The following is a 57,671-nucleotide window of genomic DNA, read 5'->3' as shown; positions in this document are numbered from 1 at the left end:
AGCTTCATAAAGGCGATTATGTGACGGTAAACAATTTATTTAACGGCACCGTCGAAGAAATCGGCCTGCGCTCGCTGCAAATCCGTGAATGGAGCGGAAAGCTTCTCACCATCAGCAACGGCGAGGTCAGACAAATAGAAAATTATAATATTGATTTTATGCGGATTACCGAATCCTTTCTCATCAGCTTTAAAGAAGATCCAGATCGTGTATACAGTGTGCTGGAGGAAGCGTGCGACATGCTGAATGAAGAGCTTCGCGATTCACTGAAGCGGGATGAATTCGGAAACCCGACAGAGCCTTTTCAAATACACGGCATCACCGCTTTGAATAAAATCAACCGCGGAGTGGAATTTACCGTAAAGGGCATGGTCCGGGATGAAGATTATTTCAGTTCCAGCCTTGCCGCCAGACGGGTTCTCGTTCGCCAGCTGTACCAAAACAATGTGCAAATGCTTGAGGAAGCTGTAAGAATCGAAAGAACCCAATAAAAAAACTGATTCCATTATAGGAATCAGTTTTTTATTTATCTCGGCTGCGAGGAAAGCTGGAAGCTAAACGTGACATGGTCTTGAACCGGAATCCACGCGCCGATTCCCTGTGACGTTACATTTTTCACAACAAGTTTTCGTTTATTGCCTTTGAGCACTAAATAGACTTCTCCGTAAGTCACTTTCCCTTTTTCATTCACAGCCGGAGCATACGCGTTTAAATAACCGAGTTTTTTCGGAGCGACTTTATAAATTTGATCTCGTTTTGTTCCCGCTCCGATGACCGTTTCAAATGCAAGCGGAAGATTTGTTTTTTTCATCGCCTTCAGCATCATCATGCTTTTGACATCTTCCGTGTTTGGAACTTTTGCTGTCAGGCCGCCCGTTACTCTATATTGCTGCTCTTGGTCATAATGCATTTCAGCCGTTTGTTTTCCGCCGCGGTTATCCGCGCGGTTTGTATTGATTTTTTTATATTCCCAGTTGGCGACTGTTTCATTCGATTCATATCCAAGCGCCCATTTCCCGAGAAATATTGTGGCCCGGTAGCCGACCGCAAGCGGTGTGCCAGAGACCGTAGACTCGTTCAGCATTTTGATGAGGTGCGGATTTTCGATCTGTACCTCTGATGAACTCAGCAGTTCCTTAGCCAGCTTGCTCGGCTGAAGCATCGGCTGATCCTGTGAAGCATTCGGATACGTGTTTTCCTTCGAAATGCTTGCTACAGAATTCGGCACCTTAAACTGCTTCTTCGCGTGGATGGGCTGAACGCCGAAAAAACTAAAGAATAACAACACAATAAGTGTGGAATGAAATAGCTTTTTCATCATATCACTCTTTCTATCGCATTTTCCCTTAGTCTTTTCATCCCGCTTTGTTGTTATCCATCATTTTTTCAGGTTAAAGAAGGAAAAAGCCGATCGCCATAATGACATAAGCCGCTAGCAGCGTGGCACCTTCAAACCAGTTGGAATCACCATCATTTGAAATGGCAATCATCAAGAGAACGGAAGATACCATCGCGACAAGCTCCGGCAGTGTAAACACAAGCGGCATGCTTACCGGGAAAAAGATGGAACAGATCACAAGAACAGGCGCGACAAACATAGCAATCTGCAGCGTCGAACCGACTGCGATCTCCACCGCAATATCCATTTTATTTTTATAGGCCATAATGATGGCTGACGCGTGTTCCGCCGCATTACCGACAATCGCAACGATGATGACCCCGATAAACAGCTCGCTCCAGCCGAACTGTTCAGCAACCGAGTGGAATGTGTGCACCAGGTTTTCGGATATGTACGCCACGACAATTGTTGCTGCAAACAAAACAATCGTGGCAACCTTCCCTGACCATTCCGGCTGCTCCTCTTCCTCAGGCTGGACAGCATTGTTCGGCTGATATACACCGCGGTGCGTGACAAGCTTAAAGTACAGAGCCGCCACATATAACAGAATCAAAATGATGCTGATCCCGATGCTTAAATTAAGCTTGCTTGTATCCCCCATTCCAACCGAAAACACCTCAGGAATTACGAAAGCCACAATAATGGCGAAAATCAAAAGCCCTGAATTATGGCGTGCATCATGGATATTAAACTCCTGCCGCTTGTATTTTAAACCGCCGACAAAAAACGATAAGCCCGCAACCAGCAGGAGATTTCCCAGCACTGAACCTGTTAAAGAGGCAAGCACGATTCCTGTAAGGCCTTCCTTTAATGCAAATAGCGAAATAATCAGCTCAACCGCATTCCCGAAGGTGGCGTTCAACAGACCGCCGATCCGCGGCCCGGCAATAATGGACAGCGATTCTGTCGCTCTTCCCATATAGCTTGCCAGAGCAATAATTGTTACACAATAGACTGCAAAGAGAATGGCAGAAGGCCAATGCATCAGACTGCCGATAACAGAAAGCGGAACACCAGCCGCCACTAATATAAAAAAGATACGATTCATAGTGAATTGACTCCTTTTGTATGACTTGTTTTATTTTTATTCTTCACAAAAATCATCATGATTACACGAGGTCAAATGTTTGCGCGCGATATAGGCTTTTTTCAGGTTGCCGGCTTTTGGAAATCGGTGTACGATCAACATAGATCTCACAAAGGAGAACAGACACGATGTCACGAATGCATTTTTTTATTCTGGTTTTGCTCGTTTCCATATCCGGTTTTTCACAAGGCATGCTGCTGCCCGTCATCTCGATTATCTTTGAAACAAATGGTGAATCAGCGGCGATTAACGGCCTGCATGCGACCGGGCTGTATATCGGAGTGCTATTGGCTTCTCCGTTTATGGAAGCCCCGCTTAGAAAACTGGGTTTCAAACCGCTGATCGTCATTGGCGGAAGCATCGTCATTTTAAGCTTGTTCGGGTTCATTTGGCTTCAGTCGGTTTGGATGTGGTTCCTGCTTCGTCTTTTCATCGGGATCGGCGACCATATGCTTCACTTTTCTACGCAAACGTGGGTGACCTCCATGTCGTCAAAGCAAAACCGCGGGAGAAATCTTTCCATTTACGGACTCTCCTTTGGTCTTGGTTTTGCTGCGGGCCCGTTTATGGTCCCGTTTGTTAAGCTGAGTCCGGCACTGCCTTTTATCGTGTCAGGCTGCATCAGTTTGCTTGCGTGGCTCTTTGTTTTCTTGCTACAAAATGCATACCCGGAAACCAGCCCCCACGAAACCAAATCAGACAATAGTTTCAGACGCTTTTACCAGGCTATGCTGTTTGCATGGGTGGCGTTTATGCCTACGTTCGGGTACGGATTTCTGGAGACTGCATTAAACGGCAGCTTTCCTGTGTATGCGCTGCGTCTGGGTTTATCTGTGGACGCCGTCGCTTTGATTCTTCCTGCATTTGCAATCGGAAGTATTATTTTTCAATTCCCGCTCGGCATTCTCAGCGATAAATACGGAAGACGGAATGTGCTGCTTGTGATTTTGCTGACGGGGGCCTTTTGCTTTCTCATCGCAGGCGTGTTCCCTTTTCCTTACGTGATTGGCTGTTGCTTCTTTATTGCGGGCATGGCAGTCGGGTCAACCTTTACACTCGGCATCAGCTTTATGACAGACCTTCTTCCGTCCCACCTGCTTCCGGCGGGGAATTTGCTTTGCGGCATTTCATTCAGTCTCGGCAGCATTTTCGGGCCGATTGCAGGCGGCTGGTATATGCAAACCTTCGAAAGCGCTAACTTGTTTTATTTGATTACCCTCATTCTGGCCGCTGTCTGGCTCGCTATCGCTTTAGGCAAACCGAAAAGCTTGCCAGCGGCTGAGACCTATTCTTCCTCTTCATAAGAAAAAGCCTCCTGACACAAAGTCAGGAGGCTTTTGTTCTAATGATAGCCGTTTTGTCCGTTGGCACTTCCGCTTGTTTTATGACTCGATTTGCTCTTTGAATTCTGTTTGTTATGGCTTCCGCCTTTTTTCGTATGCTTTGTCATCACGTTTTGCCCCCCGGATCATTTTTGAACTGAAGTTCCTTTATAGGGTGCGCTAATTGTAGGGATTTTCATCAGGAAGCTTTTTACGTTTATGTAAAAGCGCGTTGATTTCTCCCCCTAAAATAATTAAAATCCCGCTTAAGTAAAACCAGATCATCAGGACGATGATCCCCCCAATGCTTCCGTATGTGGCGCTATAGTTCGCAAATGTACTGACGTAAAACGAAAACAGGGTGCTGACGACAATCCAGCCGATGGCCGCAAACAGCGCACCCGGCATGACAAAGCGAAGCGACAGCTTTTTGTTAGGCGCGATGACGTACAAAGCGGAAAAAACAATCAGCAGCACAAGCGGGCTGACTCCCCAGCGAATCGCTGTCCAGATGGATAAAAACAGGTCCGAAGCGCCGACAAAGTCCGCAGCAAGCATTCCGATCTGCCGGCCGAATACCGGCAGAAGCAAGGCAACTAAAATGGTAAACACCATGGCGATCGTCAGAAAAATTGAGGTTAGACGTACAATGATAAAAGAGCGGTTTTCCTCCACTTCATACGCGTGGTTTAACGATCTGACGATGGCATTCATTCCATTAGACGCAGACCATAACGCCGCGATGATCCCGAATGACAGCAATCCGCCGTTTCGGTCATTTAATGTTTGGTGGGTAATGGATTCAACGAGGGACATCGCACTTCCGGGAGCGTATTGTTTTACAACCCCCAGCACGTCATCTGTAGAAATCGGAAGATACGCGGTGAGCGTCAGCATAAAAATCAAAAACGGAAACAGCGATAATAGAAAAAAATACGCCAGCTCCGCAGATTTGCTTTGCCCCTCATGAAGGGTGTATCTGCCGAACAGCTCTTTCAGAAAGTTCATGTCGTCTCACCTCGAATGTTTGATCATTTATCTTTTGTAAAATGTTCCTTTGTTTCCTGTACCAGCTCCATCACTTTCGGCGTTGTTTTCTTCAGCTCTTTGACTTGCTGATTAACAAAGCCGACTTCATCTGACAGCGTCTGGGCCAGCTGTTTTGCTTCATCAATTTTTGTAATGACATTATTTTTCAATAGTTCAGGATTGTTTTTGTACAGAGACATTTTATGCTTGCACGTCATCCATCTCATGCCGCAGGCCTGTCTCGTCGGCTTATGGAGCAAGGATAGCGCCGCGCCTGCCGCAGCTCCGAGAATGACACCTTTCAGCAACCAGCGTTCATTGTTCATGATGAACTCTCCTTTCCCTCACAATTGTTTTTCTTCTTGAATGGCTGCAAGCAGATGCTCACAGCCTGATCTGATCAATTGATAGACCTCGTCAAAGTTCCCAGTGTAGTAAGGGTCGGGAACGTCCGCAAGATCTGAATCATCAACGAAGTCAAGCAGCCTCTTGATCTGTGCGGCTTTTTTAAAACCCGCCATGCTTCTCAGGCTTCCGATATTTTCTGTATCCATCGCAATGATGTAATCAAAATCGGTTAAATCCTGTTCGCGCACCTGGCGCGCCAGCATGCCTTCAAAGCTGATTCCTTCTCTGTGCAATATCTCCTGCGTTCCTTCATGCGGAGGATTGCCGACGTGCCAGCCGCCGATGCCGGCTGAGTCTGTTCTGATTTTCCCCTCTAATCCTTTTTTCGCTGCCAAGTCCCGAAATATCGCTTCCGCCATCGGAGACCGGCAAATGTTCCCCAAGCAAACAAATAACACGCTGATCATGTTGTGCAACCTCCCTATTCTTTGCCCATATTTCTCTAAAAAGAAACCTTTACCGCTATCTTATTAGGATGTTCAATCACTTTTCAACTGATGTCACCACTTTTTTGAAATAAATGGCCGAAATGAGAATAGGGTTTTTTTCTGATGGAATTCTGTTAGAATAAAACATACCAAATGACGCGAAAGAAAGGATGGAATCATTTGTCCAGCCAAAATACAGAAACATTAACTCAAATGATTGAAGAGATTTCACAAAAACTGAACATGCTGAATGTCGGGGTTATCAAAGCGGAAGACTTCAGCGACGAAAAAATAGAGGACCTCACCTACCTTCATAAAATGGTGATGAAAAAAGAAGCATTCAGCCCGAGCGAAATGCAGGCGATCGCTCAAGAACTTGCATCACTTCGAAAATAATGGGGCTTGCCGGCATCCGGCAAGTCTTTTTTCTTATTGATGAAGATGATTCTTTTTGCTTTCGTTTATTAGGGAGCCGGAAAGACGCGGCAGCAAGGCGCCGGGCTTCCTGAAGCCGGCGAATACAGCAAATGGCCGAATAAGATTTTGAAGGAGTACTAGAATGAAAACGAAATACGTCAAAACAGCAACCGGAATGTACATCAACTACTTCTTGCTCGGAATGGTCAATATCATTCTCGCATCCAACATGTCCTCCTTAACGAAGCAGTGGAATACCGACCCGACAGGCATCAGTTATGTGATTGCGGCTATCGGATTCGGCAAGCTGCTGACATACGGAATATCTGGCGTTTTATCAGATAAAATAGGCAGAAAACCGCTCATTGTGGCTTCCGCCGGAATTATGGCTGTCTTTTTAATCGGTATTCCATTATCACCGAGTTATGAACTTGCGTTTGTGTTTGCTTTATTAGCCGGAGTCGCAAATTCGGCCATGGACGCAGGAACATATCCGGCTTTAACGGAGCTCTTCCCAACTGCTCCCAGCTCGGCGAATGTCTTGGTAAAAGCTTTTATGTCTCTCGGGGCCGCTCTTTTGCCGCTCCTGATTACAGTTTTGGCAGACCATAGCCTATTCTACGGATATGCATTTTATTTGCCGGCAGCTGTCTATGTGCTGAACATCCTCTGCTTATCAGCGATTTCGCTGCCAAAAAAACAGAAACAACCCATCAAACCCGGGCAACAGGGATCTCCTGCTTTCTTATCTGAACCAGACATGAAGAAAGAAGGCGCCGCGCTGATTATCATTGGTTTTACATCAACGGCTTTATTCACAGTCTCTCAAATCTGGCTTCCAAGCTTCGCCCAAAAGGCTGCAGGGTTAGCTGAATCAGCTTCTGTACAATTGCTGAGCTACTATAGTATAGGCGCTTTGGTATCTGTTTTATTATTAGCCCTTCTGCTGAACAGATGGGTAAAACCGGTGATGATTACACTGCTGTATCCGATTATTACATTATGTACGCTTGCCGTTATGCTGACAGTTCACGTCCCAGTGGTACTGGACATCACAGCCTTTTTCTTAGGATTTTCAACCGCGGGTGTGTTTCAAATTACCGTTACATTAATGACAGAGCTTTTCTGGAACCGCAAAGGCACTGTCACCGGAATTGTTGCGACAGCTTCAAGTATTGCGTCGATTCTGCTGCCGATTGCCACCGGGCTCATCGCAAAAGCGGGAGGCATAGCCCATATCTTTATGTTCGACTTCGGCATTGCCGTCATCGGAACAGCCTCTGCTGCCTTTTTGTATTACAGATACAATAAACTGACCGCAGGTTCCAAGCTATCATGAAAAAACGGACGTCCCCGCAGGGCGTCCGTTTTTGTTATTTTTCAAGCAGTGCCAAAGATTCGCGGTTAAATGCAGGAATGTCATCCGGCGTGCGGCTGGTGACCAATTGATTTTGGCAAACCACGACTTCCTGGTCGACGACATTGGCCCCCGCGTATTCCATATCTACACGAATGGACGTATAGCCTGTCGCTTTTCTGCCTTCCAGCGCTTTAGCAGTAATCAGCAGCTGCGGGCCGTGACAAATCGCAAATACCGGCTTTTTGTCCGTCATAAACGCTTTTGTAAACTGGACGAAACGGTCATCGGCACGAAGCTGGTCAGGTGAAAAACCTCCCGGAATTAATAGCGCGTCAAAGTCGGAAGGGTTTACGTCATCAATGGACGCATCGACTGTGACTTGCGCATTTCCCTGCTTGCCTTTTACGGTTTTCCCTTTTTCATTTTCAATAACGGTCAGCTCATGCCCCGCTTCTTTAAATGCTTTTGCTGGTTCAGTATACTCGCTGTCTTCGAAATAATCTGTCAGCACAACTGCGATTTTTTTACCCATGATTGATAACCTCCCCCTTAATATGTCTACATAAAACACTCTACCCCAGCCACAATATAATAAACATTTTGCAGAGCTGACATACGATAAGCATAATGACCCAATTCACATCACCCAAAGATGATACATAATACTTATTTTTCTCCCTTTTACAATAATCATAAAGAAACATCTACAAATGCTTACAAAATATTCTTACAATAGAACCAGTAACACAAATTTCGTTGAAAGGTGGAGAACTGGTGAGAATACAGAAAAGACGAAAAGACGTCAGTAACATTCTCCGTATTCTGCTGCCCCCAATTATGATACTTAGCCTAATCCTCCCAACACCGCCCATTCATGCAGAAGAAAACACGGCTCCTCAAGTGAATCTCAGTATTTTGGCTACAACTGATATTCATGCCAACATGATGGATTACGATTACTACAGCGACAAAGAAACGACAGAATTCGGGCTTGCCAGAACGGCACAGCTGATCCAAAAGCACCGCGAGGAGAACCCAAACACCCTGCTCGTGGATAACGGTGACTTGATTCAAGGAAATCCGCTGGGCGAATACGCAGTGAAATACGAAAAAGACAACATTATCTCCGGTGCAAAAACCCACCCGATTATCAGCGTCATGAACGCGCTGAAGTATGACGCAGGAACACTTGGCAATCATGAATTCAATTATGGGCTCGACTTTCTTGACGGCACGATCAAAGGAGCCGATTTTCCGATTGTAAACGCCAATGTTAAAACAACTGGCGGCGAACACCGTTATACGCCGTATGTCATTAACGAGAAAACAGTCACAGATGAAAACGGAAACGAACAGAAGATCAAAGTAGGCTACATAGGTTTTGTCCCGCCGCAAATCATGACCTGGGACAAAAAGAATCTCGAAGGACAGGTTCAGGTGCAGGATATCGTCGAATCTGCCAATGAAACGATTCCGAAAATGAAGGCAGAAGGCGCGGATGTCATTATTGCCCTTGCCCACACCGGTATTGAAAAGCAGGCGCAATCGTCAGGTGCAGAAAACGCCGTTTTTGACCTGGCCACGAAAACAAAGGGCATTGATGCGATTGTCTCGGGCCATCAGCACGGACTCTTCCCTTCCGCAGAATATGCGGGTGCCGCTCAGTTTGATGTTGAAAAAGGAACCATTAACGGCATTCCGGTCGTCATGCCAAGCAGCTGGGGCAAATACTTAGGCGTCATTGACCTCAAGCTTGAAAAAACAGACGGCTCGTGGAAGGTCGCAGATTCCAAGGGCAGCATCGAATCAATTTCCGGCAGCGTCACATCCAGAAACGAAGCCGTCACAAAAGCCATTCAGCAAACACATCAAAATACGCTGGAATATGTCAGAAAGCCTGTCGGAAAAACAGAAGCCGACATTAACAGCTTCTTTGCACAAGTCAAGGACGACCCTTCTATTCAAATTGTGACAGATGCGCAAAAATGGTACGCGGAAAATGAAATGAAGGATACCGAGTATAAGGATCTTCCGATTTTGTCAGCAGGCGCGCCGTTTAAAGCCGGCGGCAGAAACGGAGCCAATTACTATACAAACATTCCGGCCGGGGATCTTGCGATTAAAAACGTCGGAGACTTGTATCTGTATGATAATACCCTCCAGATCGTGAAGCTGACCGGCAGCGAAGTGAAGGACTGGCTCGACATGTCAGCTGGCCAATTTAATCATATCGATACGTCAAAAGGCGGCGATCAGGCCTTGCTGAATGAGAATTTCCGCTCCTACAACTTTGACGTGATTGACGGCGTTACCTATCAGGTCGATGTCACAAAACCGGCTAAATACAACGAAAACGGAAAAGTGATTAACGCGGATTCAAGCCGGATCATCAACCTTTCCTATGAAGGCAAACCGATCAGCCCGAGCCAGGAATTTCTCGTAGTCACGAACAATTACCGCGCCTCCGGCGGCGGCGGTTTCCCTCATCTGACGAGTGATAAGATTGTCCATGGCTCCGCAGTTGAAAACAGACAGGTACTGATGGATTACATTATTGAACAGAAAACATTAAATCCAAAAGCCGACAACAACTGGTCGATTGCACCGGTTTCCGGCACGAATTTGACGTTTGAATCTTCGCTTTTAGCCAAGCCTTTTGCGGACAAAGCCGATGATGTCGCTTATGTGAGACATTCTTCAAATGAAGGCTATGGCGTGTACAAGCTTCAATTTGACGACGATTCAGATACCGATCCTCCTGAAGGCGGATTATGGGATCTTACCGTCATGCATACAAATGATACGCACGCGCACCTTGATGACGCAGCCAGACGAATGACGAAAATCAGCGAAGTAAGAAACGAAACAGACCGCAACATCCTGCTTGACGCGGGAGATGTGTTTTCCGGCGACCTGTATTTCACGAAATGGAACGGTTTAGCCGACCTGAAACTGATGAACATGATGGGTTATGATGCCATGACCTTCGGAAACCACGAATTTGATAAAGGTCCGTCTGTGCTTTCTGATTTTCTCAGCGGGAACAGCACAACTGTCGATCCGGCGAATCGCTATCACTTTGAAGCGCCTGATTTCCCAATCGTCAGCGCGAATGTGGATGTATCCAATGAACCTAAGCTGAAATCATTTGTCAAAAAGCCGCAGACCTTTACTGCGGGAGAAAAGAAAGAGCCGGGCATCCATCCGTACATTCTGTTAGACGTTGACGGTGAAAAAGTCGCCGTGTTCGGACTGACAACAGAAGACACAGCCACAACATCAAGCCCGGGCAAAAGCATTGTATTTAACGACGCATTTAAAACTGCGCAGAACACCGTGAAAACGATTCAGGAAGAAGAAAAAGTAAACAAAATTATCGCGCTCACCCACATTGGGCATAACCGCGATCTTGAGCTAGCCAAAAAAGTGAAAGGCATTGACTTGATCATCGGCGGACACACCCACACTCTCGTGGACAAAATGGAGGTCGTGGAAAACGACGAACCGACTATCGTGGCACAGGCAAAAGAATACGGCCAATTCTTAGGGCGTGTCGATGTCGCGTTTGATGATGACGGCGTCGTTCAAACTGACAAATCAAATCTAAGCGTACTGCCGATTGATGAGAATACTGAAGAAAACGCGGGAGCAAAAAAAGAGCTCAACAAGTTCAAAAAAGAATTAGAGGACGTCAAAAATGAAAAAGTCGGCTACACGGATGTAGCCCTTGACGGCCAGCGTGAGCATGTGCGCACGAAGGAAACCAATCTCGGGAACTTCATCGCGGACGGAATGCTTGCAAAAGCGAAAGAAGCAGCCGGCGCCAGAATAGCGATAACAAATGGCGGCGGCATCAGAGCAGGCATTGACAAAGGCGATATCACTCTCGGCGAAGTACTGAACGTGATGCCGTTCGGCAACACGCTTTACGTGGCTGATTTGACCGGAAAACAAATCAAAGAAGCTCTTGAACAAGGATTAAGCAATGTGGAGAACGGAGGCGGGGCCTTCCCTCAGGTGGCTGGAATTGAATATACCTTTACATTAAACAACGAACCTGGACACCGTGTTTTAGACGTGAAAATCGAATCGCCTAACGGAGACAAAGTTGATCTGAATACAGGTGATACCTACCGCGTCGCAACAAATCATTTTGTCGGCGGCGGTGGAGACGGATACTCTGTCTTTACGGAAGCTTCTCATGGTGAAGACCTCGGCTACGTAGATTATGAGATTTTCACCGAGCAGCTGAAAAAGCTTGGTGACAAGGTCTCTCCGAAAATCGAAGGACGGATCAAAGAAGTATTCCTGCCGACAAAGCAGAAGGATGGCAGCTGGACACTCGATGAAGACAAATTTGCGATTTATGCCAAAAACGCCAACAAGCCGTTTGTCTATTATGAAACGTCTGAAAGATCACAAGAGAAACCAATCAATCTAAAAATGAAAAAAGACCAGGTCAAGCTATTGAAGGATAGAGAATTAGATCCTTCCCTGACGGTGTTCAACTACTGGTACAGCATGAAGCTTCCAATGGCGAATATCAAAACCGCGAACACTGAAATCGGAATCAAATCTAAGGGAGAATTAAACGTCTCCCTATCAAATGTATATGACTTTACAGTGAAGCAAAAAGGAAAAGAAGTGAAATCATTCAAGGAACCGGTTGAGCTATCGCTTCGGATGTTTGATATTGAAGAAGCTCACACCCCTGCCATTTACCATGTCGACTGGAAAAAGAAAACTTTTACAAAGACAGAAAAGGGATCAGTTGACGATGATATGGTAACAGGTTACACAAACCACTTCAGCGAATACACGATCTTAAATTCCGGTGCTCACGATAAACCGCCGGCGTTCCCGTCCGATCAGCCGACAGGCGGAGGTGATGACGGCAAGAATGGCGGAGGGTCCGACAATCCAGGCGGAAAGCAGCCGAATGACGGCAAAGGCGGCGATCAAACACCTCCCGGCACTGTACCAACAAATGGATCGGGCGGATCGGGAACCGATGGACCGGCTGGCGGCTTGCTTCCTGACACAGCCACGTCCATGTATTCCATCCTGCTGGCCGGATTTCTGATCAGCGCACTCGGAACAGCATTATATTTGCATCAGCGAAGAAAACAGAACAGAGCGAATCAAGCATAAAAAAAAGCTGCTCGTTATCGAGCAGCTTTCGTTTTTATACCCACTTCACAACATCTTCAACTGCAGATCTTGTTTTCGGACGAGGGTCTCGCACACGGTAGCCGAACGCCACCATAACAGAAATATCAAAGCTTCCGTTTTCCAGAAGGCCTTCTTCTTCAAGAATGCGATGAATTTCATCATATTGGAAGCCTTCCACAGGGCAGGAATCAACGCCGATTTGCGCAGCGGCTGTCATCATGTTGCCAAGCGCAATATAGGTTTGTTTGGATGCCCAGTCAAACAGGGTTCTGTCGCTTTCAAGCAAATGCAAATCGTGTTTCTGGAACTCCTCTGTTTTGCTGAGATAGCCTTCATACACGTCTTGCGGCATTTGTTTTACTTCTTTTAAATGACGTTTGATGTAGTCCGCATTATATTTGATATCCTTCGCTGTACGCGCCAGAATCAGGACGAAATGGCTTGCTGTCGGAAGCTGCTTTTGCGCGCCCCATGTGTATTCGCGAAGCTTATCGCGGAATTCGGGATTTTGGACAACAACGAATTTCCAAGGCTCAAGGCCGAGTGAACTTGGAGACAGTCTTCCTGTTTCTAAAATAAATTCAAAATCGCTGTCTGATACTTTTTTATTCGGGTCAAATTCCTTTGTCGCATGTCTGAAATTGTATGCGTCCAGAATTTGTTTCTTTACATCTGCCATGTTAAGCACCTCTCCTTTTGGTTACTCTCACTTCTATTGTAGCCATTCTCATAAAAAGTAAAAGTACGCACATTTTTGTATGATAGTATCAATTTTGATACCAAGAGAAAAAAGCGCTCTGCCGCAGGCAGGCGCTCTTTATTTTCCCCGTCGCGCAAAATCGACAAACCTGAATTTGTCCAGACGGTGTCTGCTTTCCGTATATTGAAAGAGACTTGTATCCTCTAAAAAGACATAGTTTCTCACAACCACCATATGGTCATAGCCTCGTAAATCAAGCAATTCCCTGTCCTCATCCGTACACGGCTCGGCCACAATTTCTTTCTGCGCGTAACTGATCGAAAGACCAAGCTCTCCTTCAATATATTCATAAATGGAGTTTTCGCAAATTTCTTTCGTCAGGTGAGGCACATGCTTTCTGAAAAAGTAGTCCTTGTCCAAAATGACATGCTCCCCGTCAATCTTTCTTGACCTGATCACTTCCCATATGTCATCATCCGGCTGTGCCCGAAGCTGTTTTTGGATCAGATCTGACGGGGGCACCAGCCCGAATTTGTGAACGGCTGTTTTCGTTTCTTTCCCCAAAGTTTGCGCCAGTTCCTTGAAGCTGACAAGCCCAGAGACCGGAAACTGCATTTTTTCACGGTTGAGAATCACGGAGCCTTTCCCCCTGATTTTCTGGATATATCCATTTTGAGCCAGCATGTGAAGCGCCTTTCGAACCGTTTCTCTTGATGTGCCGTACTGTGCGGTCAATTCATGTTCAGACGGAAGAATCTCCTCCGCCTTCCATCGGCCGTCTTCAATTTGCTGTGCGATGTCTTTATAGATTGTGATAAATTTATTCACCTTCATTTATGACCACCCAGCTTAGTTTAGCACGGTTTTGTTAAATGATAAACAATGGACTCATACGGTCGGAGCGTCATATTCTTCAGTTCTTCTCTCTCTTCATCGTTTGTCAGAAGCACCTCTGCCTTCCACTCGCCGGGCTTCAGCGTGTCCGGCAGTGTAAAGGCTGCCTCCGTCCCGTAAAAATTATTGATGACGAGCAGCTTCTCATTTTCGCCATGTCTCATATACGCAAAAACGTTCGGATCATCCTTTGCGATCAATTCATACGTTCCCTCTGTGACAATGTCATAGGTTTTTCGGATCTGGATCAGCTTCCGGTAGTGATAAAAGACCGAGTGTTTGTCCTTCAGCGCCGCCTCGGCATTGATCTCCCGGTAATTGCCGGCGGCCGGTATCCATGGCGTGCCTGTTGTAAATCCGGCATTCGGCGTATCATCCCACTGGACGGGTGTTCTGGAATTGTCACGGGATTTTTCCTGTAAAATGGCTAAAATCTCTTTTTCCGCCATGCCTTTTTTCTTGAAGGCGTGATACATGTTCAGCGACTCGACATCCCGATAGGAGCTGATGCCGGTAAACATCGGATTGGTCATGCCGAGCTCTTCCCCCTGATAAATATAAGGCGTGCCCTGCATCATATGAATGGCCGTCGCAAGCATTTTTGCTGATTTCACCCGATATGGACCGTCATTTCCATATCTCGATACAATGCGCGGCTGATCGTGATTGCACCAGAACAAAGCGTTCCAGCCCCCTCCCGCCTGCATCTCCGTCTGCCACACGGATAAGATCTCCTTCAGCTTCAGAAAATCGAACGGAGCCAAGGCCCATTTTTCTCCGTTTGGATAATCGACCTTGAGATGATGGAAGTTAAACGTCATATCAAGCTCTTCATTGCCGGGATTTGTATATCGGATGCAATGGTCTACAGTTGTTGAAGACATCTCACCGACCGTCATGCTGTCATAATGTGAAAACACCTTTTCGTTCATTTCATGCAGAAATTCATGCACCCGCGGCCCGTCAGTGTAAAAGGTACGGCCATCATCGCCGTCTTCCGCATTCGGAAAGCGCTGGTCTTTTGAAATCAGATTAATGACGTCAAGCCTGAAGCCATCAATTCCTTTTTCAAACCAAAAATGCATCATCTCATAGACATGCTTTCTGACCTCTTCATTTTCCCAATTCAAATCAGCCTGTGTGACATCAAACAGGTGCAGATAATATTGGCCTGAGGCTTCGTCAAGCTTCCATGCCGAGCCGCCGAATTTCGATTCCCAGTTTGTCGGGGCTGTGCCGTCTTCGTTCGGGTTTTTCCATATATAAAAATCACGGTATGGGCTGTCTTTTGAAGAAATCGCCTCTCTAAACCATTTGTGCTCAGTTGACGTATGATTGACCACAAGATCCATGACGACTTTTAAGCCTCTTTTGTGCACTTCAGCTAATAAGCGTTCAAAATCTTCCATTGTGCCGTACTCTTGATAAATCGTGTAGTAATCCCGAATATCATACCCATTATCATGCTGCGGCGAGTCGTAAATCGGCGTTAGCCAAAGAACATCAACCTGAAGCGTTTTTAAGTAATCAAGCTTTTCAATAATTCCATTCAAATCGCCAATGCCGTTTCCCGTCGTATCTTTAAAGCTTTTCGGATAAATTTGATAAACCACGGCTTTTTTCCACCATGGTGTTTGTTCTGTTTTCATCTGTCTCCACCACCGTCTTTTTTAATGAAAATAGGAAAAAGGGACCGTCAAAAACACGTCCCGCTCCCCTTTGTTATTTACGTTTCAGTCGCGCATAAGCGTATGTTCCGGCAAACGGAACAATCAAGACAATCGCCATCCCGATTGCGAATGCGCCCCAGTACTGGCTCATAATCGAGAAAATGCCGGGCACGCCGCCAACACCGACGGAGCTTGCCAAAACGCCTTGAGATGAGATATACATCCCGGCCAGCCCTGAGCTGATCATCGCAATGATAAACGGAAATCTGTAGCGAAGGTTCACCCCGAATATGGCAGGCTCTGTAATGCCCAGATAAGCGGAAATGCCTGATGTTAAGGAAAGGCCTTTTTGTTTCTCATCCTTTACGATAAACATCATCGCCAGCGCCGCTGACCCTTGAGCGATATTTGACAGCGCCAGCATCGGCCATAAAAAAGTGCCTCCAAGCTTAGAGCCGATCAGCTGCAGATCAACTGCCAAAAACGTATGATGCATTCCGGTAATCACCAGCGCCGAGTATAAGCCGCCGTACAGCAGCCCGCCCAGCGCGGCAAATGAGCCGAACACCGAGATAAGCCCCGAAGTTAACACATTCCCGATCGCAAATGTGACCGGTCCGATAATGATAAAGGATGCAAAACCGGTCACGAGCAGCGTAATCGGCGCGACGACTAAAAGCTGTATCCCCTCGGGTGTCCGTTTCGTCAAAAACAATTCAATCTTGGCGAGCAAATACGAAGCGAGCAAAATCGGGAGCACCTGCCCCTGGTAGCCGACCTTCTGCACCTCAAGGCCGAAAAGATTCCATACAGGGATCTCTCCGCTTTGTTCCGCAGCGCCATACCCCCACGCATTCAGTAAATCAGGATGCACGAGCATAACGCCGAGCACAATGCCGAGGAGCGGATTGCCGCCAAACCGCTTCACCGCCGACCAGCCGATCAGCGCTGGCAGGAACGTAAAGGCCGTGCCTGCGATTAAATTGATCATATTGGCGAGATCCGCCCACTGCGGGTACACCTGCACAATCGATTTTGTACTGAAGAAAATCCCCTGCGCCGTTAAGATATTGTTGATCCCCATTAAGAGACCCGCCGTGACAATCGCCGGCAAAATCGGAATAAATATATCTGCAAGCGTTTTCACAGCACGCTGCAAAGGATTCATATTTTTTTCTGAGGCCTTCTTCACGTCATCCTTTGTTGACTCGCCAATCCCCGTTTCCTTGACCAGTTCCGCATATACTTTGTTGACTGTTCCCTGGCCGATCACAACCTGAAACTGCCCGTTTGTCGAAAACGATCCCTTTACAACATCGATTTGATCCAGCACCTCTCGGTCAACCTTGCTTTCATCTATTAACGCGAAGCGTAAACGTGTTACACAATGAGTTGCCGCTGCAATATTTTCAGCACCGCCGACTGCTTCAACAATTTGCCGTGCTGATCTGTTCAGTTCCCCCATGCCAACCCCTCCGTTTGATAACTTGTATATACAACTTATGTTTATATTGTATTCCTGTATATACATGTAGTCAACAACTTTTTATAGCGCTTTCATACTATTCGTAAAGTCATAGAATGGCTTAACAGAGAGGTTACTCTAAAAAGCTAGCAAATGTTTTGAGAGGTGAACCCTATGAATAAACACGAGAATGCCCTGCAAGTTCCTCCGTGAGCTCGAGGCCAACAAGGAAGGGCCGATTTCTCCTATCTCAAGGAAAACACTATTAACAGAAAGCTGCTCAGAGATATCGTGTTTAGAGGGTTTGACTTCGGAAATAGACTGTGCGGATTTGTTGTATATATCGAAGGAATCGTAAAATCTGAATCTATTCAGGATCACGCCCTCCTTCCTTTTTGCGGCATCTGAAGGATGAAATAGAGAAAGACGAGGAATCTCTGCCAATACGCTGTCTATTTCCAGTGTATTTGCAGAGACGAGTTTGAAACTATTATTTTGTCGACGTCAAAATGCCTGATTGTAAAAATGAAAGGCGGCTAAAGGAGAAGCATTGAAGAACCGATCGCCGAGTTCGCCATCAGAGGTTCAAGAGAGGCTTTACAGAAAGCCTCAGAGTCAATAACGCTCATTAATGTGGTGATGCGATCTTGCTGCCTTTGTTCATCTAATTGATCATCAAGAGTAAGACGATGTTGGTTCCAAAAACCCTAAGAGTTTTCAGCTTCGTTTGTCTGGTAAACAGCACTCTGTTTCGTTTTTCTTCTATCTTTCAGGTAATACTGTTCAGATGTGAAAAATTCGGTATACAGCGCTTTTACCTTCTTGCTCAATAATAACAGCGCAATCACATTCGGAACGAGAATGAAAACTAACGCTAAGTCCAGAAAACCCCAGATGGCTTTTGCTCCGCCGGCGGCACCTATGATAATAGCCGCTAAATAGACGAATTTAATGACATGTCCCGACAGCCGTCCGAATAGAAATTCAGCTTGTTTTACGCCGTAAAATATGACAACCATAATGGTCGAGACAACAAAAAAGACGAGAGAAATCGAAACGAAGTACCCTCCGCCAGATCCGAAATAATGCTGAAATGCAGCCGTAGTCAGTGCTGCTGGGTCACTTGAGGCGTTCTTCCCTGTCCAGACACCGGATGCAAGGACGACAAATGCCGTGGTGGTGCAGATGATCAAGGTGTCAATGACAATGCCGATCACAGACCAGAAGCCTTGTCTTACGGGGTGGTCAGTCATTGCCGCCGCATGTGCAATCGGCGCGGTTCCCATCCCGGCTTCATTAGAATACAGGCCGCGGGCAAACCCCCAGCGGATGGTTTTAGCCAAGGCAGCGCCTGCAAATCCTCCTGCTGCCGAAGAAGAAGTAAACGCATTCGAAAATATGAGAGAGAAAAACGCCGGAACAGATGAAAGATTCATAAGAACAATCAGGAGACCGGCTCCCGCGTATGCACCTGCCATGAGAGGCACGACAAACTCTGTTACTTTTCCGATCCGCTTTACCCCGCCAATTACAACTAAACCAATCAAAAACGCGATGCCGATTCCGGCGTATATTTTATTGAAAGAAAACGTTTCGGCAAGAGAGACTGAAACTGAATTCCCCTGAACCATTATGCTTGGAATCAGCTCTACGATCAGTGCAACAGAAAAAAACACGCCGAGCCATTTCATGCGCAGCCCTTTTGTTATGTAATACATCGGTCCCCCGACAAATTCACCCTGCTCATTTTTTTCTCTGTAATGAACCGCAAGCACACTTTCTGAAAACTTAATTGCCATAGCAAATAAGGCCACCAGCCACATCCAAAAAACAGCCCCGGGACCGCCAAACATGATAGCCGCAGGCACTCCGACAATGTTCGCCGCCCCAATCGTCGAACTGAGGGCTGATGTCAATGCTTGAAGCGGCGTAACTGTCCCCTCTCCCTTCGGCTTTTTTCCTACGCTGCCGATCGTCTGCTTCAAAATATATAAAGGATAGCGAAATTGAAAAAACTTCAGCAAAATGGTGAAGTACAATCCCGTCCCCGTCAGTAAGATAATTAGCGGCGGCCCCCACAGCCAATCAGATATACGCTCTACCCATTCTAATCGTTGTTCCATCCCATCACCCTTTCCCGTTTATGGGTCAATTCCCCACAGATAGAAAAACATAAACCTTTTAGGGCAGACAGAACTAAGTCAAATTGAGGAAGAAAGGAAGCTGTACGGGCTAAAAACATCGCCTGACAAGGAAAACTAAGTGGAAGAAGGTCTGTTTCGCCCCAGCCGCTCATATACTTGATTCTTATAAAACGATGACGCTGGTTTGGAAAACATGCCTTTTTTGTCGGCAAGCTTATCGAGCATCAGCTGCTTTTCTGATTTTTTTCTTACTAATTGCTCACGTTCCTTTTCGTCATAGCACTTGGAGATTAAATGGTTGAGGGTCATAAGCTCTTTTTTCAGTGCACCCTCATCCTCAGCCATCCCTGCATTTTTTAACATTCGGTAGCCCATCCGCAGGGATTCCGGCAAGTGGGCCGCATCATCCTTTGGCAGCGGTTTTCCCATTCCCGGCAGGTTGTCAAATTCTCCGTCTTTGATGGCGCGTTTAATCTTATCTTCAGACACAATATGAGAATAATCCATCGTCCCACCTCTTTTCATTAATGAACATATTTTATCATACAGCTGTCACAAACCATATTATTCCTTTATTTACAGTAAGAAACCTGATTTTACATCTGGCGATTTCCTAAGAAAACGTTGATTCGACGGCGTTTTTCGCCACTTTTTCCATCGGACGATTTTCACTTTTCTAATCCGCTGATTCGTGTTATATTGGATACGTTCGTTTTTTCTATCGTTTCGCTCGAACTGTGATCGGAAAAAAGGAGTGTAACAATGAAAACATTTATAAAAGAAAGAGGACTGGCCTTCTTCTTAATTGCGGTCGTCCTGTTATGGGTAAAGACGTATGTCGGTTATGTCCTGAACTTCAATTTAGGAATAGACAACACGATCCAGAAAATATTGCTTTTTGTGAATCCGCTCAGCTCAAGCTTATTCTTTCTTGGATTTGGACTTTTGTTCAAGAAAAAATTACAGCAGACAGCCATCATAGTGATTCATTTTTTAATGTCTTTTTTACTGTACGCAAACATTGTGTATTACCGATTCTTCAATGATTTTATTACGATTCCGGTCATTATGCAGGCTAAAACAAACGGCGGCCAACTCGGTGACAGCGCATTTTCGCTGATGAGACCGACTGACGCCTTTTACTTTATCGATACGATCATTCTGATTATCTTAGCGATTAAAGTGAACAAGCCTGCCGATACGTCTAACAAAAAATCATTCCGAATCGTTCTTGCGTCTTCGATTCTCGTTTTCTTAATCAACCTGGCAGTTGCGGAGTCAGACCGTCCTGAATTGCTGACGAGATCATTTGACCGAAACTATCTTGTCAAATATTTAGGAACATACAATTTCACGATTTATGACGCTGTGCAGAATGTCAAATCCAACAGCCAGCGCGCACTTGCCGATTCAAGCGACGTAACGGAAGTTGAGAACTACATGAAAGCCAATTACGATGTGCCGAACAATGTGTATTTCGGCAAAGCGGAAGGAAAAAACGTCATTTACGTTTCACTTGAATCTTTGCAGTCCTTTATCATCGACTATAAAATTGATGGTAAAGAAGTGACACCGTTCTTAAATAAACTGGCGCACGATAACGAAACGTTCTACTTTGATAACTTTTTCCACCAAACAGGACAAGGTAAAACATCGGATGCAGAATTTATGATGGAAAACTCTCTGTACCCGCTGGCTCAGGGTTCCGTTTTCGTGAACAAAGCGCAAAACACGCTTCAATCCGTTCCGGCGATTTTGAAGTCTAAAGATTACACATCTGCTACGTTCCACGGGAATACGCAGACGTTCTGGAACCGAAACGAAATGTACAAAGCGGAAGGCATAGATAAGTTCTTCGACTCTGCTTACTATGACATGAACGAAGAAAACACGAAAAACTACGGCATGAAAGATAAACCGTTCTTTAAAGAATCAATGCCGCTGTTAGAAAGCTTGCCGCAGCCGTTCTATACGAAGTTCATTACCCTGTCTAACCACTTCCCATTCGGAATGGATGAGGGGGATACTGACTTCCCGGCTGGAGACTTTGGCGACTCTGTCGTCAACAACTACTTCCAGTCAGCCCATTACCTTGATCAGTCCATTGAACAATTTTTCAATGACCTGAAAAAAGACGGGTTATATGATAAATCGGTTATCGTGATGTACGGAGACCACTACGGCATCTCTGAAAACCACAATAACGCGATGGCCAAAGTGCTTGGCAAAGATGAAATTACCGATTATGACAACGCCCAGCTTCAGCGGGTGCCGCTCTTTATCCACGCTGCCGGCGTGAAGGGCGAAAAAGTTCATAAATATGCCGGAGACGTCGATGTGGCTCCAACCCTTCTGCATTTGCTCGGAGTGGATACGAAAGACTACTTGATGTCCGGTTCTGATATTTTATCTAAAGAACACCGTGAAGTGATTCCGTTCCGTAACGGAGACTTTATATCACCGAAGTACACGAAAATATCCGGCAAGTACTATGACACAAAAACCGGTAAACAGCTTGATGAATCTGAGATCGACAAGTCAGAAGACTCATTCGTCAAGAAGGAACTCGAAATGTCCGATAAAATCATAAACGGAGACCTGCTGCGTTTCTACAACCCGAAAGGTTTTACAAAGGTGAACCCTTCCGATTATGATTACACAAAACACGGCGAGGATTCAGAGACGTCAACAGAAGACGAAGATAAATAAGAAAAAAGCAGAGAGGCCAGCCTCTCTGCTTTTTTTATTTCACTGCAGCACGTAATTCCTCTGCCGCAAACTCTACATTCGGGCCAATAATGACTTGTACTGATTGCCCGCCCGATTTGACAACTCCTTTTGCGCCTGCTTTCTTTAATAACGCTTCATTTACTAAAGACGTATCTTTTACTGTCAGTCTCAGCCTTGTCGCACAGTGATCAATCGTCTGCAGGTTTTCTTTTCCGCCAAGCCCCTTCAGCATGATGTTTTCATTGACAGACTGTGCTGTGTTCTCGTCCAGCACTTCATCCAAGTTATCATCCTCACGTCCCGGCGTTTTCAAATTCAACGTCTTAATTAAGACGTAAAACACGACAAAGTATACAGCCGCATAGCATATACCTACCAGAAGCAGCAGCAGCGGCTTTTCTGCAATTCCGTAGCTCAAAAGATAATCGATCGCACCGGCTGAAAAAGAAAATCCAGAGCGTATGCCGAGCAAATTAACGATGAATAGCGACAGTCCGGTTAAGACTGCATGCACAGCGTATAACAGCGGAGATAAAAACATAAATGCAAACTCAATTGGCTCCGTAATCCCTGTGATAAACGCAGTCAACGCAAAACCGATCATCATTCCGGCCGTTGCTTTTCGTTTTGATGGCTTCGCAGTCACAATCATTGCCAGACATGCCGCCGGAAGACCGAACATCATAATCGGGAAGAATCCCGTCATGTATGTGCCCGCTGTCGGGTCTTTAGCGAAAAAGCGCGCCAAATCACCTGTTACTCCGTTATATTCGCCGAATTGGAACCAGAAAATATTATTCAGCACGTGGTGAAGACCGAGCGGAATTAACAGCCTGTTGAATAAGCCGAATATGCCCGCGCCGATTCCGCCAAGCCCAAGCATCCACTCCCCAAACGCGTTAATTCCCGATTGAATCGGCGGCCATATCGAACCGAATATTCCTGCTAAAATGATTGTAAAAATAGCGGTGAGAATCGGCACAAGCCGTCTGCCGCTGAAGAACCCGAGATATTCCGGCAGTTTTGTATCCTTGAAGCGGTTATAGGTGTAACCCGCAATTAATCCGGCAATAATTCCCCCAAATACCGCCATGTTGTTTGCTTCATTAATCGATTTTGTTGCCGCGTCGAGCATCAGATACGAAATCGCCCCTGATAAACCCGCGGCCCCATTGCTGTCTTTTGAAATGCCGATGGCAATCCCAATCGCAAATATAAGCGGCAGGTGATCAAAAACAGCAGTTCCCGCTTGATAAACAAACGGGATATCGAATAAATCCTCCCTGCCAAGTGCAAGGATAATCCCGACTGCAGGCAAAACCGCAATCGGGAGCATAAATGACTTTCCAAGCTTTTGTAAAAATGAAAGCATACCCATCCCCCTCTTACCCTTTTTTAAAAATATACCATACAAGATATCTAGTGATCTATACCAATTTTCCCGGCATATTTCTTTTTTCCCAGGTTCGCGTGTTTCCTATTCTAGAGCCAATTGTGGTAAGCTTAAACTAGATTATTTAAAAAGAAAGCGGGAATGACAGATGATTGTAACAAACGATCAAGAATTAGAAGGCCTGAAAAAAATCGGCAGAATTGTAGCGCTGGCGCGTGAAGAAATGAAACGGAAGGCAGAGCCCGGCATGAGTACAAAAGACCTTGACCTTATCGGAAAAGCGGTGCTTGACGAGCATGGCGCTGTTTCGGCTCCGCAAAAAGAATACGACTTTCCTGGTGTGACATGCATCAGCGTAAATGATGAAGTGGCGCATGGTATTCCAAGCACATCCACTATTTTAAAAGCCGGAGATCTTGTGAACATTGATATCTCTGCTGAATTCGGCGGTTTCTACTCCGATACAGGCATCTCGTTTGTGCTCGGTGAAGGAGAAGAACGCCTTCACAAGCTATGCCAATGCGCAGAAGATGCCTTCCAAAAAGGGCTGCAGCAGGCCAAAGCCGGCAAGCGCCAAAATCAGATCGGCAGAGCCGTTTATCATGAAGCACGTTCTAAAGGATTTACCGTCATTAAAACCCTGACCGGCCACGGAATCGGCAGAAGCCTTCACGAAGCGCCGAACCACATCATGAACTATTATGATCCATTTGATAACGCGCTTTTCAAAAACGGCACAGTGATCGCACTTGAACCATTCATTTCAACAAAAGCGGAAACCATCGTCGAAGCTGGAGACGGCTGGACCTTTAAGACGCCGGATAAAAGCATGGTCGCCCAAGTTGAGCACACCATCGTCATCACCAAAGACGAGCCGATTATCCTGACAAAGCTGTAAAACACATTTCGTATGTTTAGCCTCCTCCTATTACAGGTAAAGCATCACTATTCTGCAGGAGGAGGCACTGTAATGAACAGAGATCAAGAAAAAATCCAAATTGAAAACGAAATGAATGCAATGCACGGAACAACAAAAGAAGAAATTTTAAAAGACTTTGAAGAATTTAAAGACTACCTGAAAAAACAAGTTGACCGGGGCAAAAAATTAGGATTAGATGACGGCAAGCTTGTCAAAAGCGCTGCGATCCTGGGAGACTACCTCGCAAAGCATGAAGAACCGCAAAACGGTGAAGAAATGCTGCTGCAGGAGCTTTGGCGCGTTGCGGATAATGATGAGAAAAAACATTTGGCACAGCTGTTGGTCAAATTGGTTGAGAAACAATAAATACCTAAGCCGGGCGCATGCCCGGCTTCTTTATATTGTCACAAGCCCGGCCCATCCAGATATGCTACACTAGGATTAATGTCTGTGAAAGGAGCCATTGTCCGCATGTGGTTTATTATTTTTGGAATCGTCTTTTTCATTGAAGGCATCATCATGACCGTTTTCGGCGTGAAGAAAAAAAACGGGATGCTTACATATATCGGTATTGTGTTCAGCATCATGACACTTGGCATTGTCGTGCTGAAACTCACCGGGCATTAAAGCATATTCAGCGTTTACTCCGCATATACATACAGGAAGAAAGTTCGCATCACTAGTGCGAAAGACTCAGTTTTTCCCGCATCTCTTTTCAGCATCTTTTGATAGATGTTACAATGCCAATCGTTTGGTCAATCAGATAGGGAAAGGAGTTTTCTGACATGCATTACGGCAGTAAAGGCTGGTATGTGGCAGAATTAAAAAAGCAGGGGATCACGCACCATGAAGGAAGAAAGCTTCAAAGCTATAAAACCTATTTTCTTGCCAACCTGCTTGAAACAAAGAAAAAACAATCCTGACATGGTAAAGCCGCGCACGTTTAGATGCGCGGCTTTTTTATTGAATCGGAAGCAGCCTGTCCCGTTTTTTGATAAAGGAAGATCTCCAGCTTTCCGACAATGCTTCTTCACTTAAAATCCGTTCAATGGCGGCGAGATTTTTTGTGTCATGGTATTTGATATGGTTTGCGAAATGGACGGATATGCCTTTTTCGCCTCTGGACAGCAGGTCGAGCTTGGCGCCCGGAGCAACCCTGCCCTCTTCCAGCACGCGAAAATAAAACCCCGTATATCCGGTTTGCTGAACTTTCAGCACCATATCCTTTGCACCGAACTTTTTGGCAAGCTTTATACACGGCTGACGCGGCTGGCTGACCTGAACAACGGCGTCAGCGAGCTGAAAGACATCGCCTATGCAAACGTCCTCCTCTGTCAGGCCTTGCACCGTGAGATTTTCACCAAACGCAGCGCTCGGGAGCGGTCTTGAGAGAAACTCCTCCCAAAACGGATAGTGCTCCGCCGGATAGACACAGACAGCCTTATCAGGGCCGCCATGATTGATGAGATCCGCTTGTCCGTCTCCCTCAAAATTCTCCCGATACAGCATCACTGCGGAATCTGCCGGCCGCTTCATAATGCCGGTCTCTATTTTCTTTCCGTCATATTCAAGCGTCTGCGGCTTTCCCAGATTAAGAGAAAGAACTGAATAATGAGCTGATGTCATATGAACACATCTCCTTTACAGGATATAAAATGATTGATTATCATAAAAAGAAAAGGTGGTTTTTTACATGCTTCAATATCGAATCGTTGCAGACGGCCGGGTTCAAGGTGTCGGTTTCCGCTACTTTGTTCAAGCGGAAGCCGATAAGCATAAACTCACCGGCTGGGTCAAAAACCGTGCTGACGGGCGTGTCGAGATTTTGGCCGAAGGGCCGGAAAACGCCTTGCAATCATTTCTTGAGGCCGTGAAGAAAGGCAGCCCCTTTTCAAAGGTTACCGGCATCTCTGTCACTGAATCCAGCAGTCTTGAAGGCCATCACCGGTTTTCAATTGTCTATTCGTAAGGCTTATCCTGATAAAAGTAATTCGGCTTGACGATTGAATTGTCATAAGATCGGTGAAAAATATGTGTGGAGGCGGGTGAAATCGGAGGTATCAGCCACGTCCAGTCACCCGTCAGCTTTCTGCCCGCTTCTTCCTCCTGTTCTTCAAACCGTTTAAACTGGCTTGCAGCCGTGTGATGATCCACGATGCTGACGCCGTGCTTTTTATACGAGTGCAAGACAGCTTTGTTCAATTCAACAAGCGCCTGATCCTTCCATAAATCTGTATTGTAATCAGCAGCGATGCCGATCACGGACGCCACTTTTTTTAGCATGTCGTACCGCTTCACATCTGCCAGGTTTCTTGCTCCGATCTCTGTCCCCATATACCAGCCGTTAAACGGTGCAGCATTATAATGAACGCCCCCGACTTCAAGCCTCATATCCGCAATAATCGGCACGCCGTACCATTGCAGCTTCAAGTCAGAAAACGCTTCGAATTCCGGGTGGGTCAGCGGAACTTCTATCACCAGTGAGCGGGGCAGTTCATACCAGACCGGCTGCTTGTCACCCTTCATGCGGAAAATAAGGGGAAGAAGATCAAAATCGGTCCGCTCTCCGCGCCAGCCGAGCTGCTCACAGGCTGCGGTGAGAGAACGGGAAGCAGGATCGCCAATTCTTTCTCCGTCGGATTCATATCCTGCGTACCGGATCAGCTGATGATTCCAGATCTCGACTTGCTTTTCGCCCTTCTCTTCCGGAGGGAAAATCGTAATGGTCGGCCTGATTTTCCCGTTATTTGTGGCGGTTTCAATGTGATGAAACAGAGCGTCCCGTACTTCTTCTTTTGTCCGGACGTCACGTCTGTCAATGACATTCAGCGAATTCCAGAACAGTCTGCCGATGCAGCGGTTGCTGTTTCTCCAAGCCATTTTCGCCCCGTGCGCCAGCTCTTCCTTTGTATGTACATAGCTTCCAGTCCGGTCAATCTCACTTTTAATGTCATCGAGACGGTCTTGCACTTCATCCTCCTTTCCGAGTTCCTGATAGCAATTGGCAATAAACGCTTTCGCTTCGTTCCAGAGTATTTCTTTATCTTCCAACAAACTCTCTCCTCCAAATCGCATTCATGCTTCTCATTGTATCGTTTTTGAGCGGGAAGACAAATGATTTTTCTGCATCTTCTTGGAAAAACAAATAAAAAAACACCCGCGTTTGCGAGTGTCAAAGGGATGATAAATGATGGGCCAATTCCATTAAATCACTGCGAAAGTTTCTGCCTGTCATTGGGATGCCGTGCCCGGTCAGCAGCGCTTCCGGTTCTCGTTCGGCAAGTCTTTGAATGGACTCGGCGGCCATCTCAGTGTCAGGTGTGAAATAAGCCGGCGGGCCGTGAAGCTCCTGTTTTTGAATGAAGACGTCAGCCATTTTTTCCTGTTCAACTGTAATCACCGCATCGCCGGCGACAAGCACACGGCCGTCCTCGCGGAATAATGAAATATGGCCCGGTGTGTGGCCCGGTGTTGCGATCCAGATCCACTCGTCCAAAAACGGAACAGTGCCGTCTTCAGGCAGCGCTTGAACATGAGAGGAAATATCGATCGAATGGCGCGGAAACAGAGGCGACAGCTTGGCAACCAGCCCGCTTTTGCTGTCTGGCCGCGCCGGCGGATAATCCTCTTTTCCGGTCACAAAAGGCATTTCCCGCGAATGAACATAAACAGGAACATCCCAATGCTCAAGGATCTCTTCAATGGCCCCGATATGATCAAAGTGCCCGTGTGTCAGAATAATGGCCTTCAAGTGATAGTCATCACCGAATCTTTGTTTTGCTTCGTTTAAAATCATGCCGGCTGATTGAGGCATGCCGGCATCTATTAAAATAAATGAATGAGGGTCAGAAGGATACTCAATAAAATAGACATTCGCAATTTGCACGGTCAGACCATGTACACCCTTTGCGGCCTCGAACCCAGTCCCGCTTCTGACTGAAGTCAGCGGCATATAAGGATCACTCATGAAGACACCTCCGGTACGTTGTATGCCGTTAGTGTATGTCATTCCGCCTGAATTATCATGCAGAAATCGAAATGGCACCGATCAATAAAGCGGTAACCGTCATGACGATCACGGCGAGAATCGCCCATTTCAAAGCGAATTTTTGATGATCGTCAATGGAGACTCCGACAAGCCCGACAAGCAAATGTGTAGATGGCACAAGCGGGCTCAGCATATGAATCGGCTGCCCGATAATTGAGGCTCTGGCAATTTCGACTTTATCAACACCGTATGCGACAGCCGTTTCTGATAAAATCGGCAGCACTCCGTAAAAATACGCGTCATTCGGCATGAGAAATGTGAAAATGCCGCTAGTTAAGGCTACAATCGCCGGGATCAAGCCGCCCATTTGTTCAGGAATCATCGACACAAGCGAAATCGCCATTTCGTCAACCATTTTGGTGCCTGTTAAAATTCCCGTAAAAACGCCTGCTGCAAAGATCATGGAGCCAATGGCCAGCACGTAGCTTGAATGTGCTGAAATACGCTGTCTCTGATGATCGAGGTTCGGATAATTCACAATGAGTGCAATACAGAATGCGATGACAAACAGCACCGTTAAACTGACTTTGCCTGATACTAAAAAGCCTATTAATGAAAGCGTTAATAACAAGTTAAACCACCAAAGCTTCGGCCGCTTCCACTCATCTTCAACCGCAGCGGCCGGTTCGTTGACATCGGCCGGCTGTTTCAGCTCAATCACGCCGAGTCGTTTGCGCTCCGCTTTACCCAGCACATACGCAACTGCGACCATACAAAGCATTCCGCTCGCGATCACAGGGATCATCGGCCCGGTCAGCTCAGCGGGATCGACCCCAAGCGCGCTCGCCGCCCGCGGCGTCGCACCTCCCCACGGAATCGTATTCATAATCCCCATGCCGACTCCAGCGATTCCCGCCAATATAATTGGCCGGATGCCGAGCAGCAAATAGAGCGGAAGCATCGCGCTTGTTGTAATCATATAGGTTGTGGAACCGTCTCCATCCAATGCAACAAGCATCGTAAGAACCGCTGTCCCGACAACAATTTTTAACGGATCGCCTTTGACCATATTTAATATTTTGGCAACCATCGGATCAAAAAGCCCAGTGTCAATCATGATTCCAAAATATAAAATCGCAAACATAATCATAACAGCCGTCGGCGCCACCTGCTGAATCCCCGAGATCATCATATCGCCAACTTCAGTGAACCCGAAACCGGCTATCAGCGCAAACACAATCGGCGTCAAAACCAATGCCGTCAGGACAGAAAGCCGTTTTGTCATGATCAGTACCATAAACACAAGCATCATAAGAAATCCTAAGATTGCTAACACATTCATTCCCCCTTTAAATGAATCCGCTTACATTTTATCCCCTATTCCCCTTTTGCCTTTTTGTCATCGTATGAGAAAAATGGTCTCAAGTAAATAATTTGGTTTTTTTGTATTTTTAATTTTTTAAAACCGTTTTGTTCTTTTTGGTCATTTCTAAACACAAAAAAAGCATTCCGCCTACGGCAGAATACTTTTTGCTTAATTGCCTGTCATGATGGTTTGATAAAACGCTGATTGTTCTTCAAGAAACCGTTTCGTTTCCTTGCTGTTTAAATAAAAGCTCTCCCAGTCCTGCTCGTTTATTTTCTGCTTCCATTCGGGCGAGGATGTCACCTTTTTTAATGCTTGGTCCCAGTAAGAAATCTCTTCCTCAGACATGTTTTTCGGTCCCAGCACCCCTCTCCAATGAGAGAAGACAAACGGAATGCCCTGCTCTTTCCACGTCGGCACTTTTGGAAAACCGGGCAGCCTTTTATCTGACGTGACGGCGGCTAATGTAATCTCGCCGTTTCGCTCGTACGGCTTGGCTTCTGAAACAGTCATGGAAGCTGCTTCTATCTCATGCCTGATAAGCGCCTGGATCAATTCTTCACTGCTGTCAAACTGTAAAAACTCAATGTCAAAAGGGTCAATCCCGTACATATCAGCGGCTCTGACGAACGAGAGCTGATCGTCATTGCCAAGCCCCGGAGAAAAACCGATTTTGACTTTGCCAGGATGCTTCTTGATCTCTTTCAGCACATCCTTTCCGCTTTTCAGCTCCGATCCTTTCGGAATGGCAACAGTCTGCCATTCCTTAGCGAGAATCGCCAGCGGCGTAAAATCATCAGTTTTTAATTTACTTTGTCCGAGCAGGTAATTGCTCAGGATTAAACTGGACATCATACTGATAGTCTTCCTGCCGCTTTGGTTGACATATTTCCAGCCTTTATCGCCTCCGCTCCCAGGCTTATACACAATATGAATCCCGCCTTTCATCAGCTGTTTTTGCCTGAGCACGGATTGAATCGCCTGCGCCGTTACATCCCAGCCCCCGGAAGGCTCGGCAGGCACAACGATCTCAACCGGCCCGTCCGGCAGACGTGGAGCGGCCGCCTTCCGGATGTCACCTTGCATGAAGACCAATAGACAAATGAATAGGATCACACATTTTTTCATCGCTATTCAGCCGCCAAATAATATTTTCTCTCCGGTCTGCCGATAATCCCGTACTCCAGCTCGGCTCGCGCTTCTTCCTTAGACACAAGATACTCGGCATAGCGGCGGGCTGTTGTTCGTGACGCACCCATTGCTTCTCCCAGTTCTTCCGCTGTCATTCCTCCCGCGGCAGTACACAGCGCCTCTTTAATTTTTTTCAGCGTGATCGGATTAATCCCTGTCGGCAAATCCTCCGCAGTGACAGCTCCCTTAGAGCTGCCCCCAAAAATATGGTCAATCATGGATTGGCTGACCTCCGGCTGAGACAGCAGCACCTGCCTTTTTTCTTTATACTGGAGCAGCACCTGTTTGAACTTGTCAGCCGTTACAGGCTTTATCAAATAGTTTGCGATCCCCGCCCGCAGCGCTTCCTGTAAGTGGCGGGTTTCCGTTGCGGCTGTGATGATCATAATATCCACTTCCGGAAACCGTCTCCGTATCTCTGGAATCAATGCTGTTCCGAGCTCGTCCGGCATATAAATATCCAATAGCAGCAAATCAGTTTTATGTGTCTCCAAAAGCAACATTGTCTCTTTGGCATTGCCCGCTTTGCCGATAATGCTGAATCCATCAAGCTGTTGAATCAATCTCTCATGAATTTGCGCAACCCGAAAATCATCCTCCGCAATCACGATGTGAATCAAATGGATTCCCCCTTTGTCTGTTTCTCCTTCGGTATAAAAACAGTAAATACCGCTCCCTCGCTTTTTTGATTTGCCAGCTCGATCCAGCCTCCCAGCTCACGCACTGACTCTTTTACGTTGGCGAGTCCGTAGCCTCTCTTCATCCCCTTTGAAGAGTAGCCTCTTTCAAACACCGCCTCCATTTTATCAGGCGGCACTCCCAGTCCCGTATCGGATACTTCGATAACAATATCCCGTCCGATATCTGTAATAAAACATGAAACCTCCTGTACGCTTTGATCCGCTACAGCTTCGAAAGCGTTATCAATCAAATTGCCGATAATTGTAATGAGATGGGACAAGCCGACATGAGGAGGAAGAGGCCCAAGTGTGCTGTTGTCATCGATCGACAGCTTCACCTTTTTTTCCGATGCTTTGCTCATCTTTCCTAACAAAATCGCCTGCACCTGCTGCGAATGAATATTTTGGAATAAAATATCATGCTGTTCATTTTGGATGGCGTATTCCTCTTTAATCAATTCAATCGCTTCCTCATATTCACCAAGCTCAAGCAGCCCTAAAATCGCGTATAGCTTATTAGAAAATTCATGAGTCTGGGCGCGCAGGTCCTCTGAGTATTTTCGTACCTCTGTCAGCGTGTCAATCAGCTTTTTCAGTTCTGTTTTTTCTCTGAAGCTGATAACAATTCCATACGCCTGTCCGCCTTGTGTCATGACTTTTGTATTGATAATAAAGACTTGATCGTTGACGCATACCTCCTGATTCGGCGGCATTTCTTCCTGCTCAAGCACAGACATCAGTTCTGCTCCCGGCATCACGTCATCAACAGGCACGTTCATTACAGGCTCGGGAAGCTTAAGCATCTCAGCCGCCGATACGTTCATCATCGTTACAATGCCATCACGATTGGTGGCGATAATCCCTTCCTTAATCGCCCGCAGCATCGCATTCCGCTCCCGATAGAGAGAGGCAATTTCGTGCGGTTCAAGGCCAAGCGTATCCTTTCTGATGCTTTTGGCAAGCGCGGCGGCACCGGCAAATCCAAGCAGCAGCACGAGGACAGCCATGAAGCTTAAGTCTCGCAGATGTTTCTTGATGCCTTGCTCTGTCTTGGTTTGCAGAAAATCAACGGACACGCTGCCGATCACTTGGCTGCGCCCCTGTTGTTCCTCGATAATCGGTGCGCTCCCACGGATCACCCTTTGTCCATCCGCTTTTGTCTCTGAGACGTGAGAGCCTCCAAACAGGATTTCTCTGCTTCTCGTCAGATGCTTATTTCCGCTATTGTCCGAGGCGGTTCGGACCATTCCCTTTTCATCAAGCACATAAATCGCATAAGCGCCGGTCTGTTCTTTCATTTGTTCAATGACCTCCTGCGCCTCGGCAGCTTGCCCGCCTTTCGACACGATAAGCTCCTTTGCCGGCGGCATATAGGAAATCGTTCTCGCCGTCTGTACCGCCAGCTGCTCTGCCTGTTTTCGCCCTTCTTTTGTTTGCTGAACGGCAAACGTGACTGTCAGCACGCCAATCACAAAGATCAGCAGCGCCGCAATCAACCCCATTATTTTTGTTTGCAGAGAAAAATGGAATCGCTTTTTCACCACAGCACCAGCCGTCCTTTCTACCTAGATCATACCATTTTTCGCCCGGTCATTTTCTTATTTTTCAAAATCCATTTCTTTGGTGATCAGGATCTATTATTCAGATCAAGATGTTTCCTTTTTTCATGAAGGAATCATTCCATCTGAACATTTCAATATACATATAGTATCTGAGTGATATGGGGAAGGGCGGGAGTGTATGGTGAAAACGAGTCTTATTGTGCTGACTTATAATCAATTGGCGTTAACAAAACAATGCTTGGAGAGCATATGGACGCATACCGATGATGGCTGTATAGAAGTGATTGTTGTAGATGACGGGACACAGGACTACCTCAAACAGATTCCTTCAATCAAAACAATTTTTAATGAAACAAACGAAGGGTTTGCGAAAGCCTGCAATCAGGGCCTTGAGGCCGCTTCGGGGGACAATGTTCTTTTTTTAAACAATGATACTGTTGTGACAAGTCATTGGCTGGAGCCGATGATCAAGCTGCTTTATCAAGATGATAAAACCGGCATGGTCGGGCCTGTAAGCAATTATGTCAGCGGGCCTCAGCAAATCTCAGTTGACTACACCAGCTTAGAAGGAATCGAAGCTTTTTCACGGCGCCATTGCATGCAGCAGCGGAGCAAATCAAGAAGCGTTTTAAGGCTGGTCGGATTTTGCCTTCTTGTCAAAAAAGAGGTGCTGGACAAAATCGGCGGCTTTGACGAGCGTTTTGGAGGCGGTTCATTTGAGGACGATGATTTGTGCCTTCGCGCTCTGCAGGCCGGATATCAGCTGAAAATCGCCCTTGACTCGTTTGTGCATCATCACGGGCATGCCACGTTTTCCGGCAATCCGGATTTAAGCATCAGCCGATTATATCAGGTCAACCGCCAAACCTTTATAGATAAATGGAAGCACGATGTGACGGCTTTTATTGATCCCCAGCCAGAGCTGACAGCCCTTGTGCCTTCAAAAGCCCGCTCCATCCTGCATATCGGCTGCGGCGCGGGTGCTGCGGGTGCAGAGCTGTTGAACCGGCAAACCTGTACATTGTACGGCATTGAAGAAAATGCGCTGCTACGTACAATGGCAAGCGCCTATTATGAACAAGACATGTCAGCAGATACGGAAACATGCGGCCTACCTTACCCTGAGGCTTTTTTCGATGCCATTTTGATAGGAGACCTTTTGAGCTGCTCGATGCATCCCCGGCGAACGATTGAGGCTCTTGCCGTTTATCTAAAGCCTTCAGGCTCATTGATTTGCAGTATCCCGAATGCAGCTTATGCAGACACGTTTTTTTCTTTATTATGCGGAACACCGGCACACACACATTTCATCACGCCTCAAAACGTAAACACACTATTTCCCGAACACCTTTATGACATAAAATCAACCTCCCATTTAGCCGTTCCTGAATCGAACATACAGCTGTTTTTACAAGAAGTTGAATATCTTGCCGGGCAATTTGATTTGCCTTTGGATCACTTGTCAAAACATGCTCAGATTGATTACATGTTTGTCCATGCAATGAGGAAAAAACCTGAAGCGGAGGTGGCGATATGATTTCGATCAGCCTATGTATGATTGTGAAAAATGAGGAAGCCGTTATCGGCCGCTGCTTAGATTCTGTGCGCAGGATTGCTGATGAAATGAACATTGTGGATACCGGCTCAGCTGATCAGACGAAAGACATCGCTGCCCGTTATACAGACCGTATCTTTGATTTTGAATGGATAGACGATTTTGCGGCCGCCCGTAATTTTTCGTTTCAGCAGGCAACAGCTGACTATATTTTATGGCTTGATGCCGATGATGTGTTTACCGAGAAGGATCAAGAACTGTTCTTGGATTTAAAAAGAACGCTTGATCCGCATATTGACGCGGTATCAATGAACTATCACCTGGCGTTTGATGAAGAAAACAACGTCACATCCAGCTTAAGAAGATACCGGCTCGTAAAACGGGAAAAGGGCTTTAAGTGGATCGGCGCGGTTCATGAATATTTAGAGGTGTACGGAAATCTCCATCACAGTGACACAGCGGTTTCTCACATGCCTCTTAGTCATGACGCTGACCGAAATCTGCGAATTTATGAAAACATGGCCTCGTCAGGAAAGAATTTTTCGCCAAGAGATTTATTTTACTATGCGAACGAGCTGTGTGATCACGGAAAAATAGAAAAAGCGATAGAATACTATTTGCGTTTTTTGAAAACAAAGCAGGGATGGGTTGAGGATAATATCAGAGCATGCGATAAATTGGCAGATTGCTATCATTCATTGGGACTGAAGGAAAAAGAATTAAACTGGGTGCTCCACACGCTCGTCTACGGACCTCCCAGAGCAGAAACGTGCTGCAGATTGGGATTCTCTTTTTTAGAAAAAAACGATGTCCAAACCGCTGTCTATTGGTATGAAAAAGCAATAGAAAATAGAGGCTCAGAAAGCTTGGCTTTTCAAAACCGCGCCTGCGCCACCTGGCTGCCTCACTTACAATTAGCCGTCTGCTACGATAAGCTTGGCCAGCATCAGCTTGCCTATCAGCATAATGAATCGGCTTTACAATACCGTCCTCATGATTCAAGAATGCTTGCCAACAAAACATACTTTGAAGAGGTCCTGCAGCAGCAGGCTGGCCCCGGAGGTGAACATCATGGAAATCAATAAAAGGTCACTTGCTGATTCTATGAAAGAATATGAGCGAAAAGATAAAGAGTATTACAAAAGCATCAACTGGCAGCTGTTTGACCTGGTAGAACCCCATGCGAAAACCATTCTTGAGGTCGGATGCGCCGAAGGCCTGTTTGGCGCAGCTGTTAAGGAAAAAATGAATTGCTCCTATTTTGGGGTCGAATCATATCCGCCAGCTGCCGAAAAAGCCGTTCATCACATTGACGAAGTGATAACAGGAGACATCGAAACATTGAAGCTGCCTTTTGAAAAAAACACATTTGATCACGTCATCTTCGGCGATGTATTGGAGCACTTAATAGACCCTTGGGCAGTGTTAGCTAACATAAATCCTTACGTAAAAGAAACAGGGAGCATTTTGGCAAGTATTCCGAATATCGGGCATATCTCAATTTTTGAAAGTCTGCTAACCGGCAAATGGACGTATACACAGGCTGGGCTGCTCGATAAAACACACTTCCGTTTTTTCACCTTGCAGGAAATGAAGAAGATGTTTCATGAAACAGGTTACAAGGTCAGCCAAATCGATCCTATTTCCTTTACGACTCACTATTATGAAAAAATGATCAGCAAACTGGCACATGTCAAAGCAAACATGGGAATTCACCATGCAGATTTCGAGGAGGAAGCCAGAGCCTATCAATATGTCATAAAGGCGCAAAAAAGATGAAACAGCATCTAAATGAAAATTCCATTTGCTTCATTTATAAACCACCTCATCATCTGTTGCTCACGCCCTAAAGTAATGTGATCAAACATAAAAAAAGGCAGACCGCGTCTGCCTTTTTTCTTTCTACCATATCCCTAATAATTTCCACCATAATCCGCCGATCACGAGCCATGTGACAATATGAACGATCGACAGGATAAATCCGATAGACCACCATTTGCCTTGCGAAATGTAGCCTGCTCCGAAAAAGACCGGAGCCGCTCCAGAACCGTAGTGGGTTGTTGACCCGAACAGATTGCTGAAGAATGCGAGGCTCAGCGCTGCTAAAAGCGGCGGTGCGCCCGCTGCCACGACAACAGCCAAAAATGCTGAATACATCGCACTGATGTGGGCTGTCGCACTTGCAAAGAAGTAGTGAGAGTAATAATACACAACAATTAAAATGAAAAATGCCACAATCCAAGAGAATCCTGATACAGATGATTTCATGGCGTTGCTGAACCAAGAAACCATGCCTAATTCATTCAGGAAGTTGGCCAGCATAACGAGCGCCGCAAACCAAGTGAGCGTATCCCAAGCGCCCTGTTCTTTCTTGATATCATCCCAAGTCAGAACCTGTGATAATAAAAGAACTGACAATCCGATCAGTGCGGTTGTGGTTGCGTCGATGTTGAAGCTGCCGCCAAAAATCCAAAGAGCAAGCACTAAAAGAAACACAATAACCATGGAAAGCTCTGATTTTTTAAATGGTCCCATTTCTTTCAGTTTTTCGGTTGCGATTTTCGCTGCGTCCGGTGTTTCTTTAATTTCCGGCGGATACAGCTTGTAAATCACAAGCGGTGTGATGATTAAGCTCACAAGTCCCGGCACAATCGCGGCAATTGCCCAGCTTGTCCATGTTAAGTCCACCCCTGCGACATCATGGGCCAGCTTGGCAATCAGCGGGTTTGCCGCCATCGCCGTCAGGAACATAGCAGATGTAATCAAGTTTCCCTGAAAACCGGTTTTTAATAAGAAAGCACCGATTTTTCTTTCTGTTCCATCTGCCGGGCTTGATCCGAATGTTTCGGATAATGATCTGATAATAGGAAATATAATGCCTCCTGCACGCGCCGTATTACTTGGAATAGCAGGTGATAATATTAAATCACTGAACAGCAGTGAATAAGAAAGTCCAAGGGTTTTCTTCCCGAATTTCTGAACGAATACATACGAAATTCTCGCACCTAGCCCGGTTTTGATAAATCCCCGGGAAATAAAGAATGCGATGACGATAAGCCAGATGGTCTTATTCCCGAATCCGCTTAATGTATCCTCAATTGATAATGTTCCAGTTAATGCAGTAACCGCCAATGCAAAAATTGCAATTGCACCCATTGGCAAGGGCTTGGAGATAAAGCCGATAATTGTCGCGACGAAAATCGCAAACAAATGCCATGCTTTAGGTTCAAGTCCGGACGGAGCGGGAATAAACCAGATGATTAGTCCCACAGCGACAGTAATAAGCAATGGAACAAGCTTTACTGCTGACTGTTTTCCTGCGTCTTTTTCTGAAGCCATAAATAGGTCTCCTCCTATATACTTGTTTTCCGATCCCCTTTTTCATTCTACTCCTTAACTAAGTTAATAAACATTTTAATTAATTAAAAAACACAAAGGTGAGCAGCCCTTTGTGTTTTTTTCATTTCTTAATTTAGTTTACCCGCGCCCGCTTGAGATATAACACTTGACTTCACATTCGCGGAAGCATCAATTGACCCGTGCAGAGATGGTGTCCATCCGACAGAAGAGCTCAGCCCGTTTGCAGCCGATGCGTTGATCTGCGTACCGTTCAGTAATGTGCCGGAATCATATAAAGCCGTTCCCCCGCTGAATACGCTGATCGTTTTAGCAGCAGTCAATCCCGGAACGTCAATGGCATTGTTTTGTGCATAAATTTTAGATGATTTTCCGATTCCCCACGCATAGCTAAAGGCATAATCTGATGAGTTTTTATTGCCTTCATAATAGTTGTTGTAAACGTGTACCTGTCCAAAACGGACTCTCGGTGCTCGCTGAACGATATTTTTGTAGCGGTTATGATGCAGTGTGATTTTTAATTTGCCGTCATCGGAAGTTTTGCTGTCGCTTGATCCGAAAATGGAGCTTTTATCATGATCGTGATAGAAGTTATAAGACATTGTAATGTAGTTAGCGCCGTTAGAGGCATCAGTTTGGCCGTCATGGTGCTGATATTCTCTTCCAAAATACTTTGGAGAGGTGCTGTCTGGACGGGAACCGTCATTAAATGTACAGTGATCGATCCATACATGTGTACCGCCGTTTATTGTGATGTTGTCATATTGTGAGTTCCAGTTTCCTGAACTTCCGTCAGTCGGGTCCCATTGAGGGAAATAGTCATATGCGTCTTGGAATTCGATATTGCGGATAATGACGTTATCACTCTTGATCTGGAAGTTTCCGCCCAGAACTTTAGCATTTGACCCTGAACCGACGATCGTCGTATTTGCAGGGATATCCACCATCACGCGTGCCTTTTGGTTTTTCTGTGAGCGTGCTCTGGCCTCTTCCTGTGTTCCGGATGGCTCTTTTTTACCCCATGTGCTTGGGTCATAGGCTTTCAAATATTTATTCAAATCGTACTCTGGATCTTTATAATCATTCAGACCAAGCGGCTTCAGATTGTCATCGACATTCATGTCAATCGTTCCCTTGATATAAATGATTTTTGGCGTTGTATTGGTGTCCTTGCCCAAAGCCGAAACGAGCTGATTTCTGTTGCTGACTGTATACACGTGGGATGATGAGGCTTTTGATCCGCCTGTCGTGCCGGTCGAGTATGCTCCCCAGCCATCATTTGACCCTAACGTCTGATGGCCCAAATCCGCTGCGTTCGCCCCAACCGGAGTCAAGCCTAATAACAAAGCCGTGGCTAACATCACTTTTTTCATTCAGTATGAACCCCCATTTTCTATTTTGTGAGAATTTGTTCCATATTCTACAAAAAACATAATAGCAAATTCATGGGCATTCATAACCGAAAATGTACCGCTTTTTATTGCGGCATCCTGCAAAAAAACACCGCAAAAACCGCAAATATAAAAAACCCCAAAAGGACGATAATCGCCTTTTGGGGTTACATTCCTGCATTATGCCCAAGATTTTACTTTTTCGTTGTCTGTCACAAAGAGAAGCACTTTCCCTTCATCGAGCCGTTTTTCAAACTGAGCCGCTTCGTCTTCTGAAAAACCGATTTCGTGGATTTTATTGCGAAGCTCGTCTCCTTTTTTATTAAATATGTTCCCTACCGCATGTTTGAAACCTGTTTCTTTGGCTCCGATCGTGTTGGCATTCGTGTTGTCTGCCAGTCGTTCCGTTCTGTCATCGTCGTGAGCTAAGACGTATACATCCTCTTTTGCGACACCCATTTGCTGTAATTCTTCTACATCCTTCATGAGCTGTTCGTCGTTTGTATACTCTCTTACAACTGGTTTCATATCCAATTCCTCCTTCATCATGTCTATGTTATATTCATACCCGATCCGTTTTCTATGAAACAGCATCCGGAGCATTGGGCACAAAAACAGGAAGAATGGTAGTAGATATTTAATTTCTAACCATGGTAAAGTGATAGAACGAGAGTATTTTCAGAATAGTCAAAATCAAAACCGCTGCACGGAGCGTCCGAACATGATTCGCCATTTTTATCCGTACAAGCAGGAGGTATGTCCAATGCAATACTTTTCACCAGAACAGCAATACAATGCGTGGGTTGTGAGTGATTTAGTAAAACAGGTCTTCCATCAGCGTGTCGGCTATTCAGCCGGCATTCACCAGCTTGCCATCTTTGCCGAAGAAACATTTCACATCGATATTGACTTTGTTTTCTCTATTGTCATGAATATCGGAGACATTGAATTTGCGCTCTCTGAAGAAATCGAAAGAAAATTGTCCGGCTATCTCAGCGTTCTTCTTCCCCATGTCAGCAGAGATATGCTTGAAGCCTCTAAAGCCAACGCCAGTTCGTTTTTATCCCACAGACACGGCGATGCTGTGTACGATTTATTTGTGCCATATGACCCATACATCAAAAAAACATAAAGCAGCGGACTTCTATTTCTTTATTTAAAAAATATTGACATAGGAAGCCATGCTATTATAGTGTTTATTTGTGATAATGATTCTCATTATTAAATTCAGAAAAAAGGAAGAAAACAATGCGCACCTATCCTAACAAGTTTATTGCCATCATCAGTGTTTTATTAATCGCTTGTTTCATTATATCCGGCTGTTCATCAAGTCAGGATAACAGCGGCAGCAAAGCCGGAAGCAAATCTAAGGATTCAAGAGTCATTCAGCACGAAGACGGAAAAACAACAGTGACCGGCACGCCTAAAAAAGTCGTTGTGCTTGAGCTATCATTCCTGGATGCTGTTTACAATCTCGGCATCACGCCGGTAGGCATAGCCGATGACAACAAAAAAGACATGATTCAAAAGCTGGTCGGCAGCCCGATTGATTATACATCCGTAGGCACGCGAAGCGAACCGAATCTTGAGGTCATCAGCTCCTTGAAGCCTGATTTAATCATCGCTGACGCTGAACGCCATAAAAACATTTACAAACAGCTGAAACAAATCGCACCGACCATTGAATTGAAAAGCCGGGAAGCGACTTATGATGAAACAACGGACAGCTTCAAAACCATTTCTAAAGCATTAAATAAAGAAAAAGAAGGAAAAGAAAAACTCGCAGACCATACAAAGGTCATTGACGATCTGAAAGCGGAGCTTCCGAAAGATGAAGACCGCAGCATCGTTCTCGGCGTGGCAAGAGCCGATTCCTTCCAGCTTCATACGTCATCTTCTTATGACGGAGAAATCTTCAGCATGCTCGGCTTTACGCACGCCGTGAAGTCAGATAACGCGTATCAAGAGGTCAGCCTCGAGCAGTTAAGCAAAATCGATCCAGATATTTTGTTTATTTCAGCCAACGAGGGTAAAACAATCGTAGATGAGTGGAAAAAGAATCCGCTCTGGAAAAATCTAAAAGCGGTGAAAAACGGACAAATCTACGATGCAGACCGCGACATTTGGACAAGATTCAGAGGAATCAAGTCCAGTGAAACAAGCGCCAAAGACGTGCTCAAAAAAGTGTATAATAAGTAGGACAAAAGAGAAGCGAGGAGAATCCTTGCTTCTTCGTTTTTGCAAACAGACGCAGCAAGGAAGTGAGACTGTTGTATTACTCAGCCAAACGGCGCTCATCATCAAGATCGATGGTTTTTATCATTGCACTGATCATCCTTATTTTCGGGCTTGGGCTGAATCTCTCAGTAGGCGCCTCAGACATCGGCATCATTGATGCTTTGACATATCTTTTTGTATGGGACGGATCAAAAGAACAGCTTATCATCTCTACTCTTCGCCTCCCCCGCACATTAATCGGCGTTTTCGTCGGCGCCAGCCTGGCTGTAGCAGGGGCGCTGATGCAGGCCATGACAAGAAACCCTCTGGCTTCACCTCAAATTTTCGGTGTGAATGCGGGTGCATCGCTGTTTGTCGTTGCTTCTCTCGTCATTCTGCCGGCGTCGTCCTACTCTTCGGTTGTGTTCGCTTTTGCAGGTGCGGCGGCAGGCGGCGCAATTGTGTATATGATTGCCTCTTCCGGCGGAATGACACCTGTCAAACTGGCGCTGTCAGGAATGGCGGTGCATTTGTTCCTGTCCTCCATGACACAGGCGATTATTATTTTAAATGAGTCGGGAGAGGATGTGCTGTATTGGATGACGGGTGCGATTGACGGCAGCAATTGGCAGGACGTCATGACCATTGCCCCGTTTTCTGTCATCGGCATTGGACTTGCCCTTATGTTTTCAGGCCCCGTTTCTGTTCTCGGTCTCGGTGATGAAACCGCAAAAGGACTCGGGCAAAACATGAACGGCATGCGGATTCTGATCAGCTTTATCATTTTAATTCTTTCCGGCGCTTCTGTGGCGGTTGCCGGCCCAATCGGCTTTGTCGGGCTGCTCGTCCCGCATATCGTCCGCAAGCTGATCGGAGAAAATTACAAGTATGTGCTGCCGTTTTCGGCACTGTTCGGCGCCATTTTATTGGTGTACGCAGATGTCCTGGCCAGATGGATTGCATTCCCTTATGAATCTCCGGTCGGCATTGTCACCGCCATTATCGGAACACCATTTTTCTTATATTTAGCAAGGAAAGGGCGAAATCTGAAATGAAGAAATCAACCAGAAAACAAAAACGCCCCTTGCTGGCCATCCTCATATTGGCTGTCATCTTGCTAGTGCTGTCCGTGATCAGCATCGGCTTCGGGGCATTGTATATTTCACCTGATGCGGTGGTTACGAACCTGTTAGGAGCGGATCATTCCTTCGAGTTTATTATTCAGCAGTACCGGCTCCCCCGCATTATACTGGCGATTCTGGCAGGCGCCGGGCTTGCCGCTGCCGGAGCCATTTTGCAGGGTGTCATCCGAAATCCCCTTGCGTCTCCGGACGTTGTCGGAATTTCAAAAGGGTCCGGACTGGCCGCCATGGCCGTTATTCTCATTTTTCCTGAGTCTCCGGTCTACGTGCTGCCGTTCTCCGCATTTGCCGGAGCAGCCATTATTGCTGTAGTATTATTAATGATAGCCCGCAAAAAAAACATTCAGCCCTCTTCATTGGCTTTATCAGGCATTGCCTTAGGCGCGGTCTGCCACGCCGGCATGCAATATATGATGGTCAAATTTCCGGGGGACGTCAATGCAGCGCTCATTTGGCTGACAGGCAGCCTCTGGGGGAGAAACTGGGAAGAAGTCAAGCTCCTTGCACCATGGCTTCTTGTCCTTTTGCCGATTGTCTGCATCCTCATTCCGAAGCTGGATCTGATGTCACTCGGAGATGAGTTAGCGCAGGGTCTCGGCGAAAACGCAAACAGGCTGAGATTCATCCTGATTTTCACCGCAGTTGCACTGGCGGGGAGCTGTGTAGCTGTCGTCGGATCAATCGGTTTTATCGGGCTGCTTGCGCCGCATATCGCCAGAAGGCTTGCCGGAGAAAAAGCTAAATATTTACTGCCTGCATCAGCATTAATCGGTGCTATTATATTACTAATCGCAGATACATTAGGACGCGGCATCATGCCTCCGGTTGAGATACCCGCCGGAATATTGACAGCTGTGATCGGCGCGCCTTATTTTTTATATTTATTGAAATTCGAAGCGAGGAAACAGTAGGGAGAGGATACCATGGGAAAACTGGCTGCAGACCAGCTCACTCTTTCATATGACAGCACAGTGATTATTGACGGAGTCGATTTAAAGATTGAAGAAGGAAAAATCACTGTGCTCATCGGCGCCAACGGCTGCGGAAAATCAACAATCCTCAAATCGCTTGCCAGGCTGATGGCCCCAAAAAGCGGCACGGTCCTATTAGAAGGAAAAGATATTCATCGCCAGCCGTCCAAAGAAGTGGCTAAAAAGCTGGCGATTCTTCCTCAGTCTCCTCAAGCGCCTGAAGGATTGACGGTACAGGAACTATGCTATTTTGGCAGACATCCTCATAAAAAACTGTTATCCAAGCATACGCAAGAGGATCACGATATGGTAGAGTGGGCGCTTGACGCAACCGGGATGAATGAGCTGAAGGATCGGACACTTGATGCCCTTTCAGGCGGTCAAAGACAAAGAGCCTGGATTTCCATGGCGCTTGCACAAGGCACTGATTTGCTTTTGCTCGATGAACCGACCACTTACTTGGACATTTCTCACCAAATTGAGGTGCTGGAGCTCCTGAAAAAGCTGAACCGGGATCATGGACGAACAGTTGTCATGGTGCTTCACGACTTAAACCAAGCCGCTCAATATGCTGACTATCTGATCAGCGTATTGGACGGAAAAATCTACAATGCCGGAACGCCGGAAGACGTCTTCACCCAGCCGTTTTTCCGGGAAGTCTTCGGCTTGGAATGCTGCATCATGAGAAGCCCGATCGACCAGAAGCCGATGTGCCTGCCGATGGGACTATGCCCAAAATTACGGACGTGATGAAAAAGGAGAGGAATCTGCCTCTTCTTTTTTTATGCGGCTTACTTTTTGTATTTCATCACTTGTCCGTGTTACATTGGTGTCAATCAAATGATAGGAGGATGAATATGACAACAGCTCAACAGCAGATTCAATTAGCAAGACGTCCGCAAGGGGTGCCCGTTCACGAAGATTTCCGCTTTGAAACGATCCCCGTTCCTGAGCCGAAGCAAGGTGAGGTGCTTGTCAAAACACTCTATGTGTCAGTCGATCCTTACATGCGCGGACGAATGCAAGACACGAAGTCATACGTAGAGCCATTTGCCTTAGACGAAGCGCTGTCAGGCGGTGTCATTGCTGAAGTCGTGTCAGACGGAGATAAGCTGAAACAAGGAGAAATCGTCATCGGAAACCTGAACTGGCAGGAATATTCCACTGTCAGCGAGTCCGCCGTGCGAAAAATTGATACAGGTCTCGCCCCTGCTTCAGCGTATCTCGGCATTTTAGGAATGACCGGTTTGACGGCATATTTCGGCCTGCTGGACATCGGCCGCCCGAAAGAAGGCGAAACCGTGGTTGTCTCCGGAGCAGCAGGGGCTGTCGGTTCCGCTGTCGGACAGATCGCCAAAATCAAGGGAGCACGCGTCGTCGGTATCGCAGGCTCTGATGACAAAATTGAATACCTAAAGAATGAACTGCAATTTGACGAAGCGATTAATTACAAAACTGCAGATGATATTCAACAAGCGCTTGCTGACGCTTGTCCGAACGGTGTCGATGTGTATTTTGACAATGTCGGCGGGCCGATTTCAGATGCGGTCATGAACCTCCTCAATGAGTTTGCCCGCATTCCGGTATGCGGCGCCATTTCTTCCTACAACGCGGAAAACGAAGCGGATGACATGGGCCCTCGCGTCCAATCCAAGCTGATCAAAACGAAGGCGCTGATGCAAGGGTTTATCGTAAGCGACTACTCCGACCGTTTTCCTGAAGGTGCAAAACAGCTGGCGGAATGGCTGAGAGACGGAAAACTTCATTATGAGGAAACGATCACTGATGGCTTCGAAAACATTCCGGACGCATTTCTTGGCTTATTTAAAGGAGAAAATAAAGGAAAACAGCTGATCAAAGTCAGTGATCAAAGCTGAGATTATACCTAAAAAAGGAGGGCTTTCCGCCCTCCTTTTATTTTTGAGAATACGTCAATGACGAAGAGTCAAAGTGAAAAATCCATCTTCATCCGGTTCTGTTTCTACCGACGTAAACCCGGCTGCTTTAAAACAGGATAAACTGATTTGATTGTCTTCTTCAATGCAGGCAGCCCATTCACTTACCCTCGCGAAATTGGGATCAGCAATTAATTTACGTAATATCGTTTTCCCATAACCTTGAAGATGATGCTGAGGATTTACGATCAATCCCATATACGCCTTATCCTCCACGAACTCAATGATGACCACCCCTGCCGGCAGCTGTTGGTCATATGCCATCATGACAGCATTGCTTTCATCATTAATCACTCGGGCGTACCACTGATGTAATGGCAGCATTCCATCCATTCTCTGCCTGACATTCTCATTCTCAAACCACTTTTCAATAATGTTCAGCTCAGACTCCTTCAAAAAACGAAAACTGTCTATCGAAGCCATCTCCTCACCCCGCTCCTATTTTCTTTTATTTTACAGCAAAAAGGAAGGGCGATTCCGCCCTTCCTTTTATTTCGTATTCAGGTTACCGCCTGAATAAACAGCTTCACTCAGCTCCACGCCAAGTTTCTTCGCCATTTTCTTCAGCTTTGATTCTTCCATACGCGTGACAAGACTCAGCACGTTCCCTTCTTTTCCAGCCCGTCCTGTTCGTCCAGATCTGTGAACATAGCTGTCTTCATCAGGAATATCGGCGTGGATCACATACGGCAGGTTTTCAATATCCAAACCGCGCGCGGCAATGTCAGTTGCCAAAAGCAGCGGGAACTCGCCCTGCTCAAACGCTTTAATGATCTTCGCCCGCTCCATCTTCTTGGCCTCACTGTGAAGAATGCCAAGGTCGACATGATGGTACGCCAGCTTTTCCGCGTACACACTAAGGTTACCGATATCTCTCACAAACACAAGCGCCTGCATGCCATGAAGTCTTGAAAGCTTTTGCAGCAGCTTCACTTTGTCGCGCTGGTCACAGATGATGTATTGATGCTTCACTTTTCCCGCTTCCGCTTTGCTGCGTTCTACCTTCAACACCTCGGGCTCTTTCGTCATGTCGCGGAGCACGTCTTCTGTTTCTTTCTTCAGCGTGGCTGAAAAACAAAGAAGCTGGCGGTCTCTTAATGTCGTTTTAATGATTTGCTTGATCGTTTCACGATGCTCCGGCAAGACAAGCTGATCGGTTTCATCAAGTACGATCGTTTTCACTTCATGCATCTTGAGTTTTTTCGCTTGAATCAGCTCAAACACCCTGCCCGGCGTCCCGACGATAATATGCGGATGATTCTTTTTCAGCTTTTCGACCTGCTTTTTCACATTCGCTCCGCCGATTAAGGAAACTGCGCGTAATTCTGATCCCGTTTTCCAGTCCTGAATCACCTGAAAAATCTGCATCACCAGCTCACGTGAAGGTGCTAAAATCACCGCCTGCGGATGCTTCTGATCAGGTTTGATGCGCTCCAATACCGGCAGTGCGTAGGCAAGCGTCTTACCTGTTCCTGTCGGCGATTCTGCGATGACATCCTTACCTTCCATGATGAGTTGGGCCGCCTGCTCCTGCACAGGAGTCGGCTTTTCGAAACCTGAAGCGTTCCAATTTTCTTTGATAAATGATTGTGCATTATGTAAAAATGGCCAAGTTTGCGTCATTTTGTTCTCCTCGATTCCTGAAATCTATTCCATAGTATCTCAAAACAGCGCGCGGAACGCAATTTTTCTTTTTCTTTCCTATGCCTTTCAACAATCGTCTTCCTCCTTTATAATCAAAAGGTGAGAAATACACGCCATACAGCGTGTTCGATAAACGATAGAGGTGTAAACATGAGTATTTTATCTGTAAAGGACTTAAGCCACGGCTTCGGTGACCGGGCCATTTTTAATAATGTATCTTTCCGTCTTTTAAAAGGCGAGCACGTCGGTCTGATTGGCGCGAACGGTGAAGGAAAATCAACCTTCATGAATATTATTACCGGAAAGCTTGAGCCTGATGAAGGAAAAGTCGAATGGTCAAAAAACGTCCGTGTCGGCTATCTGGATCAGCATACTGTGCTTGAAAAAGGAAAATCCATCCGTGATGTGCTGAAAGACGCTTTCCATTATTTATTTGCAATGGAAGAAGAAATGAATGAGATTTATAACAAAATGGGCGAAGCGGATCCTGACGAGCTTGAAAAGCTTCTTGAAGACGTCGGTGTTATTCAAGACGCGCTGACGAACAATGATTTTTATGTGATTGATTCTAAAGTGGAAGAAATTGCACGCGGACTTGGCTTGAGTGATATCGGACTTGACCGTGACGTTACTGATCTGAGCGGGGGTCAGCGCACAAAAGTGCTTCTCGCCAAGCTGCTTCTGGAAAAACCGGAAATCCTGCTTCTCGATGAGCCGACCAACTACCTTGATGAACAGCATATCGAATGGCTGAAACGCTACCTGCAGGAGTACGAGAATGCGTTCATCTTGATTTCCCATGACATTCCGTTCTTAAACAGCGTCATCAACTTGATTTATCATGTAGAAAATCAGGAGCTGACACGCTATGTCGGCGACTACCATCAGTTTATGGAAGTCTACGAGGTGAAGAAACAGCAGCTTGAAGCGGCCTACAAAAAACAGCAGCAGGAAGTCGCAGAGCTGAAGGATTTCGTTGCCCGCAACAAAGCCCGGGTCAGCACGCGAAACATGGCGATGTCCCGCCAAAAGAAACTCGACAAGATGGATATGATCGAGCTGGCGGCTGAAAAACCGAAACCTGAATTCCACTTCAAGCCAGCCAGAACATCAGGAAAGCTGGTTTTCGAAACGAAGGATCTCGTGATCGGTTACGATTCCCCGCTCTCACGTCCGCTGAACCTCCGCATGGAGCGCGGCCAAAAAATCGCCCTTTACGGCGCAAACGGGATCGGGAAAACGACATTGCTGAAAAGCCTGCTTGGCGAAATCCAGCCGCTCGAAGGCTCTGTTGAACGAGGCGAGCACCTCTTTACCGGCTATTTCGAGCAAGAGATCAAGGAAACAAACAACAATACGTGTATTGAAGAAGTTTGGAGCGAATTCCCTTCGTATACACAGTATGAAATCCGCGCCGCTCTGGCAAAATGCGGACTGACGACAAAACATATCGAAAGCCGCGTCTCCGTATTAAGCGGAGGCGAAAAAGCGAAGGTCAGATTATGCAAGCTGATCAATTCGGAAACCAACCTGCTGGTGCTCGATGAGCCGACAAACCACTTGGATGTCGACGCCAAGGAAGAGCTCAAGCGCGCCCTCAAAGAATACAAAGGCTCCATTCTTCTTATTTCTCACGAGCCTGATTTCTATATGGACATCGCGACAGAAACATGGAACTGCGAGTCTTGGACGACGAAAGTGCTTTAATGTTACGAAAAAACCCGCCTGGTAAAGGGTGGGTTTTTTACTGCCATTTTTTCTGAACGATTCTCAAAAGCTCTCTGTCTTTTAAAATGAGCTGCAATGGAGATATGAATTCATCAAGTATCAGCTCTCTTTTGGCAGACAGTTCAAGGTCTTCCTCATCAGCCCATGCAGTGAAGCATTCAACCGAAAAGCTGTTTTTCATAACGCTGTGTATGTATTGATAAAGCATGTGTAAACACTTCAGGTCATATGCGTCAGGCTTTGCCTTATGCATGGAAAATGATCCCTCTTCAGCATGAACTATTATTTGATAAGGCAACCGTAAATGCACAGACACATTCTCGGCTTCCTCAAGATAAATGCCCGCCGCGTCGATTCCATTATGATTAGATTATAACCGATTGCAAATGGTGAGCCGGTTCAATCGAGACTAAAAACATATCCTTGCATGCCATTTCACTTCATAATAGAAGGGGTTAAAAAAATGATAAATGCTATCTGACAGGAAATGCAATCATACCATTATGAGGGAAAGATTAAGCAAATAAAAAAAGACACTGCACCTTAGCAGTGTCTTTCCTTATTAATGTCCTGCCTTAATTCCGGCAAGATGTTTACGACCTAGCAGAAGCACAAGCATACCGACAAGAACAACAATTCCGCCAACCGTATACGGCGCGCTTGCTGTGAAGTGTTCTGACAGCATTCCCGCAATCCACGGAGCGATCGCTCCGCCGATGAAGCGGACTGAGCTGTAGGCTGAAGACGCGATTGAACGTTCAACCGGCGCAGAGCCCATGACAGCTGTTGTCATGATCGTGTTGACCATACCAAGGACAGCACCGGCCACAACGATACATGTAATAATCAACGCCTGATGCTCTGTCCAGATGCCCATGATGATCAGAATGACCGCAAAGGCGATAAAGAGAACAACCAAGGAACGCACTGTACCCAGCGCTTTGTGCACGAGCGGCGCCGTAAAGACTGACGTAATCGCCAGCAGAAGTCCCCAGCCAAAGAAAACATATCCAAGGCCGTGTTCATCTAAATCCAGAACGAACGGAGAATAAGCGAGCAAAATAAAAAATCCAAAGTTGTATAAGAAAGCCGATACCGCCATTGTCAAAAGGCCTTTATATTTGAGTGCCTTCATGGCGTCAAATACCCCAACGCGCTTCGCCGGTTTAGGCAATTTCGGCAGCATCAAAGAAATGGCGATTAACGCAATAAACATCAGGACAGATACCCCGAAGAACGGCGCGCGCCATGAAATGCTTCCAAGCTCTCCGCCTGCAAGCGGTCCGACGGAAATCCCGAGTCCGAGCGCCGCCTCATACAAAATAATCGCTTGAGCGCTGCCGCCGACAGACACGCCGACAATGACCGCAAGCGCTGTTGAAATAAATAAAGCATTACCTAGTCCCCAGCCGCCGCGATAGCCGACAAGCTGAGCAATTGAGCTTGAACTTCCGCCAAGCGCTGCAAAGATAATAATAAAAATAAGTCCGAGAATTAACGTCCATTTTGCGCCGATCCTGCTGGAAATGGCTCCTGAGAAAAACATCATAAATCCGGTAACGAGCAAATAACTTGTAAATAAGAGTGATACTTCACTAGGTGAAGCATGTAATTGTGCGGCAATCGCCGGAAGAATAGGATCGACCAGCCCGATTCCCATAAAGGAAATCACACAGGCAAACGCGACAGCCCATACAGCTTTCGGCTGATTCAGCAAACCTGTCTTCTGATTCACTTGTTTTGTATTGTCCATTTGATCTGACCTCCATCTTTATTCCATTAAAAGAAACGCTACAAAAATAGCGTTTACCAAACGTTTTATTCGATTGATTGAATGGCATGTTCCGCTTTGTCTTTCATCCCGTGCAGACGTTCCTTAAAGCTTTGGAATGTGCGGATTTTTTCATCAATCAAATCCAGCTGGTGATTCAGCGTTTCCTGAATTTCCTCCAGCTTCTCTTTCCGTTCCTTTGGATCCAGTGACAACAAATACCCCTCTTTGTTTAACTCAAGCTGGCGGCTAGTTTCCATGAAATGCTGAAGCTCCTGAAGGGAAAAACCAAGCACTTCCTTTGTGCTGATCACTTTCTCAAGCTCTTCCATATCATCCTCTGAATAAAGTCTAACGCCGCCTTCCGTCCGTTTCGGCGCTGGAATCAAGCCGATTTCTTCATAAAACCGAATGGTCCGCTTTGTCAGCCCGCTTCTTTTGGCAACTTGATCAATCTTCATCCATTCCATGGTAAATCCCCCTTCGCCTGTTCTGTTATCATTATACACCTTTCGGACCTTAACGTAAACGTTAAGTTTTGAAAGGTAATAAAAAAGACGAGTACATAAAGCACCCGTCTTTCATTATCCTATTTTAAGCTAAGCTCCCTGTCACTGACAAAGACTGCTTTTGCATGCTTTCAGAAAGCAGTCGATATGCGATAACCTTCTTCTTGTACTGTTTCACGACATCGATATGGTCATCGTAGCTGTACACAAACAGCTTTACATCTTTTTTGCCTTTTTTCGTATCTATCACGAGCGGTGTTCCGCCGTTTTCAGGGTATAAATAACGCTCTTCGTCGCCTGGGTAAATATAATATTTCTCCAGGAAGACAGCTTCGTTAAATTGATCGATCATGTGCCTTTTCTCTTCACCCTCGAGCCGTTTTCCATCTAGAGAGAGAACAGCATCTTCGTCGTTCAGCTTGGCGTGCACCTCGAATTTGCTGAGCAGCCATTCTATGACGCCTGTTGGCAGGCAGGTTAATACGATTTTCACCAGACTCATGAGGATTAACATCACGATAGCCCATGTCATACTTCATCATCTCCGTTAGTTTTCCGTGTGCTGCTGACACACAATTCCATCCTATCATAAGCTGGCCGTTTCGTTTTTGTACATTATGTGAAAAAAAGTGCGGCCTGCTGCGGGCCGCACTTTTCTAGTTTTCCAGCTCTTCTATCATGAGGGACAATTCCGTCCAGCGATCCATCGCTGTCTCAAGCTCTTCCGCTGTTTTTGCCTGCTCAGCCATCAGCTCTTGAATTTTCCCGAAATCACTGCCCGCAGCGGCGATATCCGCTTCGAGCTGTTCATGCTTTTCTTCAAGCTCGGCAATTTTATCTTCAATGCCGTCCCATTCAAGCTGATCTTTGTAAGAAAGCTTTTTCCGTTTTTTCTTCGGTTCCGCTTCAGCCGGTTTGATTTCTGCTGCGGGTTTTTCAGCCGTTTTTTTCGCTTTGGCCTGCTCCATATAGTCACTGTAGGAGCCTTGGAACCGTGAAATCACGCCATTCCCTTCAAATACAATCAAACGGTCTACGACGCGGTCAAGGAAGTAGCGATCATGGGATACGGTGATGACAACGCCAGGGAACTGTTCAATATAATCCTCAAGCACGCTTAACGTTTCTGTGTCCAAGTCGTTCGTCGGCTCATCGAGAAACAGCACATTCGGCTCCTGCATCAGAACCTGAAGCAAATATAAGCGCCGTTTTTCTCCGCCGGACAGCTTGCGGATATAGGTTTGCTGCATGGAGCGCGGGAAGAGGAAGCGCTCAAGCATTTGTTCAGCGGTGACGATATCGCCGTCCTCTGTTTTCACGACTTCCGCTGTTTCCTTAATGTATTCAATCACCTTCAGCTCACCGTTCATTTCACTGTGATCCTGGGTATAGTAGCCGATTCTTACTGTTTGGCCGATCGTAATATGCCCGCCGTCAGGAGTGATTCGTCCGGCAAGGCTGTTTAACAGTGTTGTTTTTCCAATGCCGTTCGGCCCGATGATCCCGATTCGTTCACCTGGTATAACCAGTTCATTGAATCGATCGACAAGCACGTTTCCTCCATAAGCGATCATCACGTTCTCCGCTTCGATTACTTGCTTTCCAAGACGGTGGGAGCCGATCGCAAAGTCGAGCGAGCCGGCTGACTGAGGTCCTTTCTGCTCCTTAAGCGACTCTACCCTGCCGATTCTCGCCTTTTGTTTTGTGGAGCGTGCTTTCGCTCCGCGTCTGAGCCACGCCAGTTCACGGCGCAGCAGATTTTGCCGCTTCGTTTCTTTTTGCTCGGCCTGCGCTTCCCGTTCCGCGCGCTTTTCCAAAAAGACTTCATAGTTGCCTTTGTAGGTATAGAGACTGCCCTGTTCAAGCTCATAAATGCGGTTTGTCACGCGGTTTAAGAAGTACCTGTCGTGCGTCACCAGCATGACGGCGCCTGGATATTGCGCCAAATACCCTTCAAGCCATTCAATCGTTTCATTATCCAAATGGTTCGTCGGCTCGTCTAAGATCAGGAGGTCGGCGGGCTGGATTAAGTTTTTCGCAATCGCCACCCGTTTTTTCTGTCCGCCTGAGAGCTCGTTGACAGGCTTTGTCACGTCAGTTACTCCCAGCTTCGATAACACCGTTTTCGCCAAGGTATTCGCATCCCACGCATTGTTTGCATCCATTTTCGCCTGCGCAGCCAGCAGGTGTTTCTGGCGTTTTTCATCTTCCGGGTCTTCTCCCAGTTCATAGAGCGCCTTTTCATATTCACGGAGCGTTCTCATGACAGCCGATTCACCGGAATAAATATGCTCCAGTACAGTTTGTCCAGCAGGCAGCTGCGGGTCCTGATGAAGAAATTCAACATGCACGCTGCCGGATTTGGCGATGTCGCCTTCTTCAACAGATTCCAAGCCGGCAATCACTTTCAGCAGCGTTGATTTTCCGGTGCCGTTCGGCCCGATTAATCCGATTCTCTCATTCTCTTCAATATGAAAGGAGATATGGTCAAATAACGTCTTATCTCCGTATGTTTTGTAAAGGTTCTCCGCTTTTAGTATGCTCATGGTTCCTATCAATCCTCACGTAAGTTCATGTGTACATTTTAAATCAGCCGCTGGAATAAAACTAGTAAAAGAGCAGACAAATTTCATGGAAATACCGGACAGAAAAAAAGACCGGGGACTCTGTCCCCAGTCTCTTACTCTTCTTCAAGCGCTTTTTCTGCCATTTTAGCGAGATGCTGCGCACTGCCTGAGATCTCCTGCATCGTGGCGGAAATCTGTTCAACAGCAGCAGCTTGTCCGTCAGTATGCTGATTAATCGATTCAATCGATTCTTCCAGCCCTTTTAACAGGCTGTGGATTTTTTTCGTGATCTGATCGATCTGGCCGACATTTTCTTTCGAATGCGTTGCAAGCTTTCTGATTTCATCCGCTACGACAGAAAATCCTTTTCCGGACTCCCCTGCCCGTGCGGCTTCAATCGCAGCATTTAAACCGAGCAGATTGCTCTGGTCAGAAATGCCTTTCACGGTTACTGAAATATCGGCGATTTCTCCCGCGCTTTCGCTTACCTTTTTCGCTTGTGAGGAAATGCCCGACATTTGCGATGAGAAACCGTTAATTGATTCAGAAATATCGGAAATGGCCGCAGCCGTTTGTTCAACAACTGCCGATAAGCTTTCCGCTACATCATGAAGCTTAGAGGACTCCTCAAGGCTCGTGCCGAGGCCCACTCCCCCAATCACTCTTCCGTTCTGGTCATGAAGCGGGATGGCGCGTGCGATCAATGGAAAGCCGAACAATTCTTTCGGCACCATGCTCGTTTTTTTCTGATTGCTGCGGATCGCGTCTGTGATGATATCCCCTTCCTGCAGCGGATCTCCGGCTTTTACGTTAAGGGAAAAGGTTTTTGCCGGAATATTGACCAGCAATTTCTCCGTATCATAAATGCCGATTGTAATATCATCCTGAACCAGGCTGTTTAAATAAGGGGCTACTTTCACAAATGCGTCTAGAAGATCTGCTGTTTCATTTTCCGTTCTTATGCTCAATTCCAATCACTCCTTTTATTAGTAAGGGAAGCTGCGTTTTTCGTGCTGAACCGAAATCCATTTCAGCGTCGTAAATTCTTCAAGACTCCATTCGCCATTTAATCGGCCAAGGCCAGATTGCTTTTCACCGCCGAAGGCCACATTCGGTTCATCATTAATCGTCGTGTCATTAACATGAATCATGCCCGTTTCAATGCGTTTCGCAAAAGCCACGCCGCGTTCAAGATTTGAGGTATGCACTGCTCCGCTTAAGCCAAATGGGGTATCGTTCGCGATATCCACCGCTTCGTCTTCTGAATCAAACTTCATGAAGGAGACGACTGGCCCGAACAGCTCTTCCTTTGCAATGCTCATAAACGGTTTCACGTCTTTTAAGATGGTCGGCTCCACGATCGTCCCGTTAAATCCGCCCAGCTTCACTGGAACAGCCCCTTCTTCAATCGCTTTCTCAACAGATTTCATTAACCCGTCAGTCTGCCTGCTGTTGATTAAAGGCCCGATAATCGTATCAGGGTCCATCGGGTCGCCAACTTTCAGCGATTCCACTTTTGCCTGATACAGCTCAAGGAATTGATCATAAATTGATGAGTGAACCAGTACGCGATTGGCTGACATACAAATCTGGCCTTGATGGGTAAATCTGCTGAACACTGCCGCATTGACTGCATATTCGATATCCGCATCTTCAAGCACGATAAAGGCGCTGTTTCCGCCAAGCTCAAGAAGCGGCTTTTTAAAGTGCTTCATCGCGAGCTGGCCGATGTAGCTCCCCACTTTCGTAGATCCTGTAAATGAGATGATCCGCGGCACCGGATGTTCGACAAAGCTGTCACCGATTTCTGCAATGTCAGTGACAACAACATTCAGCAGTCCTTCCGGAACGCCCGCGCTTTCAAAAATCTTCGCAATCAGCGTACCGCCGCAAATCGGTGTTTCTTCGTGCGGCTTCAAAACGACGCCATTGCCTGCTCCGAGTGCCGGCGCTACTGATTTCATAGATAAAAAGAATGGGAAGTTAAAAGGACTGATGACACCGACAACGCCTGCCGGTACGCGATATAATCTGTTTTCCTTGCCGTCTATTGTAGAAGGAAGAATTTTCCCTTCCATGCGGACAGGGAACGTCGCCGCTTCTTTCATGATATTTTTCACGAGTCCGATTTCAAAAGCTGCTTTCAGCCTTGTTCCGCCCAGCTCTTCCATAATCAAATAAATGATGGCTTCTTCATTCTCTTCGATATACGTAACGGCTTTTTCTAAGATTGCTCTTTTCTCGAATGGGTTGACCGCATCCCATTTTTTCTTTGCCAAAGCCGCTGCCCGGTACGCTTCATCCACATCATCAGCAGTCGCTTTTTGTAAGGATGTGATTGTTTTTTGAGTATAAGGATTTTTGTTTTCCAATACATTTGGGCTGCTGCCCTCCTGCCATTTTCCGCCAATAAATTGTTTGTTTAATTCTTCATATTGAAACATGGTCAGCATCTCCTTTTTAACAGCAAATCAAAATATGGCCAATCTATCATTTCTATCGGTTCACCATCAGCAAAATTCAATATCCTGTTTGTAAAAATTACTATATTATGCTACGGCAACGCTTTTTAGCTTCTATCGTTTAAAGCAGAAAAATATATGATTGACGCCGTCAAATTTCGACAATATAATACAACGAGAAATGTATATAATGATTAGAATATTTTGAATTTTCCAGGAGGAACTTTTTATGAGTTCATTATTTAGAAAAAAACCGCTTGAAACATTACATGCGCAGAGCCAGTCAAAAAGCCTTGCCCGTACTTTAAGCGCATTTGATTTAACACTTCTCGGTATCGGGTGTGTCATCGGCACTGGGATTTTCGTTATTACAGGAACTGTGGCCGCGACCGGTGCCGGTCCTGCCCTGATCTTATCGTTCATTTTAGCGGGTCTCGCCTGTGCGCTTGCCGCCTTCTGTTATGCTGAGTTTTCGTCTTCGATTCCGATTTCAGGAAGCGTGTACTCATACTCCTATATCACACTTGGAGAGCTGCTCGCCTTTTTAATCGGATGGGATCTCATGCTTGAATATGTCATTGCGCTGTCGGCGGTTGCCACGGGCTGGTCTTCATACTTTCAATCGCTGCTCGCCGGCTTCAACTTTCATATTCCGGCTGCGCTGACAGGAGCTCCGGGAAGCTCGCCGGGCGCCGTGTTTAACCTTCCGGCTGCGGTCATTATTCTCATCATCACTGCAATTGTCAGCAGAGGTGTCAAAGAAAGTACACGCTTCAACAACGTGATCGTGCTGATGAAAATCGGAATTATTTTATTGTTCATTATTGTCGGCTTCGGTTATGTCAAACCGGATAACTGGACTCCTTTTATGCCGTTTGGAATGAAAGGCGTCATTGTGAGCGCGGCAACGGTTTTCTTCGCGTATCTCGGATTTGACGCAGTTTCCAACGCTTCAGAAGAAGTGAAGCATCCGCAAAAAAATATGCCGATCGGCATCATTTCAGCTCTGGCCGTCTGCACCATTTTGTACATCACGGTATCGCTTGTTTTGACAGGTATGATGCCTTATGCCAAATTA

The 57,671-nt window shown here is 46.2% G+C and carries 53 protein-coding genes and 1 pseudogene (2 of these 54 cut by a window edge); 22 read left to right on the top strand and 32 right to left on the bottom strand.

Annotated features, from left to right (window positions below; translation table 11 throughout):
* Positions 1 to 491, top strand: partial view of a mechanosensitive ion channel protein MscC gene (gene mscC / locus MTN95_RS14765; RefSeq protein ID WP_202853210.1) — the 3' portion only. The gene continues 352 nt to the left of window position 1, outside the view; the window shows 491 of its 843 coding nt (coding positions 353–843); the start codon falls outside the window, past its left edge; it ends in the stop codon at positions 489 to 491.
* A gap of 35 nt (positions 492 to 526) precedes the next feature.
* Here mscC and MTN95_RS14760 read toward each other — a convergent pair whose 3' ends face one another.
* Both MTN95_RS14760 and cax read right to left on the bottom strand, forming a co-directional pair.
* The gene (locus MTN95_RS14760; RefSeq protein ID WP_082687919.1) at positions 527 to 1,321 is read right to left on the bottom strand and encodes a YfkD famly protein; all 795 of its coding nucleotides are present in this window, start codon (positions 1,319 to 1,321) and stop codon (positions 527 to 529) included.
* A 70-nt stretch (positions 1,322 to 1,391) separates the two neighbouring features.
* A complete protein-coding gene (cax, locus tag MTN95_RS14755) occupies positions 1,392 to 2,447 on the bottom strand; it encodes a calcium/proton exchanger (RefSeq protein ID WP_024120588.1) in 1,056 nt (351 codons plus the stop codon).
* 167 nt (positions 2,448 to 2,614) lie between these two features.
* Between cax and MTN95_RS14750 the strand changes: the two genes are divergently transcribed.
* Complete coding sequence (locus MTN95_RS14750; protein ID WP_059291647.1) at positions 2,615 to 3,790, top strand: MFS transporter; 1,176 nt, start codon at positions 2,615 to 2,617, stop codon at positions 3,788 to 3,790.
* A gap of 198 nt (positions 3,791 to 3,988) precedes the next feature.
* On the opposite strand, the gene MTN95_RS14745 is transcribed toward MTN95_RS14750, so the two are convergent.
* Genes MTN95_RS14745 through MTN95_RS14735 form a run of 3 tightly spaced genes read right to left on the bottom strand, consistent with a single transcriptional unit; the run spans position 3,989 to position 5,652 of the window.
* Positions 3,989 to 4,816, bottom strand: coding sequence for a YihY family inner membrane protein (locus MTN95_RS14745; RefSeq protein ID WP_024120586.1), 828 nt, complete (start codon positions 4,814 to 4,816; stop codon positions 3,989 to 3,991).
* Between the two features lie 23 nt (positions 4,817 to 4,839).
* Entirely contained in the window at positions 4,840 to 5,163 is a 324-nt protein-coding gene (locus tag MTN95_RS14740; RefSeq protein ID WP_024120585.1) for a hypothetical protein, read from the bottom strand.
* Positions 5,164 to 5,181: 18 nt separating this feature from the next.
* Positions 5,182 to 5,652: a low molecular weight protein-tyrosine-phosphatase gene (locus tag MTN95_RS14735; protein WP_248338747.1), complete on the bottom strand. Its 471-nt coding sequence runs from the start codon at positions 5,650 to 5,652 to the stop codon at positions 5,182 to 5,184.
* A 201-nt stretch (positions 5,653 to 5,853) separates the two neighbouring features.
* Here MTN95_RS14735 and MTN95_RS14730 point away from each other — a divergent pair, with 201 nt between their 5' ends.
* Both MTN95_RS14730 and MTN95_RS14725 read left to right on the top strand, forming a co-directional pair.
* The gene (locus MTN95_RS14730; protein ID WP_010333391.1) at positions 5,854 to 6,069 is read left to right on the top strand and encodes a DUF1128 domain-containing protein; all 216 of its coding nucleotides are present in this window, start codon (positions 5,854 to 5,856) and stop codon (positions 6,067 to 6,069) included.
* Positions 6,070 to 6,232: 163 nt separating this feature from the next.
* Positions 6,233 to 7,429 carry an MFS transporter gene (locus tag MTN95_RS14725; protein WP_248338745.1) on the top strand — a complete coding sequence of 399 codons (1,197 nt, stop codon included), beginning with the start codon at positions 6,233 to 6,235 and terminating at the stop codon, positions 7,427 to 7,429.
* Between the two features lie 34 nt (positions 7,430 to 7,463).
* Here the strand turns inward: MTN95_RS14725 and MTN95_RS14720 are convergent, their stop codons facing one another.
* Positions 7,464 to 7,982, bottom strand: a complete 519-nt coding sequence (locus MTN95_RS14720) for a type 1 glutamine amidotransferase domain-containing protein (RefSeq protein ID WP_059291650.1) — start codon at positions 7,980 to 7,982, stop codon at positions 7,464 to 7,466.
* Positions 7,983 to 8,224: 242 nt separating this feature from the next.
* On the opposite strand from MTN95_RS14720, the gene MTN95_RS14715 reads away from it, so the two are divergent.
* The gene (locus MTN95_RS14715; protein WP_248338743.1) at positions 8,225 to 12,601 is read left to right on the top strand and encodes a multifunctional 2',3'-cyclic-nucleotide 2'-phosphodiesterase/3'-nucleotidase/5'-nucleotidase; all 4,377 of its coding nucleotides are present in this window, start codon (positions 8,225 to 8,227) and stop codon (positions 12,599 to 12,601) included.
* Positions 12,602 to 12,635: 34 nt separating this feature from the next.
* On the opposite strand, the gene MTN95_RS14710 is transcribed toward MTN95_RS14715, so the two are convergent.
* The 6 genes from MTN95_RS14710 to MTN95_RS14685 all read right to left on the bottom strand — a co-directional run bounded on the left by MTN95_RS14710 (position 12,636) and on the right by MTN95_RS14685 (position 20,002).
* Positions 12,636 to 13,301, bottom strand: coding sequence for an NAD(P)H-dependent oxidoreductase (locus MTN95_RS14710; protein WP_105991358.1), 666 nt, complete (start codon positions 13,299 to 13,301; stop codon positions 12,636 to 12,638).
* Positions 13,302 to 13,439: 138 nt separating this feature from the next.
* Positions 13,440 to 14,156 carry a trehalose operon repressor gene (treR, locus tag MTN95_RS14705; protein WP_024120578.1) on the bottom strand — a complete coding sequence of 239 codons (717 nt, stop codon included), beginning with the start codon at positions 14,154 to 14,156 and terminating at the stop codon, positions 13,440 to 13,442.
* Between the two features lie 20 nt (positions 14,157 to 14,176).
* A complete protein-coding gene (gene treC / locus MTN95_RS14700; protein ID WP_248338741.1) occupies positions 14,177 to 15,865 on the bottom strand; it encodes an alpha,alpha-phosphotrehalase in 1,689 nt (562 codons plus the stop codon).
* A 73-nt stretch (positions 15,866 to 15,938) separates the two neighbouring features.
* Complete coding sequence (treP, locus tag MTN95_RS14695; RefSeq protein ID WP_105991356.1) at positions 15,939 to 17,351, bottom strand: PTS system trehalose-specific EIIBC component; 1,413 nt, start codon at positions 17,349 to 17,351, stop codon at positions 15,939 to 15,941.
* A gap of 707 nt (positions 17,352 to 18,058) precedes the next feature.
* Positions 18,059 to 19,474 carry an alanine/glycine:cation symporter family protein gene (locus MTN95_RS14690; RefSeq protein WP_248338738.1) on the bottom strand — a complete coding sequence of 472 codons (1,416 nt, stop codon included), beginning with the start codon at positions 19,472 to 19,474 and terminating at the stop codon, positions 18,059 to 18,061.
* Positions 19,475 to 19,609: 135 nt separating this feature from the next.
* Entirely contained in the window at positions 19,610 to 20,002 is a 393-nt protein-coding gene (locus tag MTN95_RS14685) for a DnaJ family domain-containing protein (protein ID WP_059291655.1), read from the bottom strand.
* Positions 20,003 to 20,257: 255 nt separating this feature from the next.
* Here MTN95_RS14685 and ltaS point away from each other — a divergent pair, with 255 nt between their 5' ends.
* Complete coding sequence (gene ltaS, locus MTN95_RS14680) at positions 20,258 to 22,204, top strand: lipoteichoic acid synthase (protein ID WP_248338736.1); 1,947 nt, start codon at positions 20,258 to 20,260, stop codon at positions 22,202 to 22,204.
* Positions 22,205 to 22,238: 34 nt separating this feature from the next.
* Here ltaS and nagE read toward each other — a convergent pair whose 3' ends face one another.
* Positions 22,239 to 23,597 carry an N-acetylglucosamine-specific PTS transporter subunit IIBC gene (gene nagE, locus MTN95_RS14675; RefSeq protein WP_248338734.1) on the bottom strand — a complete coding sequence of 453 codons (1,359 nt, stop codon included), beginning with the start codon at positions 23,595 to 23,597 and terminating at the stop codon, positions 22,239 to 22,241.
* 169 nt (positions 23,598 to 23,766) lie between these two features.
* On the opposite strand from nagE, the gene map reads away from it, so the two are divergent.
* The 4 genes from map (at position 23,767) to MTN95_RS14655 (ending at position 25,460) form a co-directional block, all read left to right on the top strand.
* Positions 23,767 to 24,516, top strand: a complete 750-nt coding sequence (map, locus tag MTN95_RS14670; RefSeq protein ID WP_024120572.1) for a type I methionyl aminopeptidase — start codon at positions 23,767 to 23,769, stop codon at positions 24,514 to 24,516.
* Between the two features lie 72 nt (positions 24,517 to 24,588).
* The gene (locus tag MTN95_RS14665) at positions 24,589 to 24,903 is read left to right on the top strand and encodes a DUF3243 domain-containing protein (RefSeq protein WP_059293843.1); all 315 of its coding nucleotides are present in this window, start codon (positions 24,589 to 24,591) and stop codon (positions 24,901 to 24,903) included.
* A 105-nt stretch (positions 24,904 to 25,008) separates the two neighbouring features.
* On the top strand, positions 25,009 to 25,164 hold the full coding sequence (locus tag MTN95_RS14660) for a hypothetical protein (RefSeq protein WP_010333377.1): 156 nt from the start codon (positions 25,009 to 25,011) through the stop codon (positions 25,162 to 25,164).
* Positions 25,165 to 25,322: 158 nt separating this feature from the next.
* Positions 25,323 to 25,460: a YflJ family protein gene (locus MTN95_RS14655; protein ID WP_003239885.1), complete on the top strand. Its 138-nt coding sequence runs from the start codon at positions 25,323 to 25,325 to the stop codon at positions 25,458 to 25,460.
* Positions 25,461 to 25,497: 37 nt separating this feature from the next.
* Here MTN95_RS14655 and MTN95_RS14650 read toward each other — a convergent pair whose 3' ends face one another.
* On the bottom strand, positions 25,498 to 26,163 hold the full coding sequence (locus tag MTN95_RS14650; RefSeq protein ID WP_248338732.1) for an MOSC domain-containing protein: 666 nt from the start codon (positions 26,161 to 26,163) through the stop codon (positions 25,498 to 25,500).
* 67 nt (positions 26,164 to 26,230) lie between these two features.
* Here MTN95_RS14650 and MTN95_RS14645 point away from each other — a divergent pair, with 67 nt between their 5' ends.
* Entirely contained in the window at positions 26,231 to 26,506 is a 276-nt protein-coding gene (locus tag MTN95_RS14645) for an acylphosphatase (protein WP_059293845.1), read from the top strand.
* Here the strand turns inward: MTN95_RS14645 and nosA are convergent.
* From nosA to MTN95_RS14615, 6 genes and pseudogenes are all read right to left on the bottom strand, one after another.
* On the bottom strand, positions 26,497 to 27,588 hold the full coding sequence (nosA, locus tag MTN95_RS14640; protein WP_059293846.1) for a nitric oxide synthase: 1,092 nt from the start codon (positions 27,586 to 27,588) through the stop codon (positions 26,497 to 26,499). The two genes, MTN95_RS14645 and nosA, sit on opposite strands and share 10 nt — an antisense overlap.
* Before the next feature lie 121 nt (positions 27,589 to 27,709).
* Complete coding sequence (locus MTN95_RS14635) at positions 27,710 to 28,504, bottom strand: MBL fold metallo-hydrolase (RefSeq protein WP_248338730.1); 795 nt, start codon at positions 28,502 to 28,504, stop codon at positions 27,710 to 27,712.
* A gap of 55 nt (positions 28,505 to 28,559) precedes the next feature.
* On the bottom strand, positions 28,560 to 29,861 hold the full coding sequence (gene citM, locus MTN95_RS14630) for an Mg(2+)/citrate complex secondary transporter CitM (RefSeq protein WP_248338728.1): 1,302 nt from the start codon (positions 29,859 to 29,861) through the stop codon (positions 28,560 to 28,562).
* Positions 29,862 to 30,059: 198 nt separating this feature from the next.
* Positions 30,060 to 31,019, bottom strand: coding sequence for a tripartite tricarboxylate transporter substrate binding protein (locus MTN95_RS14625; protein ID WP_105954815.1), 960 nt, complete (start codon positions 31,017 to 31,019; stop codon positions 30,060 to 30,062).
* A gap of 2 nt (positions 31,020 to 31,021) precedes the next feature.
* Positions 31,022 to 31,702: a response regulator gene (locus MTN95_RS14620; protein ID WP_059293850.1), complete on the bottom strand. Its 681-nt coding sequence runs from the start codon at positions 31,700 to 31,702 to the stop codon at positions 31,022 to 31,024.
* A pseudogene (locus tag MTN95_RS14615) lies at positions 31,674 to 33,306 on the bottom strand (sensor histidine kinase). Before MTN95_RS14615 ends, MTN95_RS14620 begins: the two are co-directional and overlap by 29 nt.
* A 196-nt stretch (positions 33,307 to 33,502) precedes the next feature.
* On the opposite strand from MTN95_RS14615, the gene MTN95_RS14610 reads away from it, so the two are divergent.
* From MTN95_RS14610 to MTN95_RS14600, 3 genes are read left to right on the top strand one after another with little or no spacing between them, the layout of a single operon-like run.
* Positions 33,503 to 34,861: a glycosyltransferase gene (locus MTN95_RS14610; RefSeq protein WP_248338726.1), complete on the top strand. Its 1,359-nt coding sequence runs from the start codon at positions 33,503 to 33,505 to the stop codon at positions 34,859 to 34,861.
* Positions 34,858 to 35,964: a tetratricopeptide repeat-containing glycosyltransferase family 2 protein gene (locus MTN95_RS14605; RefSeq protein WP_248338724.1), complete on the top strand. Its 1,107-nt coding sequence runs from the start codon at positions 34,858 to 34,860 to the stop codon at positions 35,962 to 35,964. The genes MTN95_RS14610 and MTN95_RS14605 overlap by 4 nt, the downstream gene beginning before the upstream one ends.
* On the top strand, positions 35,951 to 36,658 hold the full coding sequence (locus MTN95_RS14600; protein WP_105954810.1) for a class I SAM-dependent methyltransferase: 708 nt from the start codon (positions 35,951 to 35,953) through the stop codon (positions 36,656 to 36,658). Before MTN95_RS14605 ends, MTN95_RS14600 begins: the two co-directional genes overlap by 14 nt.
* A 123-nt stretch (positions 36,659 to 36,781) precedes the next feature.
* Here the strand turns inward: MTN95_RS14600 and MTN95_RS14595 are convergent, their stop codons facing one another.
* From MTN95_RS14595 to MTN95_RS14585, 3 genes are all read right to left on the bottom strand, one after another.
* Positions 36,782 to 38,218: an anion permease gene (locus tag MTN95_RS14595; RefSeq protein ID WP_248338722.1), complete on the bottom strand. Its 1,437-nt coding sequence runs from the start codon at positions 38,216 to 38,218 to the stop codon at positions 36,782 to 36,784.
* A 128-nt stretch (positions 38,219 to 38,346) separates the two neighbouring features.
* Positions 38,347 to 39,609 (bottom strand): pectate lyase, encoded by a 1,263-nt coding sequence (locus MTN95_RS14590; protein WP_103672169.1) that lies wholly within the window; start codon positions 39,607 to 39,609, stop codon positions 38,347 to 38,349.
* A 198-nt stretch (positions 39,610 to 39,807) separates the two neighbouring features.
* Positions 39,808 to 40,155: a YflT domain-containing protein gene (locus tag MTN95_RS14585; RefSeq protein ID WP_024120550.1), complete on the bottom strand. Its 348-nt coding sequence runs from the start codon at positions 40,153 to 40,155 to the stop codon at positions 39,808 to 39,810.
* Between the two features lie 235 nt (positions 40,156 to 40,390).
* Between MTN95_RS14585 and MTN95_RS14580 the strand changes: the two genes are divergently transcribed.
* The 6 genes from MTN95_RS14580 (at position 40,391) to MTN95_RS14555 (ending at position 45,834) form a co-directional block, all read left to right on the top strand.
* Positions 40,391 to 40,759 (top strand): DUF3212 family protein, encoded by a 369-nt coding sequence (locus tag MTN95_RS14580; RefSeq protein ID WP_024120548.1) that lies wholly within the window; start codon positions 40,391 to 40,393, stop codon positions 40,757 to 40,759.
* A gap of 116 nt (positions 40,760 to 40,875) precedes the next feature.
* Complete coding sequence (locus tag MTN95_RS14575; protein ID WP_248338719.1) at positions 40,876 to 41,826, top strand: Fe(3+)-citrate ABC transporter substrate-binding protein YfmC; 951 nt, start codon at positions 40,876 to 40,878, stop codon at positions 41,824 to 41,826.
* A 71-nt stretch (positions 41,827 to 41,897) separates the two neighbouring features.
* Positions 41,898 to 42,899, top strand: coding sequence for a FecCD family ABC transporter permease (gene fecD / locus MTN95_RS14570; RefSeq protein ID WP_248338716.1), 1,002 nt, complete (start codon positions 41,898 to 41,900; stop codon positions 42,897 to 42,899).
* Positions 42,896 to 43,897: a FecCD family ABC transporter permease gene (gene yfmE, locus MTN95_RS14565; protein WP_248338714.1), complete on the top strand. Its 1,002-nt coding sequence runs from the start codon at positions 42,896 to 42,898 to the stop codon at positions 43,895 to 43,897. Before fecD ends, yfmE begins: the two co-directional genes overlap by 4 nt.
* A gap of 12 nt (positions 43,898 to 43,909) precedes the next feature.
* Positions 43,910 to 44,707 carry a Fe(3+)-citrate ABC transporter ATP-binding protein YfmF gene (yfmF, locus tag MTN95_RS14560; protein WP_010333352.1) on the top strand — a complete coding sequence of 266 codons (798 nt, stop codon included), beginning with the start codon at positions 43,910 to 43,912 and terminating at the stop codon, positions 44,705 to 44,707.
* A gap of 107 nt (positions 44,708 to 44,814) precedes the next feature.
* Positions 44,815 to 45,834, top strand: a complete 1,020-nt coding sequence (locus MTN95_RS14555; RefSeq protein ID WP_248338712.1) for an NADP-dependent oxidoreductase — start codon at positions 44,815 to 44,817, stop codon at positions 45,832 to 45,834.
* Between the two features lie 54 nt (positions 45,835 to 45,888).
* Here MTN95_RS14555 and MTN95_RS14550 read toward each other — a convergent pair whose 3' ends face one another.
* Positions 45,889 to 46,335: a GNAT family N-acetyltransferase gene (locus tag MTN95_RS14550; RefSeq protein ID WP_105991341.1), complete on the bottom strand. Its 447-nt coding sequence runs from the start codon at positions 46,333 to 46,335 to the stop codon at positions 45,889 to 45,891.
* 66 nt (positions 46,336 to 46,401) lie between these two features.
* Positions 46,402 to 47,535 carry a DEAD/DEAH box helicase gene (locus MTN95_RS14545; RefSeq protein ID WP_059336007.1) on the bottom strand — a complete coding sequence of 378 codons (1,134 nt, stop codon included), beginning with the start codon at positions 47,533 to 47,535 and terminating at the stop codon, positions 46,402 to 46,404.
* Between the two features lie 171 nt (positions 47,536 to 47,706).
* On the opposite strand from MTN95_RS14545, the gene MTN95_RS14540 reads away from it, so the two are divergent.
* Positions 47,707 to 49,263: an ABC-F family ATP-binding cassette domain-containing protein gene (locus tag MTN95_RS14540; protein ID WP_105991339.1), complete on the top strand. Its 1,557-nt coding sequence runs from the start codon at positions 47,707 to 47,709 to the stop codon at positions 49,261 to 49,263.
* A gap of 37 nt (positions 49,264 to 49,300) precedes the next feature.
* Here MTN95_RS14540 and MTN95_RS14535 read toward each other — a convergent pair whose 3' ends face one another.
* The 7 genes from MTN95_RS14535 to yfmT all read right to left on the bottom strand — a co-directional run bounded on the left by MTN95_RS14535 (position 49,301) and on the right by yfmT (position 56,575).
* Positions 49,301 to 49,537, bottom strand: coding sequence for a hypothetical protein (locus MTN95_RS14535; protein WP_248338710.1), 237 nt, complete (start codon positions 49,535 to 49,537; stop codon positions 49,301 to 49,303).
* 309 nt (positions 49,538 to 49,846) lie between these two features.
* Positions 49,847 to 51,037 (bottom strand): MFS transporter, encoded by a 1,191-nt coding sequence (locus tag MTN95_RS14530; protein ID WP_105991338.1) that lies wholly within the window; start codon positions 51,035 to 51,037, stop codon positions 49,847 to 49,849.
* A 65-nt stretch (positions 51,038 to 51,102) separates the two neighbouring features.
* Positions 51,103 to 51,525, bottom strand: a complete 423-nt coding sequence (locus MTN95_RS14525) for a MerR family transcriptional regulator (protein ID WP_024120538.1) — start codon at positions 51,523 to 51,525, stop codon at positions 51,103 to 51,105.
* A gap of 124 nt (positions 51,526 to 51,649) precedes the next feature.
* On the bottom strand, positions 51,650 to 52,096 hold the full coding sequence (locus tag MTN95_RS14520) for a YfmQ family protein (RefSeq protein WP_044163571.1): 447 nt from the start codon (positions 52,094 to 52,096) through the stop codon (positions 51,650 to 51,652).
* Positions 52,097 to 52,220: 124 nt separating this feature from the next.
* Positions 52,221 to 54,110, bottom strand: coding sequence for an ABC-F family ATP-binding cassette domain-containing protein (locus MTN95_RS14515; protein ID WP_248338709.1), 1,890 nt, complete (start codon positions 54,108 to 54,110; stop codon positions 52,221 to 52,223).
* A gap of 134 nt (positions 54,111 to 54,244) precedes the next feature.
* Complete coding sequence (locus MTN95_RS21690; protein WP_369888597.1) at positions 54,245 to 54,649, bottom strand: methyl-accepting chemotaxis protein; 405 nt, start codon at positions 54,647 to 54,649, stop codon at positions 54,245 to 54,247.
* Positions 54,650 to 55,117: 468 nt separating this feature from the next.
* A complete protein-coding gene (gene yfmT / locus MTN95_RS14505; protein WP_248338708.1) occupies positions 55,118 to 56,575 on the bottom strand; it encodes a benzaldehyde dehydrogenase in 1,458 nt (485 codons plus the stop codon).
* A 247-nt stretch (positions 56,576 to 56,822) separates the two neighbouring features.
* Between yfmT and bcaP the strand changes: the two genes are divergently transcribed.
* Positions 56,823 to 57,671, top strand: partial view of a branched-chain amino acid transporter BcaP gene (bcaP, locus tag MTN95_RS14500; protein WP_105954800.1) — the 5' portion only. Its footprint extends 537 nt past the window's final position; only the first 849 of its 1,386 coding nucleotides appear in the window; the start codon lies at positions 56,823 to 56,825; the stop codon falls past the right edge of the window.

The sequence above is a fragment of the Bacillus sp. 2CMS4F genome (assembly GCF_023161785.1).
GTDB classification, from domain to species: Bacteria; Bacillota; Bacilli; order Bacillales; family Bacillaceae; genus Bacillus; species Bacillus halotolerans.
The sequence above is the reverse complement of the archived record's forward strand: the minus strand, read 5'-3'. Positions and strand labels throughout refer to the sequence as shown.

Excerpts from the sequence above, each read along its gene's own strand:
- MTN95_RS14685 (WP_059291655.1), bottom strand. The coding sequence starts at position 20,002 with ATGGATTATTCTCATATTGTGTCTGAAGATAAGATTAAACGCGCCATC.
- MTN95_RS14595 (WP_248338722.1), bottom strand. The coding sequence starts at position 38,218 with ATGGCTTCAGAAAAAGACGCAGGAAAACAGTCAGCAGTAAAGCTTGTT.
- nagE (WP_248338734.1), bottom strand. The coding sequence starts at position 23,597 with ATGCTTTCATTTTTACAAAAGCTTGGAAAGTCATTTATGCTCCCGATT.
- MTN95_RS14655 (WP_003239885.1), top strand. The coding sequence starts at position 25,323 with ATGCATTACGGCAGTAAAGGCTGGTATGTGGCAGAATTAAAAAAGCAG.
- MTN95_RS14750 (WP_059291647.1), top strand. The coding sequence starts at position 2,615 with ATGTCACGAATGCATTTTTTTATTCTGGTTTTGCTCGTTTCCATATCC.
- MTN95_RS14585 (WP_024120550.1), bottom strand. The coding sequence starts at position 40,155 with ATGAAACCAGTTGTAAGAGAGTATACAAACGACGAACAGCTCATGAAG.
- MTN95_RS14580 (WP_024120548.1), top strand. The coding sequence starts at position 40,391 with ATGCAATACTTTTCACCAGAACAGCAATACAATGCGTGGGTTGTGAGT.
- MTN95_RS14650 (WP_248338732.1), bottom strand. The coding sequence starts at position 26,163 with ATGACATCAGCTCATTATTCAGTTCTTTCTCTTAATCTGGGAAAGCCG.
- MTN95_RS14720 (WP_059291650.1), bottom strand. The coding sequence starts at position 7,982 with ATGGGTAAAAAAATCGCAGTTGTGCTGACAGATTATTTCGAAGACAGC.
- MTN95_RS14555 (WP_248338712.1), top strand. The coding sequence starts at position 44,815 with ATGACAACAGCTCAACAGCAGATTCAATTAGCAAGACGTCCGCAAGGG.
- MTN95_RS14600 (WP_105954810.1), top strand. The coding sequence starts at position 35,951 with ATGGAAATCAATAAAAGGTCACTTGCTGATTCTATGAAAGAATATGAG.
- MTN95_RS14525 (WP_024120538.1), bottom strand. The coding sequence starts at position 51,525 with ATGGAATGGATGAAGATTGATCAAGTTGCCAAAAGAAGCGGGCTGACA.
- MTN95_RS14575 (WP_248338719.1), top strand. The coding sequence starts at position 40,876 with ATGCGCACCTATCCTAACAAGTTTATTGCCATCATCAGTGTTTTATTA.
- MTN95_RS14540 (WP_105991339.1), top strand. The coding sequence starts at position 47,707 with ATGAGTATTTTATCTGTAAAGGACTTAAGCCACGGCTTCGGTGACCGG.
- MTN95_RS14515 (WP_248338709.1), bottom strand. The coding sequence starts at position 54,110 with ATGAGCATACTAAAAGCGGAGAACCTTTACAAAACATACGGAGATAAG.
- MTN95_RS14645 (WP_059293845.1), top strand. The coding sequence starts at position 26,231 with ATGCTTCAATATCGAATCGTTGCAGACGGCCGGGTTCAAGGTGTCGGT.
- MTN95_RS14690 (WP_248338738.1), bottom strand. The coding sequence starts at position 19,474 with ATGGAACAACGATTAGAATGGGTAGAGCGTATATCTGATTGGCTGTGG.
- MTN95_RS21690 (WP_369888597.1), bottom strand. The coding sequence starts at position 54,649 with ATGTCGGGCATTTCCTCACAAGCGAAAAAGGTAAGCGAAAGCGCGGGA.
- ltaS (WP_248338736.1), top strand. The coding sequence starts at position 20,258 with ATGAAAACATTTATAAAAGAAAGAGGACTGGCCTTCTTCTTAATTGCG.
- MTN95_RS14530 (WP_105991338.1), bottom strand. The coding sequence starts at position 51,037 with ATGGACAATACAAAACAAGTGAATCAGAAGACAGGTTTGCTGAATCAG.
- MTN95_RS14760 (WP_082687919.1), bottom strand. The coding sequence starts at position 1,321 with ATGATGAAAAAGCTATTTCATTCCACACTTATTGTGTTGTTATTCTTT.
- MTN95_RS14550 (WP_105991341.1), bottom strand. The coding sequence starts at position 46,335 with ATGGCTTCGATAGACAGTTTTCGTTTTTTGAAGGAGTCTGAGCTGAAC.
- MTN95_RS14735 (WP_248338747.1), bottom strand. The coding sequence starts at position 5,652 with ATGATCAGCGTGTTATTTGTTTGCTTGGGGAACATTTGCCGGTCTCCG.
- MTN95_RS14745 (WP_024120586.1), bottom strand. The coding sequence starts at position 4,816 with ATGAACTTTCTGAAAGAGCTGTTCGGCAGATACACCCTTCATGAGGGG.
- yfmF (WP_010333352.1), top strand. The coding sequence starts at position 43,910 with ATGGGAAAACTGGCTGCAGACCAGCTCACTCTTTCATATGACAGCACA.
- MTN95_RS14520 (WP_044163571.1), bottom strand. The coding sequence starts at position 52,096 with ATGACATGGGCTATCGTGATGTTAATCCTCATGAGTCTGGTGAAAATC.
- treP (WP_105991356.1), bottom strand. The coding sequence starts at position 17,351 with ATGGGGGAACTGAACAGATCAGCACGGCAAATTGTTGAAGCAGTCGGC.
- MTN95_RS14710 (WP_105991358.1), bottom strand. The coding sequence starts at position 13,301 with ATGGCAGATGTAAAGAAACAAATTCTGGACGCATACAATTTCAGACAT.
- MTN95_RS14545 (WP_059336007.1), bottom strand. The coding sequence starts at position 47,535 with ATGACGCAAACTTGGCCATTTTTACATAATGCACAATCATTTATCAAA.
- cax (WP_024120588.1), bottom strand. The coding sequence starts at position 2,447 with ATGAATCGTATCTTTTTTATATTAGTGGCGGCTGGTGTTCCGCTTTCT.
- map (WP_024120572.1), top strand. The coding sequence starts at position 23,767 with ATGATTGTAACAAACGATCAAGAATTAGAAGGCCTGAAAAAAATCGGC.
- MTN95_RS14605 (WP_248338724.1), top strand. The coding sequence starts at position 34,858 with ATGATTTCGATCAGCCTATGTATGATTGTGAAAAATGAGGAAGCCGTT.
- yfmE (WP_248338714.1), top strand. The coding sequence starts at position 42,896 with ATGAAGAAATCAACCAGAAAACAAAAACGCCCCTTGCTGGCCATCCTC.
- MTN95_RS14625 (WP_105954815.1), bottom strand. The coding sequence starts at position 31,019 with ATGAAAAAATGTGTGATCCTATTCATTTGTCTATTGGTCTTCATGCAA.
- treR (WP_024120578.1), bottom strand. The coding sequence starts at position 14,156 with ATGAAGGTGAATAAATTTATCACAATCTATAAAGACATCGCACAGCAA.
- treC (WP_248338741.1), bottom strand. The coding sequence starts at position 15,865 with ATGAAAACAGAACAAACACCATGGTGGAAAAAAGCCGTGGTTTATCAA.
- MTN95_RS14660 (WP_010333377.1), top strand. The coding sequence starts at position 25,009 with ATGTGGTTTATTATTTTTGGAATCGTCTTTTTCATTGAAGGCATCATC.
- MTN95_RS14635 (WP_248338730.1), bottom strand. The coding sequence starts at position 28,504 with ATGAGTGATCCTTATATGCCGCTGACTTCAGTCAGAAGCGGGACTGGG.
- yfmT (WP_248338708.1), bottom strand. The coding sequence starts at position 56,575 with ATGTTTCAATATGAAGAATTAAACAAACAATTTATTGGCGGAAAATGG.
- MTN95_RS14590 (WP_103672169.1), bottom strand. The coding sequence starts at position 39,609 with ATGAAAAAAGTGATGTTAGCCACGGCTTTGTTATTAGGCTTGACTCCG.
- MTN95_RS14610 (WP_248338726.1), top strand. The coding sequence starts at position 33,503 with ATGGTGAAAACGAGTCTTATTGTGCTGACTTATAATCAATTGGCGTTA.
- MTN95_RS14535 (WP_248338710.1), bottom strand. The coding sequence starts at position 49,537 with ATGCATAAGGCAAAGCCTGACGCATATGACCTGAAGTGTTTACACATG.
- MTN95_RS14665 (WP_059293843.1), top strand. The coding sequence starts at position 24,589 with ATGAACAGAGATCAAGAAAAAATCCAAATTGAAAACGAAATGAATGCA.
- MTN95_RS14725 (WP_248338745.1), top strand. The coding sequence starts at position 6,233 with ATGAAAACGAAATACGTCAAAACAGCAACCGGAATGTACATCAACTAC.
- MTN95_RS14740 (WP_024120585.1), bottom strand. The coding sequence starts at position 5,163 with ATGAACAATGAACGCTGGTTGCTGAAAGGTGTCATTCTCGGAGCTGCG.